45 protein-coding genes are annotated in these 50,750 nt (G+C 68.8%); 18 read left to right on the forward strand and 27 right to left on the reverse strand.

All coding sequences use genetic code 11. From position 1 onward, the window contains the following. Positions 1–440 precede the first annotated feature (440 nt). Positions 441–2,603, reverse strand: a complete 2,163-nt coding sequence (locus tag H504_RS0106930; protein WP_026422179.1) for a 3-hydroxyacyl-CoA dehydrogenase NAD-binding domain-containing protein — start codon at positions 2,601–2,603, stop codon at positions 441–443. 7 nt (positions 2,604–2,610) lie between these two features. After that, a complete protein-coding gene (locus tag H504_RS0106935; RefSeq protein WP_026422180.1) occupies positions 2,611–3,825 on the reverse strand; it encodes an acetyl-CoA C-acetyltransferase in 1,215 nt (404 codons plus the stop codon). A 136-nt stretch (positions 3,826–3,961) separates the two neighbouring features. Between H504_RS0106935 and H504_RS0106940 the strand changes: the two genes are divergently transcribed. Continuing rightward, positions 3,962–5,122, forward strand: a complete 1,161-nt coding sequence (locus tag H504_RS0106940) for a TetR/AcrR family transcriptional regulator (protein ID WP_245614098.1) — start codon at positions 3,962–3,964, stop codon at positions 5,120–5,122. A 199-nt stretch (positions 5,123–5,321) separates the two neighbouring features. After that, positions 5,322–5,786: a redox-sensitive transcriptional activator SoxR gene (gene soxR / locus H504_RS0106945; RefSeq protein WP_026422182.1), complete on the forward strand. Its 465-nt coding sequence runs from the start codon at positions 5,322–5,324 to the stop codon at positions 5,784–5,786. 462 nt (positions 5,787–6,248) lie between these two features. On the opposite strand, the gene H504_RS0106950 is transcribed toward soxR, so the two are convergent. The 6 genes from H504_RS0106950 to H504_RS0106975 form a co-directional block, all read right to left on the reverse strand. Next, positions 6,249–6,812 carry a hypothetical protein gene (locus H504_RS0106950; RefSeq protein WP_157440257.1) on the reverse strand — a complete coding sequence of 188 codons (564 nt, stop codon included), beginning with the start codon at positions 6,810–6,812 and terminating at the stop codon, positions 6,249–6,251. Then, positions 6,809–6,967, reverse strand: a complete 159-nt coding sequence (locus H504_RS41860) for a hypothetical protein (RefSeq protein WP_169735344.1) — start codon at positions 6,965–6,967, stop codon at positions 6,809–6,811. The genes H504_RS0106950 and H504_RS41860 overlap by 4 nt, the downstream gene beginning before the upstream one ends. Next, positions 6,967–7,569, reverse strand: a complete 603-nt coding sequence (gene hisB / locus H504_RS0106960; RefSeq protein ID WP_026422184.1) for an imidazoleglycerol-phosphate dehydratase HisB — start codon at positions 7,567–7,569, stop codon at positions 6,967–6,969. The genes H504_RS41860 and hisB overlap by 1 nt, the downstream gene beginning before the upstream one ends. Beyond that, entirely contained in the window at positions 7,569–8,666 is a 1,098-nt protein-coding gene (locus H504_RS0106965) for a histidinol-phosphate transaminase (RefSeq protein WP_026422185.1), read from the reverse strand. The genes hisB and H504_RS0106965 overlap by 1 nt, the downstream gene beginning before the upstream one ends. Further along, positions 8,666–9,988, reverse strand: coding sequence for a histidinol dehydrogenase (hisD, locus tag H504_RS0106970; RefSeq protein ID WP_026422186.1), 1,323 nt, complete (start codon positions 9,986–9,988; stop codon positions 8,666–8,668). Before hisD ends, H504_RS0106965 begins: the two co-directional genes overlap by 1 nt. 93 nt (positions 9,989–10,081) lie before the next feature. Then, complete coding sequence (locus tag H504_RS0106975; RefSeq protein ID WP_245614099.1) at positions 10,082–11,566, reverse strand: ABC transporter substrate-binding protein; 1,485 nt, start codon at positions 11,564–11,566, stop codon at positions 10,082–10,084. 30 nt (positions 11,567–11,596) lie between these two features. Here H504_RS0106975 and H504_RS0106980 point away from each other — a divergent pair, with 30 nt between their 5' ends. Next, positions 11,597–12,376: a carbon-nitrogen hydrolase family protein gene (locus tag H504_RS0106980; protein WP_026422188.1), complete on the forward strand. Its 780-nt coding sequence runs from the start codon at positions 11,597–11,599 to the stop codon at positions 12,374–12,376. A 196-nt stretch (positions 12,377–12,572) separates the two neighbouring features. Here H504_RS0106980 and H504_RS0106985 read toward each other — a convergent pair whose 3' ends face one another. Further along, a complete protein-coding gene (locus H504_RS0106985; RefSeq protein ID WP_026422189.1) occupies positions 12,573–12,839 on the reverse strand; it encodes a hypothetical protein in 267 nt (88 codons plus the stop codon). 104 nt (positions 12,840–12,943) lie between these two features. Between H504_RS0106985 and H504_RS0106990 the strand changes: the two genes are divergently transcribed. From H504_RS0106990 to H504_RS0107000, 3 genes are read left to right on the forward strand one after another with little or no spacing between them, the layout of a single operon-like run. Continuing rightward, positions 12,944–13,798: a helix-turn-helix domain-containing protein gene (locus H504_RS0106990; protein ID WP_026422190.1), complete on the forward strand. Its 855-nt coding sequence runs from the start codon at positions 12,944–12,946 to the stop codon at positions 13,796–13,798. Continuing rightward, on the forward strand, positions 13,776–13,928 hold the full coding sequence (locus tag H504_RS39550; RefSeq protein WP_084467444.1) for a DUF397 domain-containing protein: 153 nt from the start codon (positions 13,776–13,778) through the stop codon (positions 13,926–13,928). Before H504_RS0106990 ends, H504_RS39550 begins: the two co-directional genes overlap by 23 nt. Before the next feature lie 41 nt (positions 13,929–13,969). After that, positions 13,970–14,467 (forward strand): hypothetical protein, encoded by a 498-nt coding sequence (locus H504_RS0107000; protein WP_026422191.1) that lies wholly within the window; start codon positions 13,970–13,972, stop codon positions 14,465–14,467. Between the two features lies 1 nt (position 14,468). Here H504_RS0107000 and H504_RS0107005 read toward each other — a convergent pair whose 3' ends face one another. The 7 genes from H504_RS0107005 to H504_RS0107035 form a co-directional block, all read right to left on the reverse strand. Beyond that, positions 14,469–15,044 carry a TetR/AcrR family transcriptional regulator gene (locus H504_RS0107005; RefSeq protein ID WP_026422192.1) on the reverse strand — a complete coding sequence of 192 codons (576 nt, stop codon included), beginning with the start codon at positions 15,042–15,044 and terminating at the stop codon, positions 14,469–14,471. A 10-nt stretch (positions 15,045–15,054) separates the two neighbouring features. Then, on the reverse strand, positions 15,055–16,206 hold the full coding sequence (locus H504_RS0107010; protein WP_026422193.1) for an acyl-CoA dehydrogenase family protein: 1,152 nt from the start codon (positions 16,204–16,206) through the stop codon (positions 15,055–15,057). Beyond that, positions 16,203–18,101 carry an acetyl/propionyl/methylcrotonyl-CoA carboxylase subunit alpha gene (locus H504_RS0107015; protein WP_026422194.1) on the reverse strand — a complete coding sequence of 633 codons (1,899 nt, stop codon included), beginning with the start codon at positions 18,099–18,101 and terminating at the stop codon, positions 16,203–16,205. The genes H504_RS0107010 and H504_RS0107015 overlap by 4 nt, the downstream gene beginning before the upstream one ends. Positions 18,102–18,106: 5 nt before the next feature. Next, complete coding sequence (locus tag H504_RS0107020; RefSeq protein ID WP_026422195.1) at positions 18,107–19,705, reverse strand: acyl-CoA carboxylase subunit beta; 1,599 nt, start codon at positions 19,703–19,705, stop codon at positions 18,107–18,109. A 346-nt stretch (positions 19,706–20,051) separates the two neighbouring features. Continuing rightward, the gene (locus tag H504_RS0107025) at positions 20,052–21,227 is read right to left on the reverse strand and encodes an acyl-CoA dehydrogenase family protein (RefSeq protein ID WP_051385582.1); all 1,176 of its coding nucleotides are present in this window, start codon (positions 21,225–21,227) and stop codon (positions 20,052–20,054) included. Next, the gene (locus tag H504_RS0107030; RefSeq protein ID WP_026422197.1) at positions 21,182–22,816 is read right to left on the reverse strand and encodes an acyclic terpene utilization AtuA family protein; all 1,635 of its coding nucleotides are present in this window, start codon (positions 22,814–22,816) and stop codon (positions 21,182–21,184) included. Before H504_RS0107030 ends, H504_RS0107025 begins: the two co-directional genes overlap by 46 nt. Then, on the reverse strand, positions 22,813–23,586 hold the full coding sequence (locus tag H504_RS0107035; protein ID WP_026422198.1) for a TIGR03084 family metal-binding protein: 774 nt from the start codon (positions 23,584–23,586) through the stop codon (positions 22,813–22,815). The genes H504_RS0107030 and H504_RS0107035 overlap by 4 nt, the downstream gene beginning before the upstream one ends. Positions 23,587–23,720: 134 nt before the next feature. On the opposite strand from H504_RS0107035, the gene H504_RS0107040 reads away from it, so the two are divergent. Then, positions 23,721–24,197 (forward strand): GtrA family protein, encoded by a 477-nt coding sequence (locus H504_RS0107040; protein ID WP_026422199.1) that lies wholly within the window; start codon positions 23,721–23,723, stop codon positions 24,195–24,197. Here the strand turns inward: H504_RS0107040 and H504_RS0107045 are convergent. The 6 genes from H504_RS0107045 to H504_RS0107070 all read right to left on the reverse strand — a co-directional run bounded on the left by H504_RS0107045 (position 24,194) and on the right by H504_RS0107070 (position 33,794). Then, positions 24,194–25,546 (reverse strand): type I glutamate--ammonia ligase, encoded by a 1,353-nt coding sequence (locus H504_RS0107045; protein ID WP_035303545.1) that lies wholly within the window; start codon positions 25,544–25,546, stop codon positions 24,194–24,196. The two genes, H504_RS0107040 and H504_RS0107045, sit on opposite strands and share 4 nt — an antisense overlap. Next, entirely contained in the window at positions 25,543–27,243 is a 1,701-nt protein-coding gene (locus H504_RS0107050) for an IucA/IucC family protein (protein WP_051385603.1), read from the reverse strand. The genes H504_RS0107045 and H504_RS0107050 overlap by 4 nt, the downstream gene beginning before the upstream one ends. A gap of 59 nt (positions 27,244–27,302) precedes the next feature. Next, the gene (locus H504_RS0107055; RefSeq protein WP_026422202.1) at positions 27,303–28,568 is read right to left on the reverse strand and encodes a lysine N(6)-hydroxylase/L-ornithine N(5)-oxygenase family protein; all 1,266 of its coding nucleotides are present in this window, start codon (positions 28,566–28,568) and stop codon (positions 27,303–27,305) included. After that, on the reverse strand, positions 28,559–29,995 hold the full coding sequence (locus tag H504_RS0107060) for a pyridoxal phosphate-dependent decarboxylase family protein (protein WP_084467445.1): 1,437 nt from the start codon (positions 29,993–29,995) through the stop codon (positions 28,559–28,561). Before H504_RS0107060 ends, H504_RS0107055 begins: the two co-directional genes overlap by 10 nt. A gap of 89 nt (positions 29,996–30,084) precedes the next feature. Next, positions 30,085–30,996 (reverse strand): LLM class F420-dependent oxidoreductase, encoded by a 912-nt coding sequence (locus H504_RS0107065; protein WP_342668758.1) that lies wholly within the window; start codon positions 30,994–30,996, stop codon positions 30,085–30,087. A 725-nt stretch (positions 30,997–31,721) separates the two neighbouring features. After that, positions 31,722–33,794: a S9 family peptidase gene (locus H504_RS0107070; protein WP_026422205.1), complete on the reverse strand. Its 2,073-nt coding sequence runs from the start codon at positions 33,792–33,794 to the stop codon at positions 31,722–31,724. 106 nt (positions 33,795–33,900) lie between these two features. On the opposite strand from H504_RS0107070, the gene H504_RS0107075 reads away from it, so the two are divergent. Next, complete coding sequence (locus tag H504_RS0107075; RefSeq protein WP_026422206.1) at positions 33,901–34,857, forward strand: S1C family serine protease; 957 nt, start codon at positions 33,901–33,903, stop codon at positions 34,855–34,857. Positions 34,858–34,948: 91 nt separating this feature from the next. Here H504_RS0107075 and H504_RS0107080 read toward each other — a convergent pair whose 3' ends face one another. The 3 genes from H504_RS0107080 to trpB all read right to left on the reverse strand — a co-directional run bounded on the left by H504_RS0107080 (position 34,949) and on the right by trpB (position 37,708). Beyond that, positions 34,949–35,665, reverse strand: a complete 717-nt coding sequence (locus H504_RS0107080) for a GntR family transcriptional regulator (RefSeq protein WP_026422207.1) — start codon at positions 35,663–35,665, stop codon at positions 34,949–34,951. Between the two features lie 103 nt (positions 35,666–35,768). Beyond that, entirely contained in the window at positions 35,769–36,527 is a 759-nt protein-coding gene (gene trpA / locus H504_RS0107085) for a tryptophan synthase subunit alpha (RefSeq protein ID WP_245614100.1), read from the reverse strand. After that, positions 36,524–37,708, reverse strand: coding sequence for a tryptophan synthase subunit beta (gene trpB / locus H504_RS0107090; protein ID WP_084467447.1), 1,185 nt, complete (start codon positions 37,706–37,708; stop codon positions 36,524–36,526). Before trpB ends, trpA begins: the two co-directional genes overlap by 4 nt. A 190-nt stretch (positions 37,709–37,898) precedes the next feature. Here trpB and H504_RS0107095 point away from each other — a divergent pair, with 190 nt between their 5' ends. The 6 genes from H504_RS0107095 to H504_RS39555 all read left to right on the forward strand — a co-directional run bounded on the left by H504_RS0107095 (position 37,899) and on the right by H504_RS39555 (position 44,590). Then, positions 37,899–38,492, forward strand: coding sequence for a TetR/AcrR family transcriptional regulator (locus H504_RS0107095; RefSeq protein ID WP_035303537.1), 594 nt, complete (start codon positions 37,899–37,901; stop codon positions 38,490–38,492). 133 nt (positions 38,493–38,625) lie between these two features. Further along, positions 38,626–40,041 (forward strand): CBM96 family carbohydrate-binding protein, encoded by a 1,416-nt coding sequence (locus H504_RS0107100; RefSeq protein ID WP_026422211.1) that lies wholly within the window; start codon positions 38,626–38,628, stop codon positions 40,039–40,041. A gap of 63 nt (positions 40,042–40,104) precedes the next feature. Then, positions 40,105–41,346 carry an MFS transporter gene (locus H504_RS0107105; protein ID WP_026422212.1) on the forward strand — a complete coding sequence of 414 codons (1,242 nt, stop codon included), beginning with the start codon at positions 40,105–40,107 and terminating at the stop codon, positions 41,344–41,346. Then, positions 41,343–42,314, forward strand: coding sequence for a TolB-like translocation protein (locus H504_RS0107110; protein WP_157440258.1), 972 nt, complete (start codon positions 41,343–41,345; stop codon positions 42,312–42,314). Before H504_RS0107105 ends, H504_RS0107110 begins: the two co-directional genes overlap by 4 nt. A 150-nt stretch (positions 42,315–42,464) precedes the next feature. After that, positions 42,465–43,682: an ornithine--oxo-acid transaminase gene (rocD, locus tag H504_RS0107115; RefSeq protein WP_026422214.1), complete on the forward strand. Its 1,218-nt coding sequence runs from the start codon at positions 42,465–42,467 to the stop codon at positions 43,680–43,682. Positions 43,683–44,278: 596 nt separating this feature from the next. Next, on the forward strand, positions 44,279–44,590 hold the full coding sequence (locus tag H504_RS39555) for a LysR family transcriptional regulator (protein WP_084467448.1): 312 nt from the start codon (positions 44,279–44,281) through the stop codon (positions 44,588–44,590). A gap of 92 nt (positions 44,591–44,682) precedes the next feature. On the opposite strand, the gene H504_RS0107125 is transcribed toward H504_RS39555, so the two are convergent. Beyond that, positions 44,683–46,305, reverse strand: a complete 1,623-nt coding sequence (locus tag H504_RS0107125) for an ABC-F family ATP-binding cassette domain-containing protein (protein ID WP_026422216.1) — start codon at positions 46,303–46,305, stop codon at positions 44,683–44,685. A gap of 104 nt (positions 46,306–46,409) precedes the next feature. On the opposite strand from H504_RS0107125, the gene H504_RS38480 reads away from it, so the two are divergent. Both H504_RS38480 and H504_RS0107135 read left to right on the forward strand, forming a co-directional pair. Then, entirely contained in the window at positions 46,410–47,084 is a 675-nt protein-coding gene (locus H504_RS38480) for a phosphatase PAP2 family protein (protein WP_245614105.1), read from the forward strand. Between the two features lie 37 nt (positions 47,085–47,121). Further along, complete coding sequence (locus tag H504_RS0107135; protein ID WP_157440260.1) at positions 47,122–47,304, forward strand: hypothetical protein; 183 nt, start codon at positions 47,122–47,124, stop codon at positions 47,302–47,304. Between the two features lie 7 nt (positions 47,305–47,311). Here the strand turns inward: H504_RS0107135 and zapE are convergent, their stop codons facing one another. Continuing rightward, complete coding sequence (zapE, locus tag H504_RS0107140; protein WP_026422218.1) at positions 47,312–48,340, reverse strand: cell division protein ZapE; 1,029 nt, start codon at positions 48,338–48,340, stop codon at positions 47,312–47,314. An 88-nt stretch (positions 48,341–48,428) separates the two neighbouring features. On the opposite strand from zapE, the gene H504_RS0107145 reads away from it, so the two are divergent. Further along, entirely contained in the window at positions 48,429–49,142 is a 714-nt protein-coding gene (locus H504_RS0107145) for a pyrimidine reductase family protein (RefSeq protein WP_051385585.1), read from the forward strand. A 32-nt stretch (positions 49,143–49,174) separates the two neighbouring features. Next, complete coding sequence (locus tag H504_RS0107150) at positions 49,175–50,278, forward strand: ATP-dependent DNA ligase (protein ID WP_035303538.1); 1,104 nt, start codon at positions 49,175–49,177, stop codon at positions 50,276–50,278. Positions 50,279–50,750 lie beyond the last annotated feature (472 nt).

The raw sequence follows: 50,750 nt of genomic DNA on the forward strand, positions 1-50,750 counted from the left end.
GTGGTAACCGAATTCTCTCAAACGGACTGCCGCTTAGTTGATCAGGGGTAGTGCAAACTCGACCACTCCGACTCCTGAATAACCCTCACAGCCTAACCGACCCCACCGACAAGATCAGCACCCGCGCCCGGAGCATGATCAACCCACTCCAAAGCCCCGAATACACAGCCTAGCCGCGAGCACTAACAAGATCGCCCACCAGCCAAGAACCAAGATCAACCTCCGCACAAGCCCCCGATATACAGCCTAACTCGCCCCACCGACAAGATCAGCCACCCACCCAGCACTCATGATCAACCTGAACATGAGCCCCCAAATACACAGCCTAGACGAACCCACCGACACCCCCAGATGCATGATCCAGATCCATGCCCCAAAGCCCCGCACAAACGCCGCTGCCCGCCGCCCCGAAACCAGGACGACGGGCAGCGGAACACCAACTACACGTACAACTCCCCCGCCTCAGCTTTACCCACCAACGACGCAGGCGGCTCAAACCGCTCCCCATAAGCCGCCGCCAACTCGCGAGCCCGCGCCACAAACCCCGCAGGCCCCCCTTCGTACCCGTTGATGAACTGGATGATCCCCCCGGTCCAGGCCGGGAACCCGATCCCAAAAATGGACCCGATATTGGCGTCCGGCACCGTCCGCAGGACGCCTTCGTCGAAGCACTTCACCGTTTCCAGCGCCTCGGCGAACAGCATCCGGTCCTGCATGTCCTGGAACGGGATCTCCACACTCCCCGACCCGAAAGCGGAAGTCAGCCCAGCCCACAACCCGGCCCGCTTCCCCGACTCGTACTCGTAGAACCCCGCCCCCGCCGACCGTCCCTTGCGGTCGAACTCCAGCACCATCCGGTCCAGCACCCCATCCGCCGGATGCGCGGGCCAATCCCCACCGGAAGCCTCAACAGCGGCCCGCGCCTCGTCCCGGATCTTGCGCGGCAGCGTCAGAGTCAGCTCGTCCAGCAACTGCAGCGGCGGCGCCGGGTATCCGGCCTGCGTGCCCGCCTGCTCGATCGACGGAATCGCGATGCCCTCTCCCACCATTGCCAGGGCCTCGTTCATGAACGTCCCGATAACCCGGCTGGTGAAGAACCCGCGGCTGTCGTTCACCACGATCGGCGTCTTCTTGATCTGCAGCGCGTAGTCGAACGCCTTGGCCAGTGCGGCGTCCGAGGTCTTCTCGCCGACCACGATCTCCAGCAGCGGCATCTTGTCCACCGGCGAGAAGAAGTGCAGCCCGATGAAGTCCTCCTGCCGCTTCACCCCTTCGGCCAGCCCGGTGATCGGCAACGTCGAGGTGTTCGACCCCAGCAACGCGTCCGGCGCGACGAGGTCCTCGATTTCCCCGAACACCTTCTTCTTCAGCTCGGGGCTCTCGAAAACGGCTTCCACCACCAGATCCACGCCTGCGACATCCTCAGCGGACGCGGTCGGCTTGATCCGGGCCAACACCTCGTCGGCCTTGGCGCGGGTGATCTTGCCCCGGTCGACTGCCTTCTCCAGCAGTTTCTCCGAGTACGCCTTGCCCTTTTCGGCCGATTCCAGCGTCACGTCCTTGAGCACGACCTCAATGCCCGCCCGCGCACTGGAGTACGCGATCCCGGCGCCCATCATCCCGGCGCCCAGCACCGCCACCCGCTCGACGACGTGCTTTTCGATGCCGTCCGGCCTGCTGTTGCCCTTGTTGATGGCCTGCAGGTCGAAGAAGAACGCCTGCGTCATGTTCTTCGACACCTGGCCGACGGCGACATTCACGAAGTACTGGGTCTCGATGCGGGTCGCCGTGTCGATGTCGACCTGCGCGCCCTCGACGGCGGCGGCGAGGATGTTGCGCGGTGCGGGCATCGGGGCGCCCTTGAGCTGCTTGCGCAGGTTCGCCGGGAACGCGGGCAGGTTGGCGGCGAACTTCGGGTTCGACGGGGTCCCGCCGGGGATCTTGTAGCCGTCGGTGTCCCAGGGCTGCCTGGCCTCGGGATTGGCCTTGATCCACGCCTGCGCGGCGGGGATGAGCTCATCCGGCGACGACACGAGCTCGTCGACCAGTCCCAGCTCCAACGCCTTCGCGGGCTTGTGCCGCTGCCCCTGCAGCAGGACGTTGAGCAGCGCGTTCTGGATGCCCAGCATCCGCACCGTCCGGGTGACACCGCCGCCGCCCGGCAGCAGACCCAGGGTGACCTCGGGCAGGCCGATCTCGACCCCGCGCGCGTCCACCGCGATCCGGTGGTGGGTGGCCAGCGCGATCTCGTAGCCACCGCCGAGCGCGGCGCCGTTGATCGCGGCGACCACCGGCTTGCCGAGCAGCTCCAGCCGGCGGAAGAAGTCCTTCATGGTGTTGACCGTGACCGTCATCTCGGCGGCGTTCTCCGGCCGCGCCCGGATGAGCTGGTTGAGGTCGCCGCCCGCGAAGAAGGTCTTCTTGCCCGAGGTGATGATGACGCCGGTGATGCTGTCCTTCTCGGCCTCCAACCGCTCCACGGTCGCCGCGAAGGACGTCCGGAACAGGTCGTTCATCGTGTTGGCGCCCTGGTTGGGGTCGTCCATCGTCAGCGTGACGATGCCGTCGGCGGCGGACGCCCAGCCGATCATGTTGTCGCTCATGCCGTCCTCAGACTCGCTCGATGATGGTCGCGACGCCCATGCCGCCGCCGATGCAGAGGGTGACCAGGCCGCGGCGGGCACCCCGGCGCTCCAGCTCGTCGAGCAGGGTGCCGGTGATCATCGCGCCGGTCGCGCCGAGCGGGTGGCCCATGGCGATCGCCCCGCCGTTGACGTTGATCTTGTCGTGCGGGATGCCCATGTCCCGGGTGAACTTCAGCACCACGGCCGCGAACGCCTCGTTGAGCTCCCAGACGTCGATGTCGTCCGGGGTCAGCCCGGCCAGCCGGAGCGCCTTGCGGGCGGCCGGGGTGGGACCGGTGAGCATGATCGTCGGCTCGGCACCGGTGACCGCGGCGGACACGATCCTGGCCCGCGGGGTGAGCCCGGCGGCCTGACCGGCGGCCTCGGTGCCGACCAGCACGACGGCGGCGCCGTCCACGATGCCGGACGAGTTCGCGGCGGTGTGCACGTGGTTGATCTTCTCCACGGCGTGGTAGCGCTGCAGGGCCACCGCGTCGAACCCGCCGTACTCGCCGATGTCGGCGAACGACGGCTTGAGCTTGCCCAAGCCCTCCACGGTCGACTCGGGCCGCATGTGCTCGTCGTGGTCGAGCAGGACGACGCCGTTGCGGTCGCGCACCGGGACCACGGACTTGGTGAAGTAGCCCGCCGACCACGCCGCGGCGGCCCGGCGCTGCGACTCGACGGCGTACGCGTCCACGTCGTCGCGGCCGAAGCCCTCGATGGTGGCGATGAGGTCGGCGCTGACCCCCTGCGGGACGAAGTACGTGTCGTAGTTCGTCTCCGGGTCGTTGAACCAGGCGCCGCCGTCGGAGCCCATCGGCACCCGGGACATCGACTCGACGCCACCGGCCACGATCAACTGGTTCCAGCCGGAGCGGACCTTCTCCGCGGCCGTGTTGACCGCCTCCAGGCCGGACGCGCAGAACCGGTCGATCTGCAGGCCCGCGACGGTGTCCGGCAGGCCAGCGGCCAGGGCGGCGCTGCGCGAGATGACCGAGCCCTGGTCGCCGACCGGGGAGACCACGCCCAGCACGATGTCGTCGATGGTGGCCGGGTCCAGGTCGGGGTGGCGGGCCGTGAGCTCGTTGAGCAGGCCGACGACCAGCGAGATGGGCTTGACCCCGTGCAGTGAGCCGTTCCGCTTGCCGCGCCCGCGCGGCGTGCGGACCGCCTCGTAGATGAAGGCCTCGGTGCTCACGCTCGTCCTCTCTCACAGCTTGGGCTGGCGCTAATGCCCATTAACATACTCGCGAGTATCGCCTGGTTGTCAACGACGAGTCCGGCGCTTAACGTGGTAACTCCGCTCTCACTCACACCCGGTAAGGAGGTGCCTGGTGCCACCGGGCACGCGCCGCAACCGGAAGGGTCAACTCGCCGAGGCCGCCGCCGACCTGTTCGGCCGCCGCGGCTACCACGCGGTCGGGGTGAACGACATCGCCGCCGCCGCGGGCGTCACCGGCCCCGCGCTCTACCGGCACTTCCAGAACAAGCAGGACGTGCTCGGGTTCGTGCTGCTCAGCGGCATCGACAAGCTGACCGACCGGCTGGCGCCGCTGGTCTCGGCCTGCGCCGCGGACCCGGCCGCCTTCGAACCGCTGCTGCGGGCCACCGCCGAGGTCTCGATCGAGCAACGAGCGCTCACCGCCCTGTGGCGGTGGGAGGGTCGGAACCTGCACGAGGCGGACAAGAAGGAAATCCGACGACGGGTGGGGGCACTGCTCGGGCAGGTCGTCGCCGGGATGCGGCTGCTGCGGCGACCGATGACCCCGGCCGAGGCCGAACTGACCTGCTTCGCCGCGCTGAGTGTCTTCGGCAGCGTCGGCGACCACCGGGTGACGCTGCCGATGCCCGTGTTCGCGCCGCTGCTGGCCGGGCTGGCCGACGCCGTCATCCGCGCGCCGTTGGCTACCGGCACAGTTAGCGCCAACTGGCGCGTTGGCCCTACCCAGACTCGGCGCGAGGAACTGCTAACGGCTGCGACAAGGCTATTCCGCGACCGGGGCTTCTTGGCCGTCAGCATGGAGGACATCGGCGCGGCCACGGGCATCGCGGGCCCTAGCGTCTACCGCCACTTCGCGTCGAAATCCGACATCCTGCTCGCCGCGAGCCGCCGTATGGCCGACCGGCTCCGTTGGGGCCTAGAGGACTCGCTGGCATCGGCATCTTCGGCCGCCGACGCACTACAGCGACTTACCCGATCCTATGTAGACACCGTTATGCGCTCCGACGACCTTATCGCCGTCTACACCACGGAGCTGGCGAACCTACCGGAGCGGGATGGTCGAGAGTTGCGGGCACTGCAACGAGGTTACGTCGCCGAATGGGTTCGACTACTACGTGAGGCCCAGCCAGACCTGAGCGAGCCAGCCGCCCGCGTCACCGTGCACGCGGCGCTGACAATCGTCAACGACCTTCCCCGCACCGCGCGCCTCGCCTCCCGTCCGGCATTGGCCGCCGAACTCACCGGTTTGGCCGTGGCGGTGCTCGGCGTCTAGTTGTTGGCCGCGTTGAAGCGGTATGGACCGGCCATTACGGGGCCACTGTCACCATGGGTGCCCACCGTGGAAACCGATTGTGCACAGGTCACCCCGGGCAAGCACGTGTTCCACCTGAGCGCGAACGGCGTTTGGCCCACCGCGCACGTGCCGACCGGCTACCTCGTCCATGCTGGAGGTACCCGGTAGGGTCGGTGGGGTGTCCAAACTGCCCGACGCCCTGACCATCGGCGAGGTCGCCGACCGCAGCGGGGTCCCGCACACCGCGCTCCGCTTCTACGAGGAACGCGGCCTGATCGCCGCCGAGCGCACCGCGGGCAACCAGCGCCGCTACCCGCGCGCCGTGCTCCGCAGGCTGGCCTTCATCCGCACCGCGCAACGGGTCGGCCTCAGCCTGGAGGAGATCCACGAGGCCCTGGACACCCTCCCCGAACGCCGCACCCCCACCAAGGTCGACTGGGCCCGCCTGTCCAAGACCTGGCGAGGTGAACTGGAGGCCCGCATCGACTCCCTGCAACGCCTCCGCGACAACCTCACCTCCTGCATCGGCTGCGGCTGCCTGTCCCTCAAGTCCTGCACCCTGATGAACGACGACGACCAACTCGCCACCTTCGGCCCCGGCGCCCCAAAACTCAAGGCCGCCACCGAGGGCGGAATCGGCTGAGCACACCAGGAAGATCAACAGCCCCGAGCAGCCCCCGTTTTCCAGCCTACCCAGACACCCCGCCCAACCTCGACCGCCGCACACGGCCCTGTGGACACCCCCACACCATGTGGACAACGCGAACCGCAGTCCCGGCTGTCGACCGCCGTCCATCTACGCCGGTTAGCTCGACCGGAGCCATGACGTCCCGGAGCCATGACGTCACAGGGGAAGCCGCGCCCGCCCGGTCAGTCACCGACCCGCCGGCACAGCCCTACCCCAGGCGAACCAGACGCCCCGCAGTCCCAGTCAGCCACCACCTACTGAGCCAACCCGCCATCTGGCCCGGCACCCCCAGCCCCATCCACAGCCAGACACCGCCCGCTTGTCCTCCCCCCAACTCGCCCAGTACTTTGGGATTCAGGGGATGCTCCGCCCTCCATCCACATCCCCAAAAGTGCCGCACAACCCATTCGAGCGAGTTCAACGCCCCAGCAGGTCCACCACGACCGGCCGTCTCGGCCGGGTCACCCGAACACCCTGCAGCACCGTCCACGCCATCGCCGCCATGGCGATGACCACGCCTGATCCGGCGACCGGGTCGGGGAACAGCAGGCGCGGGGAAACGACGCCGAGCACCAGCACCGCCACGAAGATCACCGCGGGCGCGATGATCACGCGGGCCTTGCTGGGCATCCGTCGCGCGCTGCTCACCGGTACCGACTTGTCCACGTCGCCTGCGTCGATTCGGACCAGGATTTCCGCTTCCTCCGGCAATCCTGCCGCGTCGAACAGGTCCACGGCGGACGCGGCGGTCACGTCGAGGTAGGCGGCGCCGCCGTAGGTCTTGATGCCGTCGTCGGTCCACTTGAGACCGACACCGCCCACCGACGACCGGACTTCGGCGAGTGACTGCTCGTCCGGTGGGTTGGGGCCGACCACGAAAACACCTTCCGGGGTGGGCACCAGCACCCGTGGCCGCAGGCCGGTGAGCTTCGCGGACACCTCGTCGAGCGGCAACCGCACCCACACGGCTGCCCGTTTCACGAGGTGTACCAGGCGATCGCGCCACCCAACGCGACCAGGGTCAGCACCGCGAGGACCCCGGCCATGACCTTGGCCGTCTTCCACGTCGTGTACGCGCCGCCCGCCAGGATGCCCGCCAACGCGACCAGCCCGATGACGATGACTTCTTTCGGCACTACAGCACACCCTTGGTCGACGGGATACCACCGATGCGCGGGTCCGGCTCCACCGCGGCCCGCAACGCGCGCGCGAAAGCCTTGTACTCGGCCTCGGTGATGTGGTGCGGATCCCGACCGTGGATCACCCGTAGGTGCAAGGCGATCTGCGCGTGGAAGGCGATCGACTCGAACACGTGTCGGTTCAACACCGTCGGATAATTGCCGCCGACCGTGAAACCCACCATCACCTCGGGCTCGCCGGTGTGCACACAGTACGGACGGCCGGACGCGTCGATCGCCGCGTGTGCAAGGGTTTCGTCCATCGGGATCCACGCGTCACCGAACCGGCGGATGCCCTTCTTGTCCCCCAAAGCCGACCGAAGCGCCTGGCCGAGCACGATCGCGACGTCCTCGACCGTGTGGTGGGCGTCGATGTGCGTGTCGCCGGTGGCGCGGACGACCAGGTCCAGGGCGCCGTGCGTGCCGAACGCGGTCAACATGTGGTCGTAGAACGGAACGCCGGTATCGATCTCGACCTTACCGGAGCCATCCAGGTCGACCTCGACCAGGACGGTGGACTCCCGGGTGATCCGCTCGACGCGGCCGACGCGGTTGCTCATCACACGATCTCCTTGCTGGCGGCCAGGAACGCGTCGTTCTCCGCCGGGGTGCCCACGGTGACCCGGAGGTGCCCGGGGATGCCGACGTCCCGGATCAGCACACCTTGGTCCAAATAGGACTGCCAGGCGGACCGGGGGTCGGCGAACTGTCCGAAGAGGATGAAGTTGGCGTCGCTGGGCACGACGGTCGCGCCGAGCCCGGTCAGCTCGGCGACGACCCGGTCGCGTTCGGCGGCCAGGGCGTGCACGGAGGCGAGGGTTCGCGACGCGTGCCGCAACGCGGCGCGGGCGGCCGCCTGGGTCAGCGCCGAGAGGTGGTACGGCAGGCGCACCAGCAACAACGCGTCGACCACGGCGGGAGCCGCCGCGAGGTAGCCGAGGCGCCCCCCGGCGAACGCGAACGCCTTGCTCATGGTCCGGCTGACGATGACCTTCGTGGGGAACTCGTCGATCAGGTGGACCGCGCTGCGCTGCGGCGAGAACTCGGCGTAGGCCTCGTCCACGACCACGATCCCGGACGCGACCTCGACCAGGGTCCGCAGGTCGGCCAGCGGGACGGACTGCCCGGTCGGGTTATTCGGGCTGGTGACGAAAACGACGTCGGGTTTACGCTCGGTGAGCACTTCGGCGGCGGCCTCGACGTCGAGTGAGAAGTCCGCGCGCCGGGGGGTCGGCGCCCATTCGGTGCGGGTGCCCGCCGCGATGATCGGGTGCATCGAGTACGACGGCTCGAACCCCAGTGCCGACCGCCCCGGACCACCGAACGCCTGCAGGATCTGCTGCAGGATCTCGTTGGACCCGTTGGCGGCCCACAGGTTCGCCGTCGTCAGCGGCGCCCCGGTCGACTCCGCCAGGTAACCGGCCAGGTCGGCACGCAGAGCGACGGCGTCACGATCGGGGTACCGGTGCAGGGTGCCCGCGATCTCGGCGACGGCTGCCGTGATGTCCGCGACCAACTCCGGCGGCGGCGGGTACGGGTTCTCGTTGGTGTTGAGCTGGTACGGCACGTCCAACTGCGGGGCGCCATAGGGAGAACGTCCACGGAGGTCTTCGCGCAGCGGTAGGTCTGTCAGTGCCGCGCGCTCGCCCGGGGCCATCACCCGAGGTCCTGGAAACGGGCGGTGACAGCCTGACCGTGCGCGGGCAGGTCTTCCGCCTCGGCGAGCGCGACGACATGCCCGGCGACCTCGCGCAGGGCGTCCTCGCTGTAGTCGATGACGTGGATGCCGCGTAGGAACGTCTGCACCGACAGCCCCGACGAGTGCCGCGCGCAGCCACCGGTCGGCAGCACGTGGTTGGACCCCGCGCAGTAGTCACCCAGCGACACCGGCGAGTACGCGCCGACGAAAATCGCCCCCGCATTACGCACCCGGGCCGCCACCGCGCGCGCATTGGCGGTCTGGATCTCCAGGTGCTCGGCCGCGTACGCGTCGACCACCAGCAGCCCGTCCTCCACAGTGGACACGAGCACCACGCCGGACTGCGGCCCGCCCAACGCCGTGGCCACCCGCTCGCTGTGCCGCGTCGCCTTCACCTGCGCCGCCAACTCGACGTCGACCGCGTCCGCCAACTCCACCGAGTCGGTGACCAGGACGCTGGCGGCCAGCGGGTCGTGCTCCGCCTGACTGATCAGGTCGGCCGCCACGTGCACCGGGTCGGCCGTCGCGTCGGCCAGGATCGCGATCTCGGTCGGCCCCGCCTCGGAGTCGATCCCGATCAACCCGCGCAGCAGCCGCTTCGCCGCCGTGACGTAGATGTTGCCCGGCCCGGTGATCATGTCGACCGGGTCCAGCGCCGCCGCGTCGGTGTCGGTGCCGCCGTAGGCCAGCAGCGCCATCGCCTGTGCCCCGCCGACCGCCCAGACCTCGTCCACCCCGAGCAGCGCCGCCGCCGCCAGGATCGTCGGGTGCGGCCGCCCACCGAAGTCGGCCTGCGGCGGCGAACACACCACCAGCGACTCGACCCCAGCGGCCTGCGCTGGCACCACGTTCATGACCACACTGGACGGATACACCGCCAGCCCACCCGGCGCATACAACCCGACGCGAGCGACCGGTACCCAGCGCTCGGTCACCGTGCCCCCCGGCACGACCTGGGTGGTCACATCCCTGCGCCGCTGGTCCCCGTGCACCTTCCGCGCGCGGTCGATCGACTCCTCCAGCGCCGCCCGGACCGCTGGTTCCAGCGTCTCCAGGGCCGCCGTCAGCTCACCGACCGGCACCCGCACGGACTCGGCGCGGACGCCGTCGAACTGCTCGGTGTAGTCGAGCGCCGCCGCGACACCCCGGGTCCGCACGTCCTCAACAATCGGTCGCACCCGATGCAGGACCGCGTCCACGTCGACCTCGGCCCGGGGCAGCGCGGTGCGCAGCGCCACGGGCGACGGGACGGCGGAACGCAGGTCGGTGCGCGAGAGCATGGGGTCCTTCCATCGACGGGACCGGACCAGGATAGGCGGCGTGCTACGTCCGGTGGCCACCCGGTACCGCAGGTCACAGCCCTCGGCGCTCGGTCAGTTGGGGGTCCAGCCCTGCAGGTTCCACCAGGGCCCCCACGTGTAGTCCGCCCCGGTCGCGTCGACCACCGGCGTGTACCCGGTCCAGTTCTCGCGGAGCACATAGGTGTGGGTAGGCACGGCGAGTACGACCATTGCCGGCGCGGTGGCGTAAGAGCGCTGCATGGCGCGGTAGGCCACGGCGCGCGCGGCAGGGTCGAGAGCCGTACGGGCCTCATCCAGGTCTTTGGCGACCTGCCCGCCCGTAGTGTGCAGAGTCGAATAGAGGGCGGTATCCGGGTCGAAGGGGTCACCGAAGGTCACCAGGGCGGGTTGGGTCTTGTTCCCGGCCTCAGCGGTGACCTTGATCCCTACCGCAGCGGCAGCGTCGGCGAACGCACCTGCCAGATCACGCGAGGTGACATCGGTGCCCGGATAAGACAGCGTGAACTCTGCACGAGTCCCCGCCCGTACGCGCACACCGTCCGCCCCGGGCACCCACCCGGCAGCGTCCAATGTCGTCTTGGCCCGGGTGACGTCGTGCTCGATGACGGTCCCCGGCTCGATGAACTCGGCCAGGGCGGGAGGCATCGGTAGCGACAACGGCTGCCCCTTGCCGAGTAGCGCCTTGTTCACCGCGTCCTGCCGGTCCACGGCGAGGTTGAGGGCCAACCGGAAGGCCGGGTCCGCGGTGACCCCTTGGTCCGAGAACGACACGGCGCGCATGTCCGCGCCGCGCTGTTCGACGACGGTTAAACCGCCTCCGAAGCCCCGTGACAGTTGCGCGGGCAGCTCCGTACCGTCGAGCTTGCCGTCCCGCATGCGTTGCGCGCGGAGTTCGTCGTCGGGAATGAACTCAAGGGTGACGGTCGTGATCGCGGGCCGCCCACCGAAGTAGGCCTTGTTGGCCGTGAGCACCAACCGCTGCCCTTGCTGCCACGACGACACCTCGTAGGGACCCGTACCGACCGGCTTCTGCGGTGTGCTTGTCTGCGCCGGTATACCCAGCACCAGCAGGTCCAGGAAAGCCGCATAGGGCCGGGACAGGTCGAACCGGACGGTGGTCTTGTCGACGCTGGTGACCTTGCTCAGCATCCAGAACCGGTCGTGCAGCGGCGAGTCGGCCACCTTGCCGTAAGCGGCCACCACGGCTGCGGCGTCGAACGCGCTACCGTCGGTGAACGACACGTCGTCCCGTAGGTGCGCGGTCCAACTGAGGCCGTCCGCGCTCGGTAGGGGCAACGCGGTGGCCAGCGTGGCTTTCATAGTGCCGCCGGGCTGGTGCTCGACCAGACCGTCATAGATCTTCGCGGCACCATACGGCGCGTAACCCTGCAGGGGGTCCAGCGAAGCGGGCTCGTGCGCCACACCGATCACCAACGACGTCCCGGCCGGATCACCGGACGCGGGTGGGGTCGGGTCGGGGGTGCACGCGGTCACGGCAAGAAGTCCCGCGAGAGCGATGACGAGACCCGGTCGGCGCGGCAGGATCGACACAGGCACCGACACTAGCCGACCACCCAGGGAGCCCTCGTGCGCGTAGCGCTCTGTCAGATCAGTTCCAGCCCCGACCCGGCCGCGAACCTCGACCAGGTCCGGACGCACGTCCGGCACGCGGCGGCCCAGGGCGCCCGGATCGTGCTGTTCCCCGAGGCGACCATGGCGAACTTCGCCGTGCCGCTGGGCCCGGTCGCCGAGCCGCTGGACGGACCGTGGGCGCAGGCCGTCCGGGAGATCGCCGACGACGCGGGTGTGGTGGTCGTCGCGGGCATGTTCACCCCATCCGCTGACGGCAGGGTGGTCAACACACTGCTGGTCACCGGCCAGGGCCACCACCTCGGCTACGACAAGATCCACCTGTTCGACGCGTTCGGCTTCCAGGAGTCCCGCACCGTCGCCCCCGGCTCCGACGTGGTCACCTTCGACCTCGACGGCACCACCTTCGGCCTCGCCACCTGCTATGACATCCGCTTCCCCGAGCTGTTCCGCGCCCTCGCCGACAAGGGCGCGACGGCGGTGCTGCTGGGCGCGTCCTGGGGTGCCGGGCCGGGCAAGCGGGAGCAGTGGGAGCTGCTGGTCCGCGCCCGCGCGCTGGACTCGACGTCGTGGGTGCTCGCCGCAGGCCAAGCGGACCCCGGTCCGTCCACCGGCACGGCCCCACTGGGCATCGGCTACAGCACGGTCGCCAACCCGAAGGGGGAGGTCGTCGCCCAGTTGGCGGACACCCCCGAGGTCCTGGTGGTCGACATCGACGAGACAACGGTCGACGAAACCCGCCAGGTCATCCCCGTCCTGGCCAACCGCAGGCTGTAATCGCCCCCGTCCGCTCGCTGGCACGTAAATCCCTGAGTGATTCCGGTTGGGTGGGAAATACGTGCCAGCGGGGACCATGGGGTTGGTTACTCCGTGAATGGACCACCCCCTGCCGGAATTGTGGTCGAATCCGCGAGATTTCGACTCATCGCGGCGCAAGTGCAGGTGCGGCGAGGTCCCACGCTGCCGATGGTGCTCACTCGGGTTTGCTGACCGGCACGACGTCTCGTGCCATGGCGATCATGGCTTCGCGACCCGACTTCTGGTACTCGGCCATCAGGTCGCCCATGGCGTCGCCCAGGCACGATACAATGCGCAACAGCATCTCCAGGCCTGCGGTCATGGCGAACGAGTTCGTGCTGGCCTCGAACCGCATCTCCACCTCGTCACCCTGGAGCTCGTAGCTGATCTCGGTGCCCGGTCGCACCTTGGCGTAGATGTCGACGTCCGGATTGCGCAACACTGGCCACTACCTCCACTATTTGCCACACGATGCGGTGTCTCCGCCTCGGAGCACTGAAGCTAGGGCGTTGCCCACCCAGACAGAAACCCCCGGGAGGACTCCCCGTGCCGAGCGGCAACCACAAGCCGGCGTCCCCGAAGGACCGTGTTCTAGGCGCCGAGCTGAAGACGATCCGCCTAGCCGCCGGTCTGAGCCTCGGGGACGTGTGCAAGGCAATCGGTTACAACGAGTCCACCCTCAGCCGAGTCGAGCGTGGGCTACGCAGCATTTCACCCGAACTGGTGGCCATCCTGGCGATGGTCTACAAGCTCCCGCACGCACGTCGGGACGAGATGGTGGCCCGAGCCAAGGAAACACCCAGCCTCGGTTGGTGGTCAGGGCGGTCAGACGGCATCCCTGCCCTGTTGTCCCACGAGGGGGAAGCCCGGCAGATAGTCGACTGCGACCCGACCATGATCCCCGGACTCCTGCAGGCTCGGGGATACATCGAGGCCATCGGGCGAGATTGGGGCTTCAATGACGAACAGATTGCCGAGATGACAAGGATTCGTCTTGCCCGCCAAGCGATGTTGGACGATCCGCTGTTTGAGTACTCGGCGCTGATCGGCTCGCGAGCGATCCAGACATCGTTCTGCACCCCGGAGAATCATGTTGCACAGCTCCACAAACTCATCCGGTTGAGCGACAGGCCAAATGTGACAATCCGGATCGTGCACCGGCCAACATCGTTGATGTTCACCGCCTGGCACCTCATGCGGTTCAACCAACTCAGCCCGGTCGTCCACCTGGAACACTATCATTCGTCGACCTACCTCTACGACGAAGAAACCGTGCCCTACACTGAGATCAAGCGATCTTTGGACAAGCTCGCACTCACCGAGCAGGCGACCAAAGAGATGATCCAGGCCGAGCTTGAGGGCATACTCGGGAGTCACCATGAGGTTCAAGAAGTCGACTAAGTCCGTCGTGGAGAGCAACTGTGTCGAGGTGAGCAACACCCTCCGTCACCTGCGCGACAGCAAGAACCCCACCGGCCCCCTGCTCATCGTCAACGTCCCCGCCCTGATCCACCACCTCAAATCCGTCTAGATCGGTTTGCGCTGCGCCCACACCCCCACAAACCTGGGCTCATGCGCATCCTCACCACTGTCGCCGCCGTCATCGCCTGCTTGGTCGGTTTGGCCGGCCAAGCCTCCGCCACCGGTTCCCTCCCCGCACCCACCCTCATCACCGCCGCCAAGGAGCACGCCCCACCCGGCAGCACCTTCCGCGCCCTCACCGCCGTCTTCGCCACCCCCACCAGCGACCCCGACGACGTCACCGAGTGGCACGCCGCCTTCACCACCCCCACCGGCGGCATCCAGCTCACCTACACCCCCGCCGGCGACTACGTCTCCACCACCACCTGGGCCGCCCCGGCCGCGAACAGCCCCGACGACGTCACCATGACCCAGTGGGAAGCCAACGACCTCCGCCTCGACGCGGGCGCCACCGGCGACTTCACCGAGCTGACCCTCGCCCAGCCCGCCGCCGAACCCCTCTACACCTTCTGCCTCGCCGACACGCACACCACCGTCGGCGTCGGCACCCGTTCCAAGCAGGTCCAGGCCGACCTGGCCCCCTGCTGACCTACGCCAGCACCCGTTCCAGCACCTCCGCCCACTCCGCCAGCACCCGGCTGCGCCGCTTCGAGTCGTCCGTGAGCAAGTTCGCCAGGCCGAGGCCGCGCGCCATGTCCAGCGTCGCCTGCACGACCTCCCGGACCCCCGGCCGCGACTCGTCCGCGCCCAGCGCCTCGACCGCCCACCGGTGCGCCTCGCGGCCGACCCTCGTCTCCAGGGGCACGACCTGATCCCGCAACTGCCCGTCCGATGCCGCCGCGACCCACAGTTGCAGCGCGGCCTTGAACAACTTCCCCGCGTACATCTCCCCAATAGCTTCGACCACCAGGGCGACAGTGGGGGCGGCGGGCAGCCCTGAGCGGAGAGAGTTCACCCGTTCGGTGGCCACGTAGTCGATCGCGGCGGTGAACAGGTCCTCGCGGGTCGGGAAGTGGTGCTGGGCCGCCCCGCGCGAGACGCCCGCGCGTTCGGCGACGACGGACACCGTGCTCCCGGTCCACCCGACCTCGGCGAGGCAATCCACCGCCGCCTCCAGCAGGCGCTGACGGGTGACGCGGCTGCGGTCCTGGCGCGGTTCGGCCACCCCGGCTCCCTCAGTACGACTTGGGCAGTCCCAGGCTGAACTGCGCCACGAAGTTCAGGATCATCTCGCGGCTCACCGGGGCGATCCGGGTCAGCCGGGCCGCCGCGACGAGCGCACCGAGACCGTACTCGCTGGCCAGACCGTTCCCACCGTGGGTTTGCACCGCCGCGTCGACGGCGTGGATGGCGGCCTCGGCGGCGGCGTACTTGGCCATGTTCGCGGCCTCACCGGCGGCCATGTCGTCGCCGGAGTCGTAGAGCCACGCGGCCTTCTGCGTCATCAGCTTGGCCAGGTCGAGCTCGATCTTGGCCTGGGCGAGCGGGTGCGCGACGGCCTGGTGGGCGCCGATCGGCTGCTGCCACACCTGCCGCGTCTTCGCGTAGTCCACCGCCTTGGCGAGCGCGAACCGGCCCATGCCCACGGAGAACGACGCGGCCATAATGCGCTCCGGATTAAGACCCGCGAACAATTGCATCAAGGCGGCGTCCTCGGAGCCGACCAGGGCATCCGCCGGTAACCGGACGTCGTCCAGGAACACCTGGAACTGGTAGTCCGGGGTGATGATGTCCATCTCAATCTTGCGGTAGGACAACCCGGGCGCGTCGGTCGGTACGACGAACAGCGCAGGTTTTAGCTTGCCGGTCTTAGCGTCGCCGGTACGGCCAACGATGAGCACGGCGTGCGACTCGTCCACGCACGAGATGAACGTCTTGCTGCCGGTAAGAGACCACGCGTCCCCGTCACGGCGGGCCGTGGTGGTGAGGCGGTGGGAGTTGGAGCCCGCCTCAGACTCGGTGATGGCGAACGCCATGCGCAGCGAACCGTCAGCCAGGCCCGGTAGCCACCGCTGCTTCTGCTCGTCGGTGCCGAACCGCGCGATGATGGTGGCGCAGATGGCGGGAGACACGACCATCTGGAACAGCGGGCAACCGGCGGCGGCCAACTCCTCGCACACAGCGGCGAGGTCACCGATCCCACCACCACCGCCACCGTACGACTCGGGGACGTTGACACCGATATAGCCGAGCTTGCCCGCCTCGTTCCACAGCTCCGTGGTGTGGCCGCCCGTACGTGCTGCCTTGAGCAGGTACTCCTGTCCGTACTTGCGACCCAGCTCCCCCACCGCGTCTCTTAACGCTTGACGCTCCTCGGACTCGATCACTGGCCCTCCTTGGCTGCGACTACGGCTAGCACCCGACCCACGTCTACTACGTCTCCCGCGCTGACAGGTAGCTCAGTGACGACCCCGTCCGCTGGGGCGTCCACGCGATGCTCCATCTTCATCGCCTCTATCCACAACAGTGGCTGTCCGGCGGTAACGCTGTCGCCCGCTCTTACCGCCATCCGCACCACGGTGCCCGGCATGGGGGCGAGCAGAGAACCCGCCTGGACCTGGGTCGACGGGTCGGGGAACCGGTCCGGCATGGCGAACGTGACCGAACCCCGAGCGGTATCAACAAACGACCAGCCAGGCACCCGGTTGACCCGGAACCGGTGCACGACCCCGTTGACGGCCAGCCGGACCACAGTCGGCGTCGCCTCAACGAGGTCGATGTCACCTGCCAGACCAGCGCGGGTGAGGCGGTAGCGGACCTCGTGGTCACCAACCTGCTTGATCTGCGGCTGGGCGACTACATTGCGCCAACCACTGGGGATTCGGCCGAGCACCTTGGCGTCGGCCCGATTTGCCTCGGCGTCGGCCAGAGCTGCGGCAAGGGCAGCCAGCGCTTCGCTTTCCTTGTCCAGCAGGGGTTTGGTGACATCGTGGCTGGTGAGGAACGCCGTGGTGGTATCGCCGTTGACGAACGCCGGATGTGTGAGAACGCGGACCAGGAGATCGCGGTTCGTGGTGACGCCGTGGATCGTGGCGTCAGTGAGCGCTTTCGCGAGGATTCTTGCTGCGGTTCCACGTTCCGGCGCGTGCGCGATGACTTTCGCGAGCATGGGGTCGTAGTGCACCGTCACTGTCGAGCCCGATTCGACGCCGGAGTCAATGCGGACGGCGCCTTTGGGGATCTCGAAACGGTACAGGGTGCCGCTTTGCGGGCGGTAGTCGTTGGCCGGGTTCTCGGCGTAGAGGCGGGCTTCGATGGCGTGACCGGTGGTGGCGGGCGGGTCGGCCGGAAGTTCTCCGCCTTCGGCGATGGCGAGTTGCAGGCGGACGAGGTCGAGTCCGGTGACCAACTCGGTAACCGGGTGCTCGACCTGGAGTCGCGTGTTCATCTCCAGGAAGTAGAACCGGTCGTCGTCCGCGAGGAACTCGACCGTGCCCGCCCCGGTGTACCCGACGGCCTCAGCGGCGGCTTTCGCTGCCGTGAAAAGCTTTTCCCGCATGCCCGGGGTCCGTTCGACCAGCGGCGAAGGCGCCTCTTCGACGACTTTCTGGTGCCTGCGCTGGATCGAGCATTCCCGCTCGCCGACCGCCCAGATCGTGCCGTACTGGTCAGCCATGATCTGAACCTCGATGTGGTGGCCGTTCTCGAGGTACGGTTCGCAGAACACGGTCGGGTCGCCGAATGCCGAAACCGCCTCGGACCGGGCCGTTTTCAGCTCACCCGCCAGGTCGCCGAGGTCGCGCACAATCCGCATCCCACGACCACCGCCACCCGCCGACGCCTTGATCAGCAGCGGCAGGTCACCGCGGGTCGGATTGTCCACTTCAGACAGAACGGGGACACCCACCTCGGCGACCAGCCGCTTGGACTCGATCTTGGAGCCCATCCGGGCGATGACCTTGGGCTCCGGGCCGACCCAGATCAGGCCCGCGTCCACCACAGCCCGCGCGAAGTCGGCGTTCTCGGACAGGAAGCCGTAGCCGGGGTGAACGGCGTCGGCACCGGCGTCGAGCGCGGCCTGGACGAGGGCGTCCGCGCGGAGGTAGGTCTCGGCGGGGGTGACGCCGGGGAGCCGCACGGCGAGATCCGCTTCTCGCGCGTGCGGGGAATCGGCGTCCGCATCGGAGAAAACCGCCACCGTCGTGATTCCCAACGCGCGGGCGGTGCGGAAAATCCTGCGGGCGATCTCGCCGCGATTGGCGACCAAGAGGCTGGTGATCACGGCGGTCACATCCGGAAGACGCCGAAGCCGTCGGCGCCCTTGATCGGTCCGGAATGGACGGCCGACAACGCCATACCCAGCACGGTTCGGGTGTCTCGCGGGTCGATGATGCCATCGTCGTAGAGCATTCCGGACAGGAACATCGGCAATGACTCCGCCTCGATCTGGTTTTCCACCATGGCCCGCATCGCCGCGTCGTGTTCCTCGTTGTACGGCTGGCCGCGCTTTTCCGCACCCTGCCGCATGACGATCGAGAGCACACCGGCCAACTGCGCTGGCCCCATCACCGCCGATTTCGCGCTGGGCCAGGCGAACAGGAACCTCGGGTCGTACGCGCGGCCGCACATCCCGTAGTGCCCCGCCCCGTACGAGGCGCCGACCAGGACCGAGATGTGCGGCACCGCTGAGTTCGACACCGCGTTGATCATCATCGCGCCGTGTTTGATGATGCCACCCTGCTCGTATTCCTTGCCGACCATGTAGCCGGTTGTGTTGTGCAGGAACAACAGCGGAGTGTCGGTCTGGTTGGCCAACTGGATGAACTGGGTCGCCTTCTGCGCTTCCTGGCTGAAGATGACCCCGCGCGCATTGGCCAGGATACCAACCGGATAGCCGTGGATCTGTGCCCACCCGGTCACCAAACTGGTGCCGTACAACGGTTTGAACTCGTCGAACGCCGACCCGTCCGCCACCCGTGCGATGATCTCCCTCGGGTCGAACGGCGTTTTCAGGTCGCCGGGGACGATGCCCAGCAGGTCTTCCGGGTCGTGGTCGGGCTCGGCGTAATCGTCCGCCGGTGGCGGCCCCAGTTTCTGCCAGTTGAGCCGGCCCACGATCCGACGCCCGAGCCGAATCGCGTCCCGCTCGTCTTCGGCCAGGTAGTCGGCGAGGCCCGAGGTGCGGGCGTGCATCTCCGCGCCACCCAGTTCCTCGTCGTCCGCCTCTTCCCCGGTGGCCATCTTCACCAGCGGCGGCCCGCCCAGGAACACCTTGGCGCGGTTCTTCACCATCACCACGTGGTCCGACATCCCCGGCAGGTACGCGCCCCCCGCCGTCGAGTTCCCGAACACCACCGCCACCGTCGGAATTCCCGCCGCCGACGCCCGCGTCAAATCCCGGAACGTCCGCCCCCCGGGTATGAAAATCTCCTTCTGCGTCGGCAAATCCGCCCCACCCGACTCCACCAGGTTGATCGTCGGCAACCGGTTCCGCGCCGCGATCTCCGCCGCCCGAAACCCCTTCCGCATCCCCCACGGATTGATCGCCCCACCCTTGACCGTCGGATCACTGGCGCTGATCACGCATTCGACACCGGCCACCACCCCAATCCCGGTGACCAGGCTCCCGCCGACCCGGTACTCCGACCCCCACCCCGCCAACCCCGACAACTCCAGAAACGGCGAATCCGCGTCAACCAGGAGCTCAACCCGCTCCCGCGCCAACAACTTCCCCCGCCCGCGATGCCGCTCGACGTATTTCTCGCCACCCCCCGCGACGGCCTTCGCGTGCTCCGCGTCCAGCTCCGCCACCTTCGCCAGCATGCTGTCCCGGTTGCCCCGAAACTCAGCCCCACCGGTGTCGACAGCCGATCGCAGTCCCGTCACACCCCCACCGTCGCACGCACTACCGCACTTTTCAAGCATGCACGCTTGATTGTTTCTCCCGCCACCCCACCCCCCACCAGACACGCCGCCGCCCCACCCACCCGCCCCGATCCACCACCCCAGCTATTGACATCTCCCCATCCGCCCCCAGACAGGACCCCACCCACCCGGGGCCCGGGGCCCCATTCCTGAACCTAGCGCAACCCGCGACCTGTCAAGAGCCTCAGCGAAAACCTGGGGACAACCGCGCCGCATGTGGATAACTCGTGTCGATCCGCCGTCTGGCGGAGCAGTGCGCCAAGGGGCAGCCACCTGCGGTCGGCCAAGTCGCGCACCCGGCAGCTCGTCAGGCGTAGCCGAGGCGTTTGGCGGCGAGGAGGGTCATGATCTCTGTTGTGCCGCCGCCGATGGCCAGGAGGCGCATGTCGCGGTAGTGGCGTTCTACTTCGGACTCGCGCATGTAGCCTGTGCCGCCGTGGAGTTGGACGGCTTCGCGGACGACCCATTCGCCTGCTTCTACGGCGGTGTTCTTGGCGAAGCAGACTTGGGCGATGACGTCCTCGCCCGCTACGTGGCGGGTGGCGGTTTCGCGGGTGTAGGCGCGGGCGACGTCGATGCGGCGGGTCATTTCGGTGAGGGTGACCTGCACGGATTGACGGGAGATGAGTGGGCGGCCGAAGGTGGACCGGGTTCGGCACCAGTCCAGGGTCAGGTCGAGGGCGCGTTGGGCGGCCGCGTAGGCCTGGACGGCCAGGGTGAGGCGTTCGGCGACGAAGTTCTGGGCGATGTGGGCGAAGCCGGTGTTCTCGGCGCCGACCAGGTTTCGCACGGGAACCCGACAGTCGACAAAGGACAGTTCGGCGGTGTCCGAGCACCGCCAGCCCATCTTGTCGAAGCGGCGGCCGACACTGAATCCGGGCGTGCCCTTTTCGATGACCAGAAGAGATATGCCGTGGGCGCCCGGGTCACCGGTTCGGACAGCAGTGGTGACGAAGTCGGCGCGGGCGCCGGAAGTGATGAAAGTCTTGGTGCCGTTGACAAGGTAACAGTCACCTTCGCGGCGGGCGGTAGTCCGAATACCGGCGACGTCCGAACCGCCCTCGGGTTCGGTGATGGCCAGGGCGCCGATCATCTCCCCGGCCAGGGTGGGGCGCACCCAGCGGTCGAGTTGGCAGGCGGCGACCAGGTGCGGCACGGCGATTCCGCAGGTGAACAAGCCCGCGATGAGGCCGCCGGAAGCACCGGCGTAGTGCATTTCCTCGACGATGACCATGGCGTCGATGAGGTTGCCACCCTCGCCGCCTGCCTCAACCGGAAAGGCGGCACCGAGGAGACCGAGTCGGGCCGCTTTTCGGTGCAGGGAAAGGGGTAATTCACCGGCGGATTCCCAGTCGTCCAGATGGGGGAGGACTTCGGCGGCCATGAATCGGCGGACGGTGGCACGTAGTTCGCGGCGTTCGGGAGTGTCGAACGGGTTCACAGGAACACCTCCGGAATGTCCGCGTGCCGGGCGCGTAGCCATTCGCCGAGGGCCTTGGCCTGTGGGTCGAATCGGGTCGCGGCGGCCACTCCGGCGCCGAGCAGGCCGTGGACCACGAAGTTCACGGCGCGCAGGTTGGGCAGCGGGTGTCGTTCGACCGGCAGGTCGGCGGTCTCGGGGAGCAGGTCGCGGAGCCGGTCGACGGTGAGTTCGCCGATGAGCCACGGGTAGGCGGCCGGGTCGCGGACCCAGACGCCGAGGTTGGCGTCGCCGCCCTTGTCGCCGGATCGGGCACCGATTACCGAGCCGAGCGGAAGTCGTTTCGTGGCACCGAATTTCGCCGATTCGACGGAGATCACCCGGGGTGCGACCGGGGCGCCCGCCGTCCACGGGATCGGTTCGCGGGTGCCATCCGGAAGAACGGCGACGTGCTCGACGACCGACGGGTCGACGTATTCCGGGCGGTAGACGCCAACGGGAGTTCCGTCGGACGGCGGGGCAGTCAGGGTGAACCCGGGATAGCTGGCGAGGGCCAACTCGACTGTCGCGCGGGAAAAGGCTTTGGCGACGGCCGGATCGGACGTCTTGACGGTGGCGTGCAGGAGCGCGCTGGCGGTTTCCTCCGTATCGGCGTCTTCGTGTTCGGTTCGAGCGAGTGTCCAGGTAATCCCGTCGAAGCCCAGTTGCCGTTTTACCAGATCGGCTTTGCGTTCGATATCGAGTCCACAGAGGACAAAGGTGGCGCTGTTGCGGAAACCGGCGAGGGTGTTGACGCAGACTTTGATGGTCTCCGGCGGCGGTCCGCCCCGAACTCCGCTGATCCGCACCCGATTCGGGCCATCGTCGGTAAGAGCGATCGTGTCGAACTGGGTGGTGACGTCCGGACCGAGGTAATCCGCGCCTTGGATCTCATACAACAGTTGCGCTGTAACGGTTTCCCGGGTTACCGCGCCACCGGTCCCGTCGTGCTTGGTGATGACCGACGAACCGTCCTCATAGACCTCGGCTATCGGAAATCCCGGTCGTTGAGCGTCGATCTCGCCGAAGAACGAGAAGTTGCCGCCGGTGGCCTGCGTGCCGCACTCGATGACGTGCCCGGCGACAGTCGCGCTCGCGAGCTGGTCGAAATCCGTTGGCCGCCAACCGAAATGCGCGGCGGCCGGGCCGACGGCCAAAGACGCGTCGGTCACCCGACCCGTGACGACAATATCGGCCCCGGCGCGAAGACAAGCCGCGATCCCCCACGCGCCGAGGTAGGCGTTCGCCGTGAGCGCGCCGTCGAAACCGCGGCCGAGCAGGTCGTCGCCGGAAACACAGGCGACCTTGAGGTCAATTCCCCGCGAAGACGCCAAGTCGCGAATCTTGTCGGCGAGACCGGCCGGGTTCAGGCCGCCCGCGTTGGTGACGATCTTGACGCCCCGGGCCGCGTCCAGCGACTGGTCCAGTTGCCGCAGGAAGGTTTTCGCGTAACCCGCCGCCGGGTCCGCCAGCCGTTGTCGGCCCAGGATCAGCATGGTCAACTCGGCCAGGTAGTCGCCGGTGAGGACGTCAAGGTCGCCGCCGGTCAGCATCTCGTGGACGGCCTCGAACCGGTCACCGTAGAACCCCGACGCGTTGCCGATGCGGATCATGACCTGGCGCGCCCCACCCCGGGCGGACCGGCGAACGCCTGCGCGATCCTCAACCAGTCGGCCGCTTCCGCGCCGACGGCGATGAGGGCCGTGTCGTCCCGGTGCACGCGTTGGGTGACCAGGCGGCAGAAGTCCAGCGCGTCCCCGGTCACCCGCTGCCCCGCGTCGACCGGTCCCCATGTCCACAGCTCGCCGCCGGGCGCCCGCAACTCGATGCGGAACTCGCGGGCCGGGACCGGTAGTTCCCTTATCAGGTATGCGAAATCTCTTGTCCTTACCCCCAGATGGGCGACATGCCGCAACCGAGCAGTGGGCACACGCACTACGCCGAGCGCGTCCGCGACATCGCCCGCGTGCGCCCAGGTCTCCATGATCCGCGCGGTCGCCATCGATGCCGGGTTCATCGGCGGGCCGTACCAGGGCAGCTTGCCGTCGGCCCACGCCAGCGCGTCCGCCAACGACGTCCGCAGGGTCCGCCAGCGGCTCAGGAGGGCGTCCGGGGCGAGTCGCGCACCCTCGTCAGCCCCTCGGTCCACGAATCCACCTGGATCGGTGATGGCGGCCACGGCGGCGGTGAACCTGTCCGGATGGGTCGCGGCGAGCAGCGCCTGTTCATCGGTCCAGGCGAGGTGGGCGATCTGGTGCGCGACGGTCCACCCCGGGGCCGGGGTCGGACGCCGCCACTCGTCCGGCGGCAGGGCGGTGACCAGGGCGTCCAGTTCGGCGCCCTCCGCTTCGAGGTCGGTGAGCAGCGCGGACAGATCGATCACCCTCCCACCGTGGCACGGGCCTGGCGGAGTTTCAAGCAGTCATGCTTGATTGTTTCTGGCCTCGATCGGGTCACCGCGTCGGCTGTTCGCCTCCCCGATGGCGAACCGTCATCCGGTGTCGCCAGGATGGCGGTATGACGGTGCGGGAGGCCAGGCGGGCCGAGCGGGGTGAGCGGTTCGCGGCCGCGATGGCGGCGATCGTGCGGCGGCTGCCGTTCGGGCTGTCCAGGATCGTGCCGCCAAGCCTGCTCGGGTTCGCGGTCATCAACGGGTTCACGTTCTCGGTTGACCTAACGCTGCTGACCATCATGCGCAGCGGCTTTAAGTGGCCGTTGCCGGTAAGCATCACCATCGCCTACATCTGCGCGTTCGGTTTGAGCTTCGTGTTGAACCGGGCGTTCAACTTCCGCTCACACGCGGATGTGGGGCCGCAGGTCGGCCGGTACGTGCTCGTGGTGGTGGTGAACTACCTGGTGTGGATCCTCGGTGTCGGCAGCGGGCTCGCCGCGCTGGGCGTGGACTACCACGTCTCCCGGATCGTGGCAGGGCTCTGCGAGGCCGTTTACATGTACGTGTGCATGCGCTGGGTCGTGTTCCGCGACCGTGGTTAGGCGCGCAAGTCTCCCCGTGCGCGGTGCCAACCGCTGACAGCGTCCATACCGGCGTCCAACTCCTCCCCCAGCATCGCGAGCCGGTGGTCGACGACGGCCTGTCCGAGCAGTGACACCGCGAGCTTCGATGACGCCAACCGCTGCTGCGCCTCCCAGGGTGTACGGGCGAGGTCGCCGACGAGCTTGTTCTCCGCAGGTGGGTCCAAGCGGTCCTCAACACCCGAGAGCCCTGCCGCCATCAACGCCGCGACGACGGTATGCACCTGGGCATCCGCACCGGCGAACCGGACCTCTATGCGCAGCGACTGACCGTGCCCGGCGAGCCTCACTGCGGCGGTACGGTCATCCACCGCCCACCGCAGAGTTCGCGGCGAGAACGGTGAGGTGCGCAACCGCACGTAAGAGTTCCAGGTGGGCGCCCAGAACGCCGTGAGGTCCGGCGCTGCCCTCAACACACCCGCCAAGAAGTGCCCGAACAGCGTGGACATCTGATGGGGCCGAGCACCTGCGGCAAGCGAGACACCAGAAGGGTCCGACAGGGACAAGTGCACGTGACAAGACCCACCGGTCGCCGTTGACTCTGCCGCGAGATAGCCCGCGCGCACTCCCGCAGCAGCAGCGACCCGGCGAATCACCATCTGGTGCACCATCGCGTCGTCACAAGAAGCAAGAGCGTCCCGGTGGCGCTGCACGATCTCGTACTGACCCGGATGACACTCCCCCCGAGCCGACTCGACGCCCAACCCCAAGGAATCCAGGGCCGATCGCACCTCGGCCAGCACCGGCCGCAACGGTGACAAACCGCCCACCGCGTAGTCCAGGCCACCACCGGTCAGCGGGGTGCCGTCCGCCGAGGTGAAGGTGACCTCGTGCTCGACGCCGACCGACGGCACCAGGCCCAGCTTCTCCGCGGCCACCAACTGGTCCCGCAGCGTCGTGCGCGGCGCCTCCGGGACCGGCCTACCGTCCGGCCACTCGACATCGCACACAACCAGCCACGCGTCCGGGCCATCCGGCACCAGGGTCGCCAGGTCGGGCCGAATCCGCAGGTCGCCGTAGCCGCCGAGGAACTGGTCGACGGCGGGCGCGTTCACCGCCTCCCGCTCCGGGTTCCAACCGAACACGTACGCGCACATGCCGTACCCGTTGCCCAGCACCGTGTCCACGAAGAACTCGGCCGACAACTCGACGGCCGCGAACCGGGCGTGCGGGTCCGGCACCAGGCAGACAACCCGCCGCACGGCACCCGAGGCCACGGCGACGCGCAGCACCCCGGACAGCGCGGAGGCGGCCTGCGCGCGTTCGGCCAGGGTCCGGGAGCCGACCGGGCGGCGGTGGTCGACGCTCACCACGCCCCCTCGGGATCGGGCCCGGCCAGCGGGTTGATGGCGCGGCCGAACCGCACGTCGAACTCGTCGTCCCGCTCGATCTTGTCGAACCCTTGCCCGGCCAGGTGCTCCCGGTTCAGACACACCCGCTCCACGTCCGGCGCGAACAATCGGCACGCGTCGAACCGGGTCGCCGTCTCCGGGTGGGTGTCGCGGTAGGCCGTGACGGTGTCGCGGACCAGCGCCCACAGCCGCGGCCGGGGCAGCCCGAGTTCTTCGTCCAGGATCTCGGCGAGGAACCGCAACTGGCCCGCGAACACGGAGCTGAACAGGGATTGGGCCAACAGGTGCGCGGGCCAGCGCAGCATGTCGGCGCGTGCGGACGGGCCAAGGCGGTCATAGCCGGACATCGGCTCGTCGAGCAGGTCAACGCCCTGCGCGAAGTCCTTGATGGCGACGTGCTTGGGTCTGCCCTCGCGGCTGGTGACCAGGATCAGGTTCTGGCCGTGCGGGCAGAAGCCGACACCATGTTCGAGCAGCCAGTGCAGCAACGGGGTAAGAGTGATGTCGAGCAGCCGCGCCAACCAGTCCTCGACGGGCATACCGGAGCCGGTGACAAGGTGCGCGACAACCGAACCGCCGTCCGGGCCTCGGTAGGGCAGTGCGGCGAAGGAGATCGCGCGCTCGCCGTCGGCCAACCGGGTGCGGATCGGTTCCCGCCACAGTGCGCCCAGGGTCTCGTGGAACCGGTACGGCAGCTCCTCGATCACACCGAACAGGGGGTGCCGCACGGACACGCTGGCTATCTCACCGAGCAGGTCGAAGCGGTACCGGTCGCGCAGCAGCTCGTCGGTCTCGTGGACGGTGCGCAGCCACGTGGTGACCTCGGGGGCGGCCAGCGTCGCCGCCGACGCAAGACCCCGGTAGACCAGGGTGTTGCGCACGGACACCGCGGTCTTGACGTCCAACCTGCTCGGGTGGGACGCGTTGGCCAATGTGCGGATCGTCTGGTGTGGACGGTAGCGGTCGGTGCTCTCACCCACGTGCACGATTTCGCCGGTGGCCAGTTCACGCGCGTAGAGGGTGCCGACGATCTCGTCGAGCTGCCACGGGTGCACCGGCATGAAGACGTAGTCGCGCGGGTCGGAGAGCTTCGCGCGGAAGGACGCCAGCTTGTTCGCGCCCAGCTCGCCCATAAGGAGCTTTTCCTCGGTAAGCGTTGACACGCAACGGAACGTGGCGTGGGCGCGGAGCACGGCGATCCACGGCAGGGCGAACCCAGCGCCGGACTCAGGGGCGTACTTGGCGCGGTCGTGCATGGAGAAACCGACCCGGCCCTTGTTAAGAACCAGCCTCGGGTGGCCGGTGAGGTGACCGTCGGCCTCGTCGTAGTCCATGTCGGCCAACTCGACGGCCGTAGGCGCGTCGGTGAGGCGGGCGGCCTCGTTGGTGACGGTGGCGGTCAGCTCAGCGAGCACATCGGCCAACCGGAGCCCGGTTAGGCCCAATTCGGTGCGAGCGTCGACCACCAGCGTGCGTGGGTCCTCGACGGGCTTACCGTCACGGGTAGCCGTACCGGGCCGCACTGCCCACGACTCGAACGCGCCCCGCCGCGCCTCGAACCGGTAGACCGTGCCGCCGACAAGAGCCAGCCGCCAGCACCCCGGGCCGTCCGGCTCCGGGCGCAGCAGGCCCTCGTAGCTGAGTTCCCCCAGCATCTTGTGCGTCACCAGCGCACCAGCGCCCCGCCACGCAGCCGCGTCCCGCACAGCAGCCGTCACGTCGCCCTCCTCTTCTCCCGCACCAAACCGAAGGTCGTGAACGCGGTGCGCTCGGGCAGCCGGTAGACCTGCCCGCACACGGCGTTGAGGATCGTCGCCGACCGCCAAGCGGTCAGACCAAGATCTGGTGCGCCGACACCGTGTGTGTGGCGCTCCGCGTTCTGCACGAACACCGACCCGGTTACCTCAGGCGTCAGCCCTATCCGGAAGTCGGCATCGACGGTGTACCGGCCGGAGTCGTCTCGAAGGCCGATGAGCTCGCCGAGGATGCCGGTCAGGTCGCGCTCGTGGTAGCCGGTGGCGCAGACGACGGCGTTGGTTCTCACTGTGCCGGTGATGTCCTGGTGGCGGTGGCGCACGGTTAGCTCTATCGCGTCGCTGTCGCGGGTGGCGTTGACGACCTCTATGCCCGGTGCCAACGTGACGTCGGGCCAACCGCCGCCGACGGTGCGCTTGTACAACTCGTCGTGGATGTCGGCAATCGTGTCTGCGCTGATCGCCTTGTAGAGCTGCCACTGCGCGGGAACAAGGGCGTCACGCGTGGGTTCGGGAAGAGTGTGGAAGAAGCGGGTGTAGTCGGGTGTGAACTGCTCCAACCCGAGCTTCGAGTACTCCATCGGGGCAAAGGCGGGGGTGCGGGTGAGCCATCTCAGCCCACCGCCGCGTCTGCGTAAGAGGTCGAGGAAGATCTCGGCGCCGGACTGACCTGAACCGACGACGGTGACGTCGTCTTCGCGTAAGAGGCAGTCACGGACTTCGAGGTATTGCGCCGAATGGCGCGCGAAACCTCTTAACGCCTCGGGGATGACCGGTTCAGTGCCGACACCAAGGACGACGTTGCGTGCCAAGAGGGTCTCTGTGGGGGTGATGACCTCGAACGCCTCTTGGGTCGACGACCACCGGATCTGCGTGACCTCTTGGCCGAAAGTGCACGAGGGCAAACGTTTGACAGCCCAGCGGCAGTAGTCGTCGAACTCAGCGCGCGGGATGTGGAAGCGCTCGGCGAAGTAGAACGGGAAAAGGCGGTCGTGGTCGCGTAGGTAGGACAAGAATGACAGCGGGTGCGTGGGGTCAACGAGAGAGACGAGGTCTGCCAGGAACGGAACCTGCAGCGTCGTACCGTCGATGAGCAAGCCGGGGTGCCAGTGGAACTCGGGGGTGCGGTCGAGGAAACGCGCGCGTAGCCCGTCGACCTGGGACGCCAAGGCGGCCAGGGACAGGTTCGCGGGCCCGATTCCGACCCCAACGAGATCTAGCACCACTGCGCCGCCTTCGTGGCGATGAGTTCCAAGAGCGGCAGGTAGTGCGCGGGCGTCACGTGCGGATGCAACAAGGTGAGCTTGAGCCACAGCCTCCGCCGACCGTCATGGTCGGGCACGGTGGCGCGGCCGAGTACGGCTATCCCCTCATCCAGCAGTCCTCTTCGGACCTCCGCGACAAGCGCGTCACCGTCTGCCGTGGCGTCTGCGACGCGCGGCCGGAACAAGACAGTGGACAACGACGGCGCGCCCCATAGGTGGAACGCGGGATGGTCGGCGACGGCGCGCGCGACTTGGGCGGCGGTGTCGCAGCAGCGGTCGACCAGTTCACCGAGGCCGGTGGTACCGAGCGCGCGGGCGGTCACGGCGATCTTGAAGGCGTCTGCCCGGCGGGAGGTGCGCAGCGACCGGCCAAGCAGGTCGGGGATGCCTGCCTCGGTGTCATCGTCGGCGTTGAGGTAGTCGGCGCTGGTGGCGAGGCGGTCGGTGAGTTCGGTGTCGCGGCAGGCGAGCAGACCGGACGCGATCGGTTGCCAACCGAGTTTGTGCAGGTCAAGGGCGATCGAGTCGGCCCGGTCCATGCCATCGAGCCGGGCGCGGCGGTTGTCGCTGAACAGCAGGGCCCCACCGTAGGCGGCGTCGACGTGCAACCAGGCCCCCGCGGCTTGGGTGATGTCGGCGATGGCGTCGAGGGGGTCGATGGAGCCGGTGTTGGTGGTGCCTGCGGTAGCGGTGACGACGGCGGGACGATCCAGTCCGGCGAGAATGATTTGCAGGGCCGCAGGGTCTATGCGGTCCGTGGTGGTGGGAACCAGTACCGGGCGCGGTAGGCCCAGCAGCCAGGCGGCGCGGGCGACGCTGTGGTGGGCGTTGGCACCGCACACCGGTACTACGTCGGGGCCGAGGACTTCACGGGCCAAGAGGAGAGCCGTGAGGTTGGACTCAGTGCCGCCGCTTGTGACCAGGGCGTCGGGCCTGCTCGCGTGCGGGTAACAGAGACGGGCGACCTTGTCGGTGACCGCGCGCTCGACAGCGCTGGCAGCAGGGGCCTGGTCCCACGAGTCCAACGACGGGTTCAGCACGCTCGCCACCAGGTCTGCGGCGGCGGCGACGGCCAGCGGCGGGCAGTGCAGGTGGGCGGCGCACCACGGGTCGACCGGATCGGCGGACCCGGCGGCCAGGATCGTGGACAGCTCGGCGACCGCGGCCTCCGCGCCGATCCCGTCCAGCGGCAACGGGTCCAGGCCGGCGATCATGCTCTGCACCGCCTTGGGGCCACCGGCGGGCAGCGGCCCGGGGCGTTCGCGGACACCGGCGCCGAGCGCGGTCAACGCGACCGCGACCAGGTCACCCACGGTCTCCGCCCCTGCCAGCGCGGCGGCCGGGACCGTCGTCCTGGGCACCCGGTCGAGCCCGTTCGCCTGCACCATGCACGCCCTCTCTTAGGATTGCCTATCCTTACCAAGATAGCCGGCGTTCACCTCCCACGATCGAGCGATACCTTCGGATCTTGCTTGGCTCAGCGCCCAGGCGCCAGGGCACGCACCACCTCGACGGGATCACCACCGGTCGGCAGCACCGACATCACCGGCACCGCCACCCCCGCGTCCACATAGGAGGCCACCCGCTCCCGACACGCGTCCGGGTGCCCGTGCACGATCAGCTCATCGATCAAGCTGTCCGGGATCGCGGCGTTCGCGGCTGCCCGATCACCACTCGCCCACGCGTCCTGCATCGGCTTGAGCAGCTCCCCCCGACCAAGCCACTCGTGGAACGCGGCGTACACGGGGACGGTCAGGTAACTGCTGATGAGGAGCCTGCCGAGCGCTCTTGCCGCGTCCTTGTCAGCCGTCGGACAGACGAAGATCCTCGCAACGAGTTCAGTGTCATCGTTGACAGCAGACCTAACGGTCGCGACGTCACTGGGGGCTAACCAGTTGGTGATAGCCCCGTCGGCATGGTTCGCCGCCAACTTCAACATGCCCTGCTTGAGTGCGCCCACCATCACCCGCGGCGGGGTCGCGGGCGGGCGCTCCAACCTGAACCGGGAGATGGAGAAGGTGTCGTAGTCGGCGCTGACCTTCGCACCGGTGAAAGCGGCCCTGAGGAAGGCGAGCGTGTCCCGAACACGCTGATAGGGCTTGTGGAACACGCCCCCGTTCCACCCCTCGACAATGGTTGGCGACGACGAACCGATCCCCAGGGTGAACCGGCCCGGCGCGAGCTCGGCGATGGCCGCCGCACTCATCGCGATGACGGCGGGGCCGCGGGTGAACACGGGGACGATCGACGTGCCGAGGCGCAACCGCGGCGCCCACTCGGCGGCGAGCGCGAGCGGGGTGAACGCGTCGGCGCCCGCGGTCTCGGCCGACCAGAGATCGGTGTAACCGAGATCCGGGAGCGACCGGACCAGGTCTCGGTGCGCGGGCAACGGAACCCCCGCGAGCGGTACCGAAAGCCCCCACCGCGGCCCACCAACCACGACAACCCTCCCAACCAGCCGGAATCCCGCCCGCGAGGCTACCCGCGCGGCGTCACTTCACTCGGGGGTCGACACACCGGGGTGGGCGGAGATGCCGCATTCCCAGCAAGCTGCCGGCTGCGGGGTGGTTGTGATCGGTTCCGCAAAAGGAGGTCGTCGCCGGACAAAGAGCCCTTGACGGTCGCGCGGCCGGTGCGCTAGGCCGGGGCCCACCCACCCGGGGGCCGGGGGCCCATTCCTGAAGGTAGCGCGAACAGCGAGCTGTCAAGAGGGGGGTGGGTGGAGCTGTGGATGGCTGAACCGCCTGTGGACAAGAGGGGATGAGGTCGTGACGCCTCGATGGCCGCTGAACCAGCAGATCTCATCCGGCAGAGGGCGTGCGCGAATCTCCCGTTCGACTTGTGGACAAGAGCCGACGACGTCGTGACGCCTCGATGGCCGCTCATCCACGCTGAACCAGCAGATCTCATCCGACACGGGCTCGTGGTCGAGACGGCGGATCTCCCGTTCGATGCGGGATAAGACTCCCCGACATCGGTGGGCCACGGGTGGAACTTCGCAGGTCTGCTGCCGTCGAGGTCACCGGGGCGCACGCCGTACCAGGTCATCAGGACGCGGAGGACGGGGATGGCCCGGGGTCGGCCTTGAGAGGCCGACCCCGGGAGGACTGGCAGCTACTCGATGCCCAGGGCGGACTTGAGCCAGCGGATCTGGAGGAGGAGGAAGTTCTCCGCGACGTCGTCTTCTTGGGGGGTCATGTGGGTGACGCCGGGGAGCGGCAGCAACGCGTGGGGGCGGCCTGCGGCGACGAGGGCGCTGGACAGTCTGATCGCGTGGGCGACGACCACGTTGTCGTCGGCCAGGCCGTGGATGATCAGGAGGGGGCGGTCGAGTTTGGGGGCGTCGTCGATGAGGGAGTTGCGGGTGTAGACGTCGGGGTTGGTGGTGGGGTGGCCCAGGTAGCGCTCGGTGTAGTGGGTGTCGTAGAGGCGCCAGTCGGTGACGGGGGCACCCGCGATGGCGGCGTGGAAGACCTCGGGGGCGCGCAGGACCGCGAGCGCCGACAGGTAGCCGCCGTAGGACCAGCCGCGAATGGCGACGTGGGTGAGGTCCAGGTCGGGGGCGGTGGCGGCGACGGCGTGGAGGGCGTCGATCTGGTCGGTGAGGGTGACGCCTGCGAAGTCGAAGGCGATCTCGCGTTCCCAGGCCGGGCCGCGGCCGGGGGTGCCGCGGCCGTCGGCGACCAGTACCGCGAAACCCTGGTCGGCGAGCCACTGGGGACCGAGGTAGGCGTTGCGGGTCGACAGGACGCGCTGGGCGTGCGGGCCGCCGTACGGGTCGAGCAGCACGGGGAGCATGGTGCCGGGCTGGTGGTCGGTGGGGTACAGGAGGGCGACGCGCAGGTTTCGCTCACCGACGGTCAGCAGTCGCACGTTCGGGACCACGCCGGGGTCGACCGTTCGGGTGGTGACCTCACCGACAGCCGTGCCCCCGCGGAGGACCTGGACCCGGGGCCCGGACCAGTCGAGCGACCACGAGGTGAGCACGACGACGTCGCCGGAGCGGGTGGCCGAGTGCACGCCGTCCACTGTGGACAGTTGGTGGTCACCGGCGTACACGTGGACCTGGGTGGGGTCGTCGGCGGAGGCCGTGTAGAGCACGTCGTCGTCGCGGACGTCGAGCACGGCGCGGACCTGCAGGTCGCCGCTGACCTCGGTGTCGCCGACGACCAGGCGGTTCGCGCCGTCGCGGGCGGTGATCCGGACCAGCCTGCCGTCCGGGGTCCACGCGGGCACGCCGGGGGTGATCTCCACCCACGTGTCGTCGGTCTCGGTGTGCAGGACCTCGGTGGCGCCGGTGTCCGGGTCGACAGCGCGGATCTGCACGGTGCGCTGGTCGCGGGACTGGACCGCGATCAGCGGCCGCCCCCCACCGGACCAGTGCGCGGTGACCAGGTACGGCAGGTCGGTGCCGTCCCAGTCGACGTCAACGCTGGTGCCGTCGAGCGCGACAACGGCCAGCCGCACCTTGACGTTCGGGGTGCCCGCGGCCGGGTAGGCCACGACGGCGGGTTCGGCGCCCGGGTTCGCCGGGTCGGCGATGTACCAGCGCTGGACCTCACTGCGGTCGGTGTGCGCGACCAGCAGCCGGGTGCCGTCCGGGGACCACCAGTAACCGCGGGTGCGGCCCATCTCCTCGGCGGCGATGAACTCGGCCAGGCCCCACGCTTCGTCGTCGCCCGCCGGGGTGGCCAGCGCCCGGTCACCCGATCCGTCGATGCCGATGACACGCAGCGTGTTGTCCGTGACGTAGGCGACGTGCGTGCCCGTCGGGTTCGGCCGCGGGTCGACGACCGGGGTGGCCGCGGGCAGCCCGCGGGCGTCACCGGTGACCGCGTCGGCCGCGAACAGCCGTCCGGACAGGGCGAACGCGGCGACCCGGGCGGCGGCGTCGGTGCCGATGCCGACGACACCCGCGCCCTGTTCGCGGCTGCGCTCCCGGCGCGCGCGCTCCGGCGCGGACAGTTCCTCGGCGCCGCCCAGCAGCACCGCAGGGTCACCCAGTCGGGTTTCCGCGCCGGTGGCCAGGTCCTGCCGCCACAGGACGTGCGTGCGGTCCTCGCCGGAGTCGGTGCGCAGGAACAGCAGGTGTGCGCCGTCCGCCGCGATCCGGAACTCCCGGGGGGAGCCGAGGGTGAAGCGCTGGGTCCGCGCCTGTAGGCGCAGGAACGAGTTCTCACTGGTCACACCGACAACTTAGTTGGCCGACCCCGGTCGCGGCACGGTTTGCGTTCTTGGCGAACCCCTGGGCATTCCACAGGTTCCTCATATGCGCCGGGCCGACAGTAGTGGCATGGACAGCTACCCCGGACCCCAGCAGCAACCCCACCAGCAGCCCCCGCAGAACCCGCACCAGATCCCGCAGCAGCACCAGCAGCCGATGCCGTTGCTGACGCACCCGCCGTACCCGGGTCACTCCGAACCCCCGCGCAGGCGGATCAGGCGCGGCGCGGTCGCGTTGGTCGCCGCGTCGGTGCTCGGTGCGGGCGCGATCGGCGGGGTCGCGGGCGCGTTCCTCGGTACGAGCGACGCCGCCGCCCCGGTCGCCACCGTGAGCACCACCACAGCGGCCGCCGAGACCGCCTCGGCCACCACGCCGACCGATGTCAGCGCCGTGGTCGCCAAGGTGATGCCGACCGTCGTGGAGATCACCTCGCGCACCTCGACCGCGGAGGACATCGGCTCGGGGGTGATCCTCTCCAGCGACGGCAAGATCCTCACCAACAACCACGTCATCGACGGCGCCCGCGAGATCACCGTCTCCTTCTCCGACGGCAAGACCGCGTCCGCCCAGGTGGTGGGCACGGACGCCAACGCCGACCTGGCGGTCATCCAGGCCCAGGGCGTGTCCGGGCTCACCGCGGCCGAACTCGGCGACTCGTCCCAACTGCGGGTCGGCGACGAGGTCATCGCGATCGGCTCGCCCGCGGGCCTGCAGGGCACCGTCACCACCGGCATCGTCAGCGCGCTCGACCGCGACGTGACGATCCCGACCGAGAGCCAGTCGACCCAGCGCGGCCTGCGCGGCGGCAGCACCGGCCAGGTCTCCTACAAGGCCATCCAGACCGACGCGTCCATCAACCAGGGCAACTCCGGCGGCCCGCTGTTCGACACCGCCGGGCGGGTCATCGGGATCAACTCGGCCATCTACTCGCCGGTGTCGTCGTCGGACGGCTCCGCGGGCAGCGTCGGCATCGGGTTCAGCATCCCGATCAACACCGCGAAGGGGGTGGTCGCCAAGATCGGCTGACACAGAAGCAACCGGGGACATGGGACCGCGTAACCCCCGCGGTCCCTTTTCCGCTGTCCGGGGCCGGTTCCGGTCTGTCCGGAGTGGACGGTCACCGGACCAGGTAGCGGAACCCCTGCGACGCCGTCTCCCGTTCGATGGTGACCTCCATGCGGTCGCTCACCAGCGTCGCCTCGTCGTCGACCAGCGGGTGGCCCTGACGGTCATAAGTCATCCTCGTGCTGCGCAAGCACAAGCACCCCAACTCGACTCCCAACAACGGGGCAAGATCCGCTGTTACCGCTATCGGGCTCAGCTTCTCGGTAGCCCGAGCGGGTACGCGCCCACATCGCTCTGTCAGCAGGTGGTAGAGCGACTTCGAGCGGAAGTCCGCGTCCAGCAGCGCCGTCCCGATCTCCCCCGGTATCCGGGAAACCTGGTGCACCACCGGCGACGACCCGACCAGCCGGACCCGCTCGACCTCCAGCACCCTGTCGGCGTCGAGCCGGGTCGGCGCGGCCACCACCTCGGCGCGCAGCACGACCGTGGTCATCGCGATGCCCTGGACGGCGAGGTCGTCGACGATGCTGCCCAGGCCCGCGGCCGGGTAGGGCACCCGGTGCGCGCGGACGAAGGTGCCCTTGCCCGCGACCTGCTCGACCACGCCCTCGTCCTCCAGAGCGCGTAGGGCCTGTCTCAGCGTCATCAGGCTGACCCCGTAGGCCTCGCTGAGCTCGCGCTGCGGCGGCAGGGGGCGGCCCGCGCGGAACTCGGCGGCGGCGATGCGGCGCAGCAGGTCGTCCTGGATCGCGACGTACTTGGGCGCCACACCGACCTCCCTGGGGATGTGCGCCCCACGGTACCCCGGTCGGGTTCCACTCAGGACCACGACTCTGGACCACAAGACCACTCGCGGTCGGGTCGCCGGATGATCAGGCGGGTGCCAGCGCGGTGCGGAACTCGGAGATCAGCGCGGCGACCGAGCCGCCCGCGGCGATCCGGCGCATCACCGGGGCGCCGATGATGACGCCGTCGGCGGCGGTGACCAGCGTCGCGGCGTTCTCCGGGGTGGAGACACCGACGCCGACGAGGACGGGTTTCCCGGTGGCGGCCTTGGCCCGTTTGGCGATCACGGACGCGCTGTCGGCGAGGGTGGCGCGTTCGCCGGTGACACCCATGACTCCCATGGCATAGACGAATCCACGGGACTGGTCGCAAATGTGCTGGAGTCGGTCGTCGGGGGTGCTGGGCGCGGCGATAAGAACGGTGACCACTCCGGCGGCATCGGCTGCCTGCGTCCACTCAGTGGCCTCTTCGACGGGCAAGTCCGCGAGCACGACACCGGTAACGCCGCTGTTGGCAAGCCGCTGTGCAAATGCTTCATGACCGTACCGGTGAACGAGGTTGTAGTACGTCATGACGACGAGCGGCACGGACCCGCGGTACCGGTCGAGGTCGCGGAAGATGGTGTCCGGAGTGGTACCGCGTTCGAGCGCCCGCACGGACGCGGCTTGGATGACGGGACCATCGATCACCGGATCACTGAACGGGATTCCGATCTCGACGGCGTCCGCGCCCGCGTCGACCGCCTCGTGCACGTAGTCCAACCAGTGCTCGTCTACGCCACCGGTGATGTATGGCACCAGGATGGGGTGGGGGACGGCGTTGAGGGTGGCCTCCAGGACGGTCACTGGGCTTCCTTCCGTTGGGAGAGCAGGTCGCTGATCTGCTCCATGTCCTTGTCACCGCGACCGGACAGGTTGACGAGGACGGTTGAACCGCGCGGGATAGACCTACCAACCTCGCGTAGGAGGTAGGCGAACGCATGGGCGGATTCCAGCGCCGGGATAAGACCCTCGGTCTGGCTGACGACCCGCACAGCGTCGAGGACCTCGTCGTCAGTCACGGACGGGTACGTCGCGCGGCCGATTTCGGCCAGGTGAGCGTGTTCTGGACCGATACCGGGATAGTCCAAACCGGCGGAGACGGACTCGGCTTCCAAGACCTGCCCGTAGGAGTCCTGCAGCAGCATGCTCTTGGAGCCGTGGACGACGCCGACGAGGTTGCCGCCGACGGCAGCGCCACCGGCCGCCTCTACTCCGACGAGTTCGGCGTCCGTGTCGGCGAAGCCCGCGAAGATGCCTGCGGCGTTGGACCCGCCTCCTACGCAGGCGACCACATGCGTCGGTGCAGCGCCGAGTTCCGCGCACTGGTGACGGGCCTCGTCGCCGATGACGCGTTGGAACTCACGCACCATCCACGGGTAAGGATGTGGGCCCAAGACAGAACCCATGCAGTAGTGGGTGTCTTCGACCGTGGCGACCCAGTGTCGTAGTGCCTCGTTGACGGAATCCTTCAAGGTACGGCTACCTGAGCTGACCGGGACCACCGTCGCGCCCAGCAGTTCCATCCGGAACACGTTGAGCCGCTGCCGCTCGACGTCCACCTCCCCCATGTAGACGACGCAGTCGAGGCCGAGCAGCGCGGCGACGGTCGCCGTGGCGACACCGTGCTGCCCGGCCCCGGTCTCCGCCAGCAGCCGCCGCTTGCCCATGCAACGGGCGAGCAGCGCCTGCCCCAGCACATTGTTGATTTTGTGCGAACCGGTGTGGTTGAGGTCTTCGCGTTTCACCAGGACGCGCACGCCGAGGTTCTCGGAAAGGCGGTGGCACTCGGTGACCGGGGTCGGCCTGCCGGTGTAGTCGCGCAGCAACGCGGCCAGGTCGGCGCGGAACCCCGGATCGGCCCAGGCGGTCCGGAACGCGACCTCCAGCTCCAGGCAGGCGGGCATAAGCGGCTCGGGGACGAAGCGCCCGCCGAAGCCACCGAAGAACCCGCGGCCGGACGGCGGGGCCATCGCTGAGGTGGTCATGGCAGCCATGCTCGGCCACCGGGGCCGATCCGGTCAAGTAATTTGTTCTAGAACTCTTCTTATTTGACTTCTAGAGGTGTTCTAGGCGACGGGTCTGCGGGCGGCCTGCGCGACGACACGGGTCGTGCGACCATGCTGCAACGGTCGTGGCAAGAAGCACAACGATCGTTGCACCCCCCGGGAGGTCCCCATGGCCGACAAACGCCGCGCCGTCCTCGACGGCGCCCTCGCCACCTTCGCCAGGGACGGTTACACCCGGGCGGGCATGGACGCGATCTCCGCGGCCGCCGGGGTGTCCACCCGCACCATCTACAACCACTTCACCGACAAGGCGGCCCTGTTCGAGGCGGTCATCCAACACAGCGCCGCCCAGGTCGCCGCGGAGCAGGTCGCGGTGATCGACCGGCACCTGACCAAGGTCACCGATCTGGAGGCCGACCTGGTCGAGTTCGCGCACGCCCTCGCCGGGACGGCCGACCGGTTCGCCGACCACTTCGCACTGGTGCGCCAGATCAACGCCGATCTCGGCCACATCCCCGCCGCCGCCGTCGCCGCGTGGCAGGAGACCGGGCCACTCCGGGTGCACCGCGCCCTCGCCGACCGGCTGGGCGCCTTGGCGGAGCGGGGCCTGCTCGACATCGGGGACCCACGGCGCGCGGCGGTGCACTTCATGCTGCTGGTGTCGGTCGACAACCCCTCCACCCGGACGCCGCTAGACGCCGACCACGACGCTCTGGTACGGGCTGGGGTGCGCGCTTTCCTGTACGGGTACCAGCGCACATGATCCCCGGCCGGGTAATCCGGACTGTTCACCCGGAAGCCATCCAACAGTGCGGAACGCCGGTGGTGATCGTTCGGGACGGGCCAGCAGGGTGGGTTTCCCGAACGGACACAACCGCACAGGGAAGGGCTTCGACATGCCCAGTCGCAGAGCGAGGCGGACGACGCGGGTCGCCGTGGCGGCAGCCGGGGCGTTGAGCGTGACAGCGGCCGTCCTGGTCGCCGTCGCGTCGGCACCGGAAGCGGCCGCGGCGGCCACGACCTTCACCCCCGTCGCCGACACCTACGTGGACAACAGCGCAACCGGCACCAACTACGGCACCTCCGGCCAGCTCGGCGTGGACAACTCGCCGGTGAAGCGGATCTTCCTCCGGTTCACCGTCAGCGGGCTGTCCGCGTCCGTCACCAACGCCAAGTTGCGCCTGCACACCGACGACGTCAGCGGGTCGAACAGCCCGGCGGGCGGCACGGCCAGGGTGCTGTCCGACAACACCTGGTCCGAGACCGGCACCACCTGGTCGAACCAGCCCGCCGTCGACGGCGCCACCCTGACGTCGCTGGGCGCGGTCAACCGCAACGCGTGGTACGAGCTTGACGTGACGAGCGCGATCACCGGCAACGGCACGTTCAGCCTCGCCGTCACCTCCACCAACAGCGACGGCGCCGACTACGACTCGCGCGAGTCGGGCTCGACGACCGCGCCGCAACTGGTAGTCACGACCAACGCCACCACCACCACGACCCCTCCCACCACAAACCAGCCGTCCGCGGACCCTGTGCTTGTTGGCGCGGGCGACATCTCGGACTCAGGCTCCGGCGACACCGCCACGGCCGCGTTGCTCGACAACATCCCCGGCACGGTCTTCACCGCCGGCGACAACGTCTACGACAACGGCACCGCGAGCGAGTTCAACACCTACTACAACCCGACATGGGGCAGGCACAAGGCCCGCACCAAGCCGTCCCCGGGCAACCACGACTACAACACGTCCAACGCGTCCGGTTACTTCGGCTACTTCGGTTCGCTGGCAGGCCCGGCCAACCGCGGCTACTACTCGTACGACCTCGGCAACTGGCACATCGTGTCGCTGGACAGCGAGATCACGAAGTCGGCGGGCTCGCCGCAGGAGCAGTGGCTGCGCGCGGACCTCGCGGCCAGCACCAAGCCGTGCACCCTGGCCTACTGGCACAAGCCGCGGTGGACCTCCGGCTCCAACCACGCCCCCGACACCACGGCAACCCCACTGGTGCAGGCGCTCTACGACTACAACGCCGAGGTCATCGTCACCGGCCACAACCACCAGTACGAGCGGTTCGCGCCGATGAACCCGAGCGGCACCGCCGACTCGGCCCGCGGCCTCCGCGAGTTCGTGGCAGGCATGGGCGGCGCGGGGTTCTACGGGTTCGGCACCATCCAGCCCAACAGCGAGGCGCGCAACAACAACACCCACGGCGTGCTCAAGTTCACCCTGCACGCCAACAGCTACGACTGGCAGTTCGTCCCCGAGGCAGGCAAGACGTACGCCGACAGCGGTACCGGCAACTGTCATTGATGTAGAGGCTGTCCTGCTGCCGGGCCTCTATGGCCCGGCAGCACCTCTTCTGGAGGTTTGCGCGTGTACCTGTCTACGGTCAGTCGACCTGAGGTGAACGCCGTGTCCGGCCGCAGAGCGCGGGTGAGCGGCAATGTCTTCGCGCTCGGGGCGGTCAGTCTCATCACCGACATCTCGTCCGAGATGGTCACGGCCGTCTTACCGCTGTATCTCGTTGTGGGACTGAGCATGACCCCGCTCGCTTATGGCGCTCTCGACGGTCTCTACACCGGTGCCACAGCGCTCTTACGCCTTGTGGGTGGTTACGTCGCAGACCGCACCAGACACCGGAAAGCGGTGGCCGGCCTCGGATACGGCCTCGCGGCGGTGGCGAAGCTGGGGCTGATCACGGCGGGTACCTCGGGCACGGCGATCGGGTTGGCGATCACGGCGGACCGGGCGGGCAAGGGCTTGCGCACCGGGCCACGGGACGCGCTGATCACCCTGTCCAGCCCCGAGCAGCACCTGGGGCGGGCGTTCGGGGTGCACCGCACGATGGACGCCATGGGCGCGTTCGCCGGACCGTTGGCCGCGATCGCGGTGTTGTGGTGGGCAGGGTCGCAGGCGTTCAACGCGGTGTTCTTCACCAGTTTCGTAGTGGCCGCGTTCGGTGTTGTGGTGCTGGTGCTGTTCGTGCAAGACCGCCGAGAAGACGTACCGGCGAAAGCAGTGTCACCGCGCGCGGCGTTCGGCCTGTTGCGGCATAAGGGGGTCGGTGGCCTCCTGCTGGCGGCATCCCTGCTCGGACTGGTGACGGTGGGCGACGGGTTCGTCTACCTGTTGCTGCAGAAGCGCGGTGAACTGTCCATGGGGTGGTTCCCAATCCTTGCCGTCGGGACCAGCTTGGTCTACCTGCTGCTCGCTACACCTATCGGCGTCTTGGCCGACAAGATCGGTCGCGCGAAGGTGATGCTTACCGGCTACGGCGCGCTTGCCGTCGTCTATGCCGCGTTGCTCGGTCCTGTGAACGGTCTCCCACTCGTAATCCTGGTTCTTGTCCTGTACGGCTTCTTCTACGCGTGCACCGACGGGATGCTGATGGCGCTGGCTGGTCGGGTGTTGCCGAAGTCGTTGAAGGCGACGGGGATGTCGTTGGTGCAGACCGGGCAGGCAGTGGCGTACCTGGGGTCCTCGGTCTTGTTCGGACTGTCGTGGCAGTTATGGGGGTCGGCGGTGGCGTGCGCTGCTGCTGGGGGCGCTGTCGTCGTCACCATCGTCACCACCGCGGTGATCTTCGCGCGGGTCAACCGGAGCGTGCAGCCATGATGAGCATCAAGTCGAAGATCCTGACCGCGCTCGGCGCCGCTGTCGTGCTCGGTGGGGCCGCCGTGTTCTACGTCGCCGAGTCCGCGCCCGCCGAGGTAGTGCTACCGGACAACGTGTCCGAGGTGACGCAATCCGGCGCGACCATGCAGGTCCTCACCAACGGCGTCTTGTCCACGGTGTCGGCGGCGGACACGCGCGGCCCGCGGCACCTCACCAACCGGAAGTGCGACCGCGCGTACACCTCGGCGGGCACCGTCGTCTGTCTGCTGCCCGTGGACGCGCTCGTCGGGACCAAGCTGGTGGTGCTCGACAACAAGTTGACCGAACGGAAGACGGTCCCGCTGACCGGTTTCCCGAACCGGTTGAAGGTGTCGGGCAGCGGCCGGATGGTGTCGTGGACGGTGTTCCTCGACGGTCACTCGTACGCCACCACGGGCTTCTCCACACAAACCGGCATCCTTGACACCCAAAGCGGTACGGTCGTCCACTCGCTGGAAGAGTTCGCCCCTACCGTGGACGGTAGGCCCTACAAAGCTGCTGACATCAACTTCTGGGGCGTCACCTTCGCCTCTGATGACAACCGCTTCTACGCCACCATGTCCACCGGCGGTAAGCGCTACCTGGTCCAAGGGGACTTCGCGCGTAAGACGGTCCGCACGCTCACTACGAACGTGGAGTGCCCGTCGCTGTCTCCGGACGGTAAGCGCATCGCGTACAAGTCAGCCATCGACGCAGACCCCAAGAAGGGTTGGCGACTGTCAGTGATGGACCTGTCCACGCTGCGCAGCACCCCGCTGGCCGAGACGCACAGCGTCGACGACCAGGCCATCTGGCTCGACAACGCGACCGTCGGGTACGGACTCCAGCGCGACGACGGCACGAACGACGTCTGGTCAGTCCCCGCCGACGGCCCCGGCCAGCCGAAACTCCTGATCGAGGGAGCCAACTCACCGTCGCCGCCTGCCTAGTGGCAGGTACGTTCGTGGCGGCGAACTCAGCCACCAACCGCGATTGTGACGCAACGGATCGCCGTTTGGCTCGCTAATGGCGCAATGACCACTCGCCAGAAGCAATGGCCAGCGGATGAAATCGCCATCACCTGGTCTTAGCCTGGGTCCATGACCGCGACTGTCTCATCCGCCACCGCCGACTTCATCGAGCTGGACGAGCGGTGGAGCACGCACAACTACCACCCGCTGCCGGTCGTGATCTCCTTCGCCGAGGGCGCCTGGGTGACCGACGTGCGGGGGCAGCGCTACCTGGACTTCCTGGCCGGGTACTCCGCGCTCAACTTCGGGCACCGGCACCCCGCGCTGGTCGCCGCCGCCGTCGAGCAGCTCGGCAAGGTCACCCTGACCAGCCGCGCCTTCCACCACGACCAGCTCGGGCTGTTCTGCCGGGAGCTCGCCGAGCTGACCGGCACCGACCTGGTGCTGCCGATGAACTCCGGCGCCGAGGCCGTCGAGTCCGCGCTCAAGGTGGCCCGCAAGTGGGCCTACCAGGTCAAGGGCGTGCCACAGGACACCGCGCAGATCATCGTCGCCGGGGCCAACTTCCACGGTCGGACGACCACGATCGTGTCGTTCTCCACCGACGACCTGGCCCGCGCCGACTTCGGCCCGTTCACCCCCGGCTTCACCGCCGTCAAGTACGGCGACGCCGAGGCCATCGCGGCCGCCATCACCGACCACACCGCCGCCATCCTGGTCGAACCGGTGCAGGGCGAGGCAGGCGTCGTCGTCCCACCCGCGGGTTACCTGCGCGAGGTCCGCCGCCTCTGCGACGAGAACAACGTCCTGCTGATCGCCGACGAGATCCAGTCCGGCCTCGCCCGCACCGGCACCCTCTTCGCCCTCGACCACGAAGACGTCCGCGCCGACCTCTACACCCTCGGCAAAGCCCTCGGCGGCGGCATCCTCCCGGTCTCCGCCGTCGTCGGCCGCGGCGACGTCCTCGGCGTCCTCAAACCCGGCGAACACGGCTCCACCTTCGGCGGCAACCCCCTCGCCTGCGCCGTCGGCCGCGCCGTCATCAAACTCCTCGCCACCGGCGAATTCCAAGAACGCTCCACCACCCTCGGCGCCCACCTGCACACCCGCCTCAACGACTTGGTAGGCCACGGCGTCGCCGAAGTCCGCGGCCGCGGCCTCTGGGCAGGCGTCGAACTGGCCCCCAGCGCCCCCACCGGCCGCGCCGCCTCGGAAGCCCTGCTGGCCCGGGGCATCCTCTGCAAGGAAACCCACGACACCACCCTCCGCATCGCCCCACCCCTGGTCATCACCCCCACCGAAATCGACCACGCCATCAACATCCTCACCGAGGTCATCACCCCCTAATTCCCCCGTGGCGGCCGAGCACGAGGGCCTCGACCGCCACGGCTCACCCAAAGAACAAGAGGCACCGCACACCTCAAAACCCGCCACACATCAGCAAACCCACCACCACCCCTCATCAACGAAGCACCACCAACCAGCACCGCACACCTCAAACCCCCCGCCTGCATCGACGAAGCGCCACTCCCGCCCCGCGCGCCTCGAAACCCGCCGACACCAACCGCCCGTTGGGGTGGACTTGTTTTGTGTGGGGAGGCGGTGACCGCAAGCTCTCCGGCGGGTAAGGCCACGTCTTTCCAGTGGCCCCGCCTTTAGCCTTACCCGCGGTTGCCGTAGGGGCCCCACACAAAACAAGTCCACCCCAACGGGCGCAGCCGCGTCATCTGGCGCCCGAGGCCGGCGTCGCCGAAGGCGACCAGGCCGAACCCCGAGGCGCAGCCGAGGCCCAGAGACCCCTCACACCAAGATCAACCGACAACAACGCCCCCGAATACACAGCCTAAACAGACCCACCGACAAGATCAGAAACTCACCGCCTGGGAACCGACGAGGGCCGGGAAAGGGTTCCAGTCCCCAAACAGCCCGGCATACTCGTCCAGATGGAGCTGGAAGTCCGCCACCTTCGCTACCTCGACGCCGTCGGGGCGGCCGGGAGTGTGACCGGAGCCGCTGCGGCGCTGGGCCTGTCCCAACCCGCTCTCGCCGCACAACTGCAGCGCATCGAGCAAACCCTCGGCGGCCCCGTTTTCGACCGTGGCAGGCACGGCGCTCGCCCCACCACCCTCGGCCGCGTGCTGCTCCCGCACGCCCGGGACATCCTCTCCGCCCTCGACGAACTCACCACCGCTGTCCGCCGTTTCCACGGCTTCCACGCCGATCCACCGTCATCGCGGGCCGATTCTGTGGGGTAGCGGGCCCAGTATTCGACCGCGTGATCGATCCGACCGTCCTGGACCGCCACGCCACCTGTCTGGACGCCCTTAAATCCGGCCCGGTCGACTCGTCAGCGCGCTCGGCGGACCCGTTGTTCGTCCCACACCGGCTCGGTCGACTCGGCCACCTCCCCGTCGGCGCGGAACACCAGGAAGCGGTTGAAGGAGCGGGCGAACCACCGGTCGTGGGTGACGGCGACCACCGTGCCCTCGTACGCCTCCAGCGCGTCTTGCAAAGCCTCCGCCGAGTGCAGGTCCAGGTTGTCCGTCGGCTCGTCCAGCAACAGCAGCGTGGCACCGGACAACTCCAGGAGCAGGACCTGGAACCGGGCCTGCTGCCCACCGGACAACGTCTCGAACCGCTGTTCGCCCGCGGCCGCCAGGCCGTACCGGCTCAGCACGGCCGCGGCGGAACCCCGGTCGAGACCGGACCGGCTGTCGTCCCCGTGCCACAGGATGTCGACGAGGGTGCGGCCGATCCACTCGGGGTGCTGGTGGGTCTGGGCGAACAGACCGGGGACGACGCGGGCGCCGAGCCGACACACCCCGGTGTGCGGCATGGAGTCCACATCGGACAGCAGGCGGAGGAAGTGGCTCTTGCCGGAGCCGTTCGAGCCGAGCACGGCGAGCCGGTCGCCGAAGAAGACCTCGGTGTCGAACGGTTTCATCAGGCCGGTGAGTTCCAGCGCGGCGCAGGTGATCACCCGGACGCCGGTGCGGCCGCCGGTCAGCCGGGGCTTGACCCGTTGCGGGCGCGGCGGGACCGGGGGCGGGCCCGCCTCCTCGAACTTGCGCAAGCGGGTCTGCGCGGCGTGGTAGCGGCTGGCCATCCCGTCGCTCATCGACGCCGCCCGCTGCAAGGACCGGACCAGCTCCTTGAGCTTCTCGTGCTCCTCGTCCCACCGCCGCTGCTGCTCGGCGATCCGGTCCCACCGGGCCTCGCGGGCGTCGTGCCAGGTGGCGAAACCCGCGGGGTGCGTCCACGCGGTGCCCGCCTCGACCGTGACGACCTGCGTGGCGACGGCGTTCAACAGCTCGCGGTCGTGGCTGATCAGCAGGACGGCCTTGTCCGACTCGGTGAGACGGTCCTCCAGCCAGCGCTTGCCGGGGACGTCCAGGTAGTTGTCGGGCTCGTCGAGCAGGAGGACCTGTTCGCGGCCGCGCAGCAGCGCCTCCAGGACGAGGCGTTTCTGCTCACCGCCGGACAGGGTGCGGACCTCGCGGAACCGGGCGCGGTCGTACGGGACGCCCAAGGCGGCGGTGGTGACCGTGTCCCACAGGACCTCGGCCGCGTACCCGCCCGCCTCGTCGTAGGACACCAGGGCCGACGCGTAGCGCATCTGGGTCGGCTCGTCGTCGACCTCCATCAGCGCGAGCTCGACCTCGTCCAACGCCAGGGCGGCCGCACGCAGGGCGGGCGGGGCGACGGCCAGCAGCAGGTCGCGGATCGTGCGGTCGTCCCGGACGGAACCGACGAACTGCGGCATGACGCCCAGGCCGCCGCGCACGGTGACACCGCCCTCCGGGGCGGTCAGCTCGCCCGCGATGATCCGCAGCATGGTCGTCTTGCCCGCGCCGTTCTCGCCGACCACGGCCACGACCTGACCCGGGCCGACCTTGAGCCCGGCGTCGCGGAACAGCACCCGCCCGTCCGGGAGGGTGTACGCCAGTCCGATCGCCTCGAGGTGTCCCACCGGGGAATGGTCGCGCGGAGCGACCGGGTCGGGCGACCGGATTTCGTGGCCTGTGGACAACCGCGGGCAGGGGTCGCGCCGTTCCAGGCATAGTGGGCGACGTGATGGGGCTGGAGGCGCACCGGTTGGTGCCGCGGTTCATGGTGCTGCCCGCGGTCGGCGTGGCGACGGCCTGCTTCGGCGTGGTCGGGTTGGTCGGCCGCGAGGTGACCGGGCCGGTGCCCGCGCTCGACCGGCTCGGTTTCGCCGCGGTGGACCGGGTGTTCGACCGGCTGCCCGGGTTCGCCGGGTCGCTGTCGTACGCCACCCACCCGGTGGCTCTGGTCGGTGTGATCATGCTCATGGCGGTCATCGCCCTTCGGGTGCGGCGGCCGCGGGTGGCGCTACTGGCCGTGGTGGGGCCGCTGGTGGCGGTCGCCGTCAACGGGTGGGTGCTCAAGCCGGTTGTCGGCCGCACCCTGGGTGGGCACCTCGTCTACCCCAGTGGACACACCACAACCCTTGTCGCCATCTTCACGGTGTTGACCCTGGTCACGGCGTCGAACGCGGTGCCGGGGCGGCGCATCCGGGCCACCGCGGGCACGGTGTTCGGCTGCCTGCCGCTGATCGGGGTGGCGGTGAGCGCGATTGTTGGCCTGCGCTACCACTACCCCACTGACACGGTCGGTGGTTCCTGCTGGGCCGTCGGCGCGGTGATCACCGTGGCCACCATGATCGACTTGGTGCCGGGGACACACCCGGCGCTTCGCCTCACCCGCGAACAGGCGTACCGTGCGTAACCTGGCAGTGCCTTTCGCGCGAACGGAAAGGATGGCGGTGACCGACACACCCATCTATGACCAGATACGCCAGGAACTGCGCGCCCAAGCCGAGGCGGAGCCGCAGTCGCGGTCGGGCAGGCAACGCGGCGAGCCGGACTCCGGCACCGGCGTGTCCGTCTGGGCGTTGATCGACGAACACCGCACCACCGAGCCCAAACCCGGCCGCCGCCGATCCTGACCGGCGCTCACCCCGGGTTGGCGGCGTCCCTGGACAGGGCGACCAGCCTGCTGACGGCGCGCAGGTACTTCTTCCGGTAGCCGCCGCGCAACATGTCCTCGGTGAACAACGCGGAAACGGGTTCACCGGACCCGACGACGGGGATGGCGCGGTCGTAGAGCCGGTCGGCGAAGGCCACGACGCGCAGCGCGACATCCTGACCGGACAAGGCGTGCACCCCGCGCAGGTGCACGGCGGCGACCCCGTCCACCAACTTCCCGTAGCGCGACGGGTGCAGCCGGGCCAGGTGCCCGCACAGCGCGTCGAAATCGTCCACTGTGGACCCGGGGAGCGCGGCAGCGCGGTCGGCCAGCTCGGCGTCGGACACCGGCGGCGGGGCGTCCGGCAGGCCGCGGTGGCGGTAGTCCGGCCCGTCCACCCGCACCACGGCGAACCGGGCGGACAACGCCTGGATCTCGCGCAGGAAGTCGTCCGCGGCGAAACGGCCCTCACCGAGCCGGTCCGGCAGCGTGTTCGAGGTCGCCGCGACGGACACCCCGGCGTCGGTCAGCTCCGCCAGCAGCCGGGTCACCAGCATCGTGTCGCCCGGGTCGTCCAGTTCGAACTCGTCGATGGCCAGCAGCCGGTGCCCGCTCAACCGGGCCACCGCCTCCCGGAACCCGAGCGCGCCGACCAGGTTGGTCAGCTCGACGAACGTCCCGTACGCCTTGGGGCCGGGCACCGCGTGCCACAGCGACGCCAGCAGGTGCGTCTTGCCGACCCCGAACCCGCCATCCAGGTACAGGCCGGGTTTGCCCGCCGGTGTGCCGGACCGGTTGCCGCCGAACAACCGCCGGACCAGCGACCGACCGCCGCCCCCGGTGACCCGGTCGGCGAACGCCGAGCACGCCGCCACCGCCGCCGCCTGCGACGGCTCGTCCGGGTTCGGCAGGTACGTGTCGAACCGGACCCCGTCGAACCTCGGCGGCGGCACCAGTTCGGCCACCAGTTCCTCGGGCGCGACCGCGGGCTGCCGGTCGACCAGGTGCGCGGACATGCGGGCGAGCGTAACGGCGTGCTCTGATGGACCCGTGCACAGGCTGTGGCCCCCCACCCCGCCGTCCCCAGGTCAGGCTTCCCCCGATGTGGTGGACGACCCGGAACTGGAGCGGCTCTACGACTACCCGCCGGACCTGGACCGGGCCTGGGTGCAGGCCAACTTCGTCGCCAGCATGGACGGCGCGGTCGCCGTCGACGGCCGGTCGGCGGGCCTGTCCAGCCCCGGTGACCGGCGGATCCTCGCCCTCGGCCGCGACCTCGCCGACGTCGTCCTGGTCGGCTGGGGCACCGCGCGCGCCGAGCACTACCGGGGGGTGAAGGAGACCGAGGTCCGCGCCGCCCGCCGGGCCCGGCTCGGGCTGCGGCCGCTGCCGCCGATCGCCGTCGTCACCGCGCGCGGATCGGTCGAACCGGACTCCCACCTGGTGCGCGACACCGTCGTCCCGCCGATCGTGATCACCACTGAGCTCGCCCCCGCGGCCCGCCGGTCGGCGCTGACGGTGGCGGGCGCCGACGTGATCGTCGCCGGGGAAACCGAGGTCGACCTGGGGATCGCGCTCGGTGAGCTGTCCCGCCGGGGCCTGCGCCGGGTCAACTGCGAGGGCGGGCCGACGCTGCTCGGGTCGCTGGTCGAGGCGGACCTCGTCGACCAGATGTGCCTGACCGTGTCACCCGTCCTGGCCGGGGGTGACGCCGGTCGCGCCGCCGTCGGTCCCCGCGCCGCACCCAGGGCGATGGCGTTGGCGTCGGTGCTGGCCGACGACGGGTTCCTGATGCTCCGGTACCGACGCGCGGGCTGATTTCCGCGCGCCACGGCCGCTGACAAGGCAAGATGGCCCTCGTGGCGCTTCCGCTGACCCCGCCGGTCCAACCCATGCTGGCCAAGACCGCGAAGTCCATCCCGGACGACGCGGGCCTGGTGTTCGAGCCCAAGTGGGACGGTTTCCGCTGCCTGGTGTTCCGGGACGGCGCGGAGATCACCCTGCAGTCCCGGTCGGGCAAACCGCTCAACCGGTACTTCCCCGAGGCCGAGACCGCCCTGCGCGAAGCCCTCCCCGACCGGGTGGTCCTCGACGGCGAACTCGTGGTCGACGTGAACGGCAGACTCGACTTCAACGCCCTCGCCGAACGCATCCACCCCGCCGCCAGCCGGGTCACCATGCTCGCCGCCCAAACCCCGTCCCGCTTCATCGCCTTCGACCTGCTGGCCCTCGACGACGACCTGTTCGTCGACGCCGCGGGCTACGACCGCCGCCGCCTGCTGGAAAACGCGCTCACCGTCACCGACCGCGTCCACCTGACCCCGGCCACAATGGACTCCGCCCTGGCCCGCCAGTGGTTCACCATCTTCGAAGGCGCGGGCCTGGACGGAGTCATCGGCAAACCAGCGGGCGGCCCGTACACGCCGAACAAACGCACCATGCTCAAGTTCAAACACTCCCGAACCGCCGACTGCGTGGTAGCGGGCCTCCGCTGGCACAAGGGCAGCACCCCCGGCGAAGCCGTCGGCTCCCTCATGCTCGGCCTCTACGACCGCACCGGAAACCTCAACCACGTCGGCGTCGTCGGCTCATTCACAGCAGCAGTCCGACGAGAACTCGCTGTTGACCTGGCAGACCTGATGGTGGGCGGAGGATCAAACCACCCATGGGTCAGCGGAGAACAAACCGACTCAGCCCGAGTCCCCGGCGCGATCAGCCGATGGCGAACCACCGAGCAACCCTGGGTACCACTCCGGCTGGAACGGGTCGTGGAAGTAGCGTACGAACACACAGAAGGCACCTACCCCAGCCGATTCCGCCACACAGCCCAATTCATCCGGTGGCGGCCGGATCGGGAGGCAGGGTCGTGTGATTATGAGCAGCTTGAGGAACCGGCCAACTACGACTTGGACGCGGTACTGCGGGGAGAGGTAAAAGCCCGCACCGACGGCTAATCAAAACCACCCCCCCCCTCACCGACAAAGCGCCACACCCACACCCACACCCTCCCCGCACACCCAAAAACCCACCACCCCTCATCAACGAAGCGCCACACCCAACACCACGCCCCCCCAAAAAAAGACTCCACCCCATATCGACGAAGTCCCACACCTGCACCGCGCGCCTCGGGACCCGCCGATCCCAACCGCCCGTTGTGGTGGAGTTGTTTTGTTTGGGGGGAGCGGTGGCCTAAGCCGGCTGGCGGGTAAGGCCACGCTTTCCAGTGGCCCCGCCTTTTAGCCTTACCCAGGCCACCGCTAGGGGCCCCAAACAAAACAACTTCACCACAACGGGCACTTCGCATTTATCTGGCGCCCGGGGCCGGCGTCGCCGCCAGGCGACAAGGCCGAATCTCGAGGCGCAGCCGAGGCCCAGAGTCCCCGCGTAGGCCCTCATGCCCCGAGACTGTCGGTGGGCTCGTCTAGG

The organism is Actinokineospora inagensis DSM 44258, assembly GCF_000482865.1.
Taxonomy (GTDB): domain Bacteria; phylum Actinomycetota; class Actinomycetes; order Mycobacteriales; family Pseudonocardiaceae; genus Actinokineospora; species Actinokineospora inagensis.

Excerpts from the sequence above, each read along its gene's own strand:
- H504_RS0106965 (WP_026422185.1), bottom strand. The coding sequence starts at position 8,666 with ATGGCCCCGGGCGAGCGCGCGGCACTGACAGACCTACCGCTGCGCGAA.
- H504_RS0107100 (WP_026422211.1), top strand. The coding sequence starts at position 38,626 with ATGCCCAGTCGCAGAGCGAGGCGGACGACGCGGGTCGCCGTGGCGGCA.
- trpB (WP_084467447.1), bottom strand. The coding sequence starts at position 37,708 with ATGACCACCTCAGCGATGGCCCCGCCGTCCGGCCGCGGGTTCTTCGGT.
- H504_RS0106930 (WP_026422179.1), bottom strand. The coding sequence starts at position 2,603 with ATGAGCGACAACATGATCGGCTGGGCGTCCGCCGCCGACGGCATCGTC.
- H504_RS39555 (WP_084467448.1), top strand. The coding sequence starts at position 44,279 with ATGGAGCTGGAAGTCCGCCACCTTCGCTACCTCGACGCCGTCGGGGCG.
- H504_RS0107150 (WP_035303538.1), top strand. The coding sequence starts at position 49,175 with ATGGCCCTCGTGGCGCTTCCGCTGACCCCGCCGGTCCAACCCATGCTG.
- H504_RS0107040 (WP_026422199.1), top strand. The coding sequence starts at position 23,721 with ATGACGGTGCGGGAGGCCAGGCGGGCCGAGCGGGGTGAGCGGTTCGCG.
- hisD (WP_026422186.1), bottom strand. The coding sequence starts at position 9,988 with ATGCTCTCGCGCACCGACCTGCGTTCCGCCGTCCCGTCGCCCGTGGCG.
- H504_RS0107025 (WP_051385582.1), bottom strand. The coding sequence starts at position 21,227 with ATGGCTACGCGCCCGGCACGCGGACATTCCGGAGGTGTTCCTGTGAAC.
- H504_RS0107050 (WP_051385603.1), bottom strand. The coding sequence starts at position 27,243 with ATGCTGGGGGAACTCAGCTACGAGGGCCTGCTGCGCCCGGAGCCGGAC.
- H504_RS38480 (WP_245614105.1), top strand. The coding sequence starts at position 46,410 with ATGGGGCTGGAGGCGCACCGGTTGGTGCCGCGGTTCATGGTGCTGCCC.
- hisB (WP_026422184.1), bottom strand. The coding sequence starts at position 7,569 with ATGAGCAACCGCGTCGGCCGCGTCGAGCGGATCACCCGGGAGTCCACC.
- H504_RS0107110 (WP_157440258.1), top strand. The coding sequence starts at position 41,343 with ATGATGAGCATCAAGTCGAAGATCCTGACCGCGCTCGGCGCCGCTGTC.
- H504_RS0107000 (WP_026422191.1), top strand. The coding sequence starts at position 13,970 with ATGCGCATCCTCACCACTGTCGCCGCCGTCATCGCCTGCTTGGTCGGT.
- H504_RS39550 (WP_084467444.1), top strand. The coding sequence starts at position 13,776 with ATGAGGTTCAAGAAGTCGACTAAGTCCGTCGTGGAGAGCAACTGTGTC.
- H504_RS0107075 (WP_026422206.1), top strand. The coding sequence starts at position 33,901 with ATGGACAGCTACCCCGGACCCCAGCAGCAACCCCACCAGCAGCCCCCG.
- H504_RS0107095 (WP_035303537.1), top strand. The coding sequence starts at position 37,899 with ATGGCCGACAAACGCCGCGCCGTCCTCGACGGCGCCCTCGCCACCTTC.
- H504_RS0107060 (WP_084467445.1), bottom strand. The coding sequence starts at position 29,995 with ATGGTGCAGGCGAACGGGCTCGACCGGGTGCCCAGGACGACGGTCCCG.
- rocD (WP_026422214.1), top strand. The coding sequence starts at position 42,465 with ATGACCGCGACTGTCTCATCCGCCACCGCCGACTTCATCGAGCTGGAC.
- zapE (WP_026422218.1), bottom strand. The coding sequence starts at position 48,340 with ATGTCCGCGCACCTGGTCGACCGGCAGCCCGCGGTCGCGCCCGAGGAA.
- H504_RS0107030 (WP_026422197.1), bottom strand. The coding sequence starts at position 22,816 with ATGATCCGCATCGGCAACGCGTCGGGGTTCTACGGTGACCGGTTCGAG.